Consider the following 57,671-nt stretch of genomic DNA (forward strand, 5'->3'; position numbering starts at 1 on the left):
GAAGTCGCCAATATGCGCGCGGCAGTGAACAAAAATATCGAAACGACATTTTTCTCAGTCGTCGTGATCTTAGCGGTGACCGTTGCTGTAATCATTGTTCTCACTTTGGCGATCAATCTGCACGAGCATCGCCTCGCTGATAAGAACCTGAAAGAATTGGCACATAAAACCGTGATGTTCCAAGAAGATGAGAAAAAGCATTTAGCGCGAGAACTGCACGATGGAATCAATCAGTTGTTAGTCTCCAGTAAATGTCATTTAGACTTAATGAGTCATAGACTTGAAGACGAAAAACTCAAATCCCACTTAGATAAATCACAACGATCGCTCGTCACCGCGATAAATGAGGTGCGGCATATTTCTCATCAGCTCCGTCCAAGCGCCCTCGATGATATCGGTTTAGAAGCAGCACTGACGACCTTGCTACAGGATTTTCATTCCCATTCCGGGATTGATATCGAGAGCAATTTCGATACTCAGCAGCACAAACTGACTTCGGAAGTCGCAACGACGCTATATCGCGTCGCTCAGGAGTCTTTGAATAACATTGAAAAACATGCGCGAGCGAAAAAAGTAACGGTTACTTTGCAAAAAATGGGCAATATGCTGCAATTACTCATACGTGATGATGGCGTTGGATTTGTGGTTAACCAAGCAGTGCACCAACAAGGGATTGGGTTAAGGAACATGCAAGAGCGTGTAGAGTTCATCGGTGGTGAATTTGAGCTAATGAGTGAGCTTGGCTTGGGAACAGAGATTACCGTGCTGCTTAATTTGGATGAAATAGTTTATGGATAAACCGATTAGTGTAGTGATTGTCGATGATCATCAAGTGGTATTGGATGGCTTCATGGCTCGTTTGGAGTTAGAGCCTGACATCGAAGTGGTGGGTACAGCAAGCAATGGCTTGGAAGCGATAGAGGTCGCAAAGCACTTGCAACCGGACGTCATATTGATGGATATCAGCATGCCAATAATGAACGGTATTGAAGCGACTGGTGTAATTAAAGAAGCGCGCCCAGAGAGCAAAATACTTATGTTGACCATGCACGATAATCGCGAGTACATCATGAAGGTCATGCAAGCTGGTGCCGTAGGATATATGCTCAAGGAAATCTCGGCCGAGAAAATGGTGCAAGCAATAAAAACGGTTAACCAAGGCTCGACGTATTTCTGTGAATCCGTCACACAAACACTCTTTACCCAAGAAGTGGTGCCTGCCACGCAAAAAACGAATCCTCTCAGCCGCAGGGAAGAAGCGGTACTTAAATTAGTTGCTCAAGGAAACAGCAGCAAGAAAATCGCCACTTTACTCAATATTAGTTATCGAACGGTAGAGACGCATCGCCATAACATTAAGCACAAGTTGGACTTACATTCGACGGCAGAGTTAGCAAAATATGCGTTTGAAACTGGGTTGACTGAGTAGGAGAGTAGTGCCCGCAAAAAGCGAGCACGTGGGAGCGAAACTAATCGGCTTTGGTAATGCTACCAAGCTCTAGCATTGGAGCAACATCGATGTCCTCTGCATTCATCATCGTCGAGATGCGTTGAACGGAAGATAGTAGAAGGGATTGCTCCCATTCTTCCAATTTTTGGAATCGATTAATGAAGTGCTCTTGCAGCGGCGTTGGTGCTTGTTTTAAGGCTTCTTGGCCCTTGCTCGTAAGTACAGCATGCACTTTACGCTTGTCTTGAACACTGCGCTGACGCTCAACAAACTGGCCTCGTTCTAGTCTATCTAGAATGGTCGTTGCGGTCGCTTGGCTCATGTTAGTGTGGCTAGACAACTGTTTAATCGTCACGTTATCTAAGTCATTGATAGCGCGCATCAAAATCAACTGTGGAGCAGTCAATCCAGACTCTTTGCTCAGCTTTTTAGAATGTAAATCAATAGCGCGGATGATCTGACGAATCGAGACCAATACTTCTTCGTACTTTTCCAATTTATTCATCCAGTCTGTAGGGAACATTTATCGAGGCGACACTAACTTAAATGCGCCCTTATTTAAAGGGGGGAAATCAAAAATTACCCCTACAATTTTACGCCGTGTCCTCAATACCATTTTGTCGCGCCTTTTCGACAAAATAAGAAGAGCTAAAATTATTATAGCAATAAATGTTTGTGGTCTAACTATTGTAGTAGTGATTTGTTCTATCAAAGGCCGTAACCACACAGTGAAAAGTAAGTTATTGGATTTTTTAATAGCAAAAAGATAGACAAAAACGTGTCAAATGATAGGATCTTGCGCCTTCACGGAATGCAAAACGTATCGTGTTCGAAAGATTTTTTTGTTTGGTACGTAAAAACACTACAAAAATAGAGAGGAACGATGACAAAGGGTATAGATAAGTACAGTATCGATAGTACCGACTATACGGTAGGTCAGGACAACGTTCAAAAATGGGGTTTTGATGTTCATAACCCAGTTTTTGGTATTAGTGCAGGTTTAATTGCGCTGTTTCTTGTCGCTGCATTAGTTCTAGATGCACATACCGCAAAGACGGCACTTGATGGGCTGAAGTGGAAAATTATTGGTTCATTCGATTGGTTGTTCATTATTGCAGGTAACATTTTCGTTATTTTCTGTTTGGCGCTTATCGTCTCACCAATGGGTAAGATCCGACTAGGTGGTAAAGACGCTGTTGCCGATTACTCGTTTATGTCATGGCTTGCAATGCTATTTGCAGCTGGTATGGGTATCGGTTTAATGTTCTGGAGTGTTGCAGAACCTGTCGCTTACTTCACCGGTTGGTATGAAACGCCACTTGGTGTTGAGGCAAATACACCAGAAGCCGCGAGATTGGCACTGGGTGCAACGATGTTCCACTGGGGCCTTCACCCATGGGCAATTTACGGTGTTGTAGCACTTTCTTTAGCATTCTTTGCCTACAACAAAGGTTTACCGCTATCTATGCGTTCGATCTTCTACCCACTTCTGGGTGATCGTGCATGGGGTTGGGCTGGCCACATTGTGGACATTCTGGCTGTGCTTGCGACTTTATTTGGTCTTGCTACATCCCTAGGTCTAGGTGCGCAGCAAGCAGCAAGTGGTATTCATCACGTATTTGGTGTTGAGCCAGGCCTAGGTCTGCAAATCGTCGTTATTACCGTGGTGACTTTACTTGCTGTTGTTTCAGTCGTACGCGGCATCGATGGTGGTGTTAAAGTCATTAGTAACATCAACATGGTTGTGGCGTTCTTGCTACTTCTCCTTGTTGGTCTTATCGGTTGGGCGGCGAGCCTAGGTTCGATTCCAACCACACTTATGGCATATGTAGAGAATATCATCCCACTAAGTAACCCGTTTGGTCGTACGGACGAAGCTTGGTTCCAAGGCTGGACAGTGTTCTACTGGGCTTGGTGGATTTCATGGTCGCCATTCGTAGGCATGTTCATCGCGCGTGTTTCTCGTGGTCGTACCGTTCGCGAGTTCATCACAGCAGTTCTACTGGTTCCAACGGCGGTTACCGTTGTTTGGATGTCTGTATTTGGTGGCCTGGCGATCGAGCAAGTTGTTGATAAAGTAGGTGAGCTGGGCACAAATGGCTTGACTGACGTATCACTTGCTATGTTCCAAATGTTTGATGTTCTTCCATTTGGTAGCATGCTTTCTATCATCGCTGTTGTGTTGGTACTTGTGTTCTTTATCACGTCTTCTGACTCTGGTTCACTTGTTATCGACAGCATCACAGCGGGCGGTAAAGTCGACGCTCCTGTACTTCAACGTGTTTTCTGGGCATTCATGGAAGGTGCAATTGCGGTCGCTCTGCTATGGATTGGTGGCTCCGAGGCGGTTCAAGCTCTTCAGGCCGGTGCCATTTCTACAGCACTGCCATTTACCTTCATTCTGCTTGCAATGTGTGTGAGCTTATTGATGGGTATGCGAACTGAGCGTCAGTAATTCGGCATTTTATAAAACCGTTTGACTAACAATCAATCAAAAGGCCAGCAATTTGCTGGCTTTTTTTGTGCGGTTTTTATGACGCTTGAGACAAAAAAATGACACATGAAAGTTCATATTTTACAAAGAGTTAATGTGCTATTTTGTTTTTTAAAAATTAGTGAATAGTCGTAAAAAAGTGTGTAATATTCATGCACCTTAACTGTTCTCCCAACTCAAAAAACTATAAATATGAAATTATCATTAAAACAAAAGCTTATAGGCGCAAGCCTTTCTGCTGTTGTTGTGATGGCAACAGCACTTACTTGGTTGTCGGCTGGTCAATTATTTGATCAGACTCGTTCAGGTGTCTATTCACGTGCGCAAAGTCTTAGTACTACTGCGTCAGAGGGAATTTCTGATTGGGTCAATATCCGTAAAGATATTGCCACTGCGTTCAACGACTACTCGACCGAGCAAGACGTTGTTCCTTTCCTACAACAAGCTCGCAAGGCTGGTGGCTTCGATGACATCTTCCTTGGTACACCAAACGGTGACATGTACCGCTCTCATCCGGAGCGTAACCGTGCTGATTATGACCCACGCACACGTCCTTGGTACAAGGATGCTGATGCAGCGGGTAAGCAAATCATCACAGCCGCATATCAAGACGCAATCACGAATGCACTACTTGTGACCATTGCTGAGCCAGTAATGAAAAATGGTCAGTTTGTTGGTGTTGTTGGTGCGGACGTACTGATCGATCAGCTTATCAGCGATGTGATTAACTTAGATGCAGGTGAAAACGCGCATGCGATGCTAATCGACATGAATGAAGGCACCTTCTTAGCGCATCCAGATAAAAGCTTGACGCTTAAGCCTATCACCAGTGTTCTAAAAGATTTTTCAGAAGAGGCAATTGAGCGCGCCGCCGATGAAGGTCGTATCGAAGATACGGTAATCAAAGGAAAAGAGAAGCTTTACTACTTCAATAAAGTTCCTGGTACGCATTGGATGTTTGCGATTGAAATGGATCGCGCAACAGAAGAAGCAGGTCATGCGGTATTGCTACGAGATCTATTGTTTACTGCTGTGGCGATCACGATTGTGGTTATTCTTGCAGTTTCTTGGCTAGTTGGTTTCTTGTTCCGTGACTTGAACCGCGTATCAAATGCACTGGAAGAAATTGCATCTGGCGAAGGTGACTTAACGCAACGCCTAGAACCACGCAGTGATGATGAAGTAGGTAAACTGGCGGAAAACTTCAACCGTTTTGTTGGCAACATGCACACAATGGTTACTAAGCTTAGCCACGTATCTTCTGCGCTTTCAGAGCAAGCACGCACGACAGCACAGCAAGCTGAGGAGCGTAGTCAGCGTATCTCTTACCAGCAAGATGAAATCAACATGGTGGCGACGGCTGTGAACGAAATGGCAGCAGCGACACAAGAAATTGCAGGTAATGCTGATAGCACGGCAAGTAACTCAGAAGAAGCGGTTCAAGCTTGTTCACATGGTTCTAGCCAAGTAACTCAAACGCAAGGCTCTATTCAGAACTTAGCGCAAGAAGTTCAAGTTGCTACTGATGTGATTCAAGAGTTAGAAGCACACGGAAATAGCATCAATACGATTCTATCAACGATTCAAGGCATTGCAGAGCAAACGAACCTACTTGCACTTAACGCGGCGATCGAAGCGGCACGTGCAGGTGAGCAAGGCCGTGGTTTTGCTGTGGTTGCAGATGAAGTCCGCGTATTGAGCCAACGTACTCATGCTTCAACGCAAGAGATTCAAGAAACTATCGAGATGCTACAAGGCACAACGGCCAAAGCGGTCGGAATTATGGGTGACAGTCGTCGTCTAGCTGATACCAGTGTTGATGATGCCAATGCGGCTGCAGCGAGCTTGACGCAAATCCACACTGCTGTTGAGCGTATCAGTGATATGGCAACGCAGATTGCTTCAGCAGCAGAAGAGCAAGCATCGGTAACCACTGAGATCACTCGTAACACTGAAGGTATTCGTGATGTGTCTAACGAGCTGTCAGTCGAAGCTCATCAAGCAGCAGAACAAGCTGCTCACCTGTCTGAGCTATCACACGAACTTGAACAAGAGATTCAACGCTTTAAGCTGTAATCTTGTCTCAACCTAAGTAAAAAAGGAGCCATCTGGCTCCTTTTTTGATCGCTATTAAGCGTGAAGTATATTACAGCCAGAACTCACTGATGGGTTGCTCTTCACTGTAATGATGGGCGATTTGCGCTTGCAGTAGCTCTGCGGTAGCAATTGCATCGGTTAATGCATGGTGAGGCGTATAGTCTGGCAGCCCATAACGGCGTCGAGATTGCGCTAGCCGAACCGATTCTGGTTTTTTCCCTTTTAAACGCTCCCAGAGAGAGCCGGAACGTTTCTGTTGAATCGTTTCTTCGAGGTGCAGCGTATCTAAAACAGGAAACTCAATACCTTCCCCTAAACGGCTTTTGAGCGCTTTATCCAGAAACTCTCTCTCGATACGACGGTAATGAACAACAATGATTTTCCCGCTTAAGCATGGTAGCAGCTCGCTTAAGATATCGCCTAAGTCAGGTGCATCGATCAATTCGCTGTGAGTAATACCGTGTATAATGACTGAATCTTCATCGAGTGCACGCTGTGGACGTACCTTCCAATGACGCGAGTTACGTAGGAAAATTCGCTTCAGGTTAAACGGCACCAAACCAATAGTAATGATGTCATGTTTTTCAGGATTCAAACCCGTCGTTTCGAAATCTAACGCCACGAACTCCACCTCAGATAACGGTGTTTCTGGAGCAGGCGGCTTGTTGCTATAAAACGCAATTAAATTCTCATCCTTCGCCATCTCCAGCTTTTGTTCAAACTTCGTTGGCCACTGAATGGTTGGCTTCTGAAAGAGCTTTTTAATCATGCTAAACCTCACTTAAAGCTCTTGTTCGCTTGGTAGCGGAACTTGAGGAAATTTTGACCATTGCTTAGGATCTGGAATGCATCCTTTAGGTTGCGACGTTCAAACTCAGAGAGGTTTTCCGGTTCGATATTGTTATCAGGCTCAATGCCTAGTTCCACATCCGTCGCTTGGTGACGAATACGTACCATGGAAATAAATTCTAACGCGTCTTTTAAGTCTTGTGCTCGACCTTTTGGCAAAATGCCAGCATCAATAATGTCGTCAAGACGCTCAAACGAGTTCTGTGCACGTGAACCAACCGCCAGAGAGTGAACGCGAATTAAGTCGACCAGAGGAGCAGTACCGCGACGTTTGAGGTTGATGGAGTTGTTGTGTCTGCCATCTTTTTCCATCACGAAGTCTTTAAAGAAGCCCAGAGGTGGTGTTCTGTTTAGTGCGTTACGAGCCAAACACGCTAAGAAGCGGTTGTTCTTTCGAGCGCGACGAACAATAAAGCTAGTTAACTGTTCTGCCCATTTTAAGCGGCCATAGACGCCATCCAAGTCGAAAAAGATGGAGGCGTTGAGTAGTGCTTTCGGGTTCGGGTTATCAATCCAGTCAGCAAAACACTCTTCCCACTCTGAACGAGTCATGCGCCATAGTGGGTTGGTTGCCATAATATCGCCTGTGCAATATTTGTAGCCGCAGGCATCTAACCCATCGCTGACGTATTTTGCTAGGGCTTCGAAGTATTTACCATGTTTCTCTTCTTGATAGGTCTCATCTAGAATGATGGCGTTATCTTGGTCAGTCACCAACAGTTGCTCATCTCGCCCCATTGAGCCAAGTGCAAGGAAACAATAAGGAATTGGCGGTGGGCCAAGCTCTTCTTCTGCCATTTCTAGCAGACGCTGTTTGAAGCTTCGGCCAATGACCGACATCGCGCTACCCACCATGTGAGAGTTGGCATCTTCATTGACCAGACGCACGAAGCTGCTTTTCACTTCTTCGGCAACAACGGCTAAATCTTCGATAGTCTGTTGTTGGAAAATACTACTCACCAGCAACAACGAATTCTGAGATTCATAACGAACAATGTCGGTTGTTTCGATAATACCGATTGGTAATTGGTTTTTTACCACTGGTAGGTGATGTACGTTGTAACGCAGCATCGTTAACATTGCTTCATAGATGTAAGCGTTGTGGTCAAGAGACATGACCTCCGTGGTCATCACACTAGACACATCGTCCTGTGGGGACAAACCTTCAGCTAACACACGGGTACACAAATCACGGTCAGTAATGATACCAAGTACTGGGGACTGTGGATCGTCTTCGTCACGAACGAAATCTGGGTCGACGATAAGTAAAGCCGATACGTTGTCATTCGCCATTTGCTGCGCGGCTTGCTGGATTGTCTGACCACGATCAATCGTATGAGCATCGCCAGTCAGCAAGGTTTTCACTTTCGACGTCGTCAGGTCATTGGCGTCTTTGTTTTCTGAAATGGCTTGGCGTAAACGAGCGCTATTTTCAACTTCAACAAAATCCGCAAAGGAATCAAAGTTATCGTAAATTTCTTGGAAAATGTCACCAGGAATACAGTAGAGCAGGGTATCCTCAATGGCTTTTACCGGAAAGCGGACTTTGTTATTGGTGAGCATGCCCATCTGGCCAAATAGGTCACCTTCGTCAAGGCGGTTATACAGCTCACCTTTGCGTCGATAAACTTCAACAACACCGCTTCGCACCACGTATAAATCTTGGATATAGTCTCCAAAATGGATGATGGGGGTATCCTCTCGGTAGTACGAGATTTCGACACTCTCTGTCACCTTGTTTAGTGTTTCTTCAGGGAGTTCATTGAACGGGGGATACTTGGCGAGAAAGTTGTAAATCTCGAGAAGTTCTGCATCCATCGAAGGCGCCTTTTAGTTCGCAAATAATAAAGTAATCTTAACTTAGTTTTAAAACAGAGTCTTATCTGAACCGCGATTTTCGTGCTCAGTCATAAGATTCTGACATATCGCACGATAAGGGAGCTTCATTTTTACTACTATATGGTCACCTCAATTGAAAAAGACGTCGTCGATATGTTTTCTTCGTGATGACTGATTAGATCTTTGGCTGTTTCAGATCGTTATCACGTCTTTAGATGAAGCTATTCTTCTTGAGCCAAGTAGCTCAGGCGATGGAATACAGTGTTTAGATAATTCTCATGAAAGGAAGTCGAATGGTGAGAAATTTATTGCTTGTTTCTTTAGCTGCTTTGCCGGCGATATCAAGCGCAGCGGTCATGGACCAAGCAGAAAAATTTGGGTACGAACACATTCATTTGGATGTTGGTGCCGGAACGACAAACGAAGAATGGTTAGATAACTCTAATGCGACCACAGTTGGACTCGGTGGTAACTATTTGTTTACTGAGAACTGGTTGTTTAATGTTGATTACTCAGCGCAGTTTTTCCATCCGGATGATTTTACTCTTCGCATTGACCGCCTTTTGTTTGGTGGTGGTTACCGTTATGGAGTTACAGAGCAATTCGATATCTACGGGATATATGGAATAGGCGCAATCAAAGCGAAAGCGACGGACGACAAAACGGATAATACGTTGTCTTCCGATAGCGAATTGATTCAAGCTGTAACTGTTGGGGTGAATTACTTGCTCAGTGAAAAGCTTATAGCGACAGCTGAAGTGGAGTTGAACCGTAGTGATATCGTTGATGAGAACAATTTTAAGATCGGTCTTAACTACCAATGGCATAAAGTCATCGGCACTGGTCTTTTTTATCAGTTTAGAGATACTGATTACAGCGGTGAAAGCTCAGATTACGTCAATGAAGTAGGGCTGAGTTTGAAGTTTGTCTACTAGATCGGACGGGTTCGTTTTTGGCGTTAAGTTAAAACAAAAAAGGTCAGCTTATGCTGACCTTTCCTTTTAATAAAGTATGCGACAGTCGATTATAAAACCGCTGCAATGCCTTTACACAGAGGGCCCATATTTGACTTCGTCATACCAGCAACACTGATTCGGCCAGAACCGACAATGTAAATACCGAACTCTTCTTTAAGGCGGTTAACTTGCTCTTTAGAAAGACCAGAGAAAGAGAACATACCATTTTGACGTTCGATGAAACTAAAGTCTGCGTCCACACCCTCTGCTTTTAGTGTCGCTACAAATAGTTCACGCATTTCTTGAATACGGTCACGCATTTCTGCTACTTCAGCTTCCCATTCCGCACGCATTTCGGCGTTGCCAAGAATGTGAGTCACGACAGCGCTGCCGTGTGCAGGTGGGTTAGAGTAGATAGAGCGAATAATGGCTTTAACTTGAGAAAATGCGGTTGTTGCGACTTCTTCTGACTCAGCTACTAACGTGAAGGCACCTACGCGTTCATTGTATAGGCCAAAGTTTTTCGAGAAAGAGCTCGCGACTAGGATTTCTTTGTTGTACTTAGCAAAAGTACGAAGACCTGCAGCATCTTCTTCCACACCTTTAGCAAAGCCTTGGTAGGCGAAGTCGAACAGAGGAAGCAATTTCTTCTCTGCGACAAGTTTCGCCAATGTTTCCCATTCTTCAGCTGTAGGATCGATCCCTGTAGGGTTGTGACAGCAGCCGTGTAGAAGCACGATGTCGCCTTCAGATGCAGATTGAAGATCATTTAGCATCGCATCGAAGTCTTTGTCTTTTGTTTCAGCATTGTAGTAGCTGTATTGTGCCGTTTCGATACCAGCAGCAGTAAATACGCCGTTGTGGTTAGCCCATGTTGGGTTGCTGATCCAGATCTTTACATCGCCTAGTTGACGTTTAATGAACTCGCCGGCAACACGTAGTGCACCAGTACCACCCGGAGCTTGAGCTGTTTTAGCGCGTTTTTCGTTTACAATTTCTGCATCAGAGCCGAAAAGCAGTTTTTGCACTGCAATGCCGTACTCTGCTGTGCCTTCGATGGTTAGGTAAGATTTGGTTTTTTCAGTTTCAACAAGTGCTGCTTCAGCTTTCTTTACTGTCGCAAGAACGGGAGTTTCGCCTTGCTCGTTTTTGTAAATACCTACGCCAAGGTTAATTTTGTCTGCGCGAGCATCTTTTTTAAACTCTTCAGTAAGGCCAAGAATAGGGTCAGCCGGAGCGGCAACTACTTTTTCAAACATAATCTTCATCCATGTTAATCGAAGGGGTGTGCTAACATTTATACCTTTCAGCAATATTGGTTACAACCGTTACTGAAAAGAAAACCTAAAAAAGTTGCGATTTGAAACAGAATTCTAACATAACTAAAGTTTTTGCCATGAAAACGTTTGGTAGGCACAGAGTTTGAAGGGCATTTATGCCATGGTTGGAGAAGTTTTGCACACATCCCAATCGTTTCAATTCAGTGCTTTGCGTTAACGCGTTTATAGTTGTCTTGTGAGGATTTGTTGAGACAAAAACGCCCCACCAAAGGTGGAGCGTTTACTGTTAGAAGTATGGATATCGGTTGGGGTTATTTCTTCAGATTGATTTCCGACTCAACCGCATTGGTTTCGATGTCAGGGTTAGAAGAAAGTTTTTCAGTCGCCCAGTCGTTCATATGCTTTAAGATCGCTTTTAACGCGTGCTTTTCGGTTGGTACTTCTGTCTTTTCAACTTCAAGTTTTTGCTTCGGATGCGTACCCGTCGCATCTTCTGCAACGTGTAACCAATCTGGATGCCAGTAATAAGGTTGGCCGGAAGGAGAGCTCCAAGAATGTACGCCGTTGGATTCACCTTTGTATTTAATATCTTCTTCGTTGTATTTCGCCATTATTGTTTTCTCTCATAATCCATGAGTTGAGGTGTGCATCACCATTACTATTTAAATGTAACAGATGTAATGAAAATTAATGTGATAACAATCGACTTATTTTGCCCTTTGAACGCTATAGAAGATGCGTACTTCTCATTCAGAAGAATTTACTATTTGGCAGGTTTTAGCTTTATTTGTGTTTAAAGCATACAACGATGGATTCGCCTACCTAATGCTATTCATGAACGGTGATAGAGCCTAAACTACTCGTCATTCAAGTGTTTGAGAATCGCCGCTCTTGCATGCTCTTCTGTCGCTGTTTCTCCATCAGGGACTTCAAGGTCAGCCTTTTTGTGTTCACCCAAAGCATCTTCAGCGATATGCAGCCAATCAGGATGCCAATAATAAGGGGTGGTACTGCCAGGATGGTCCCAACTATGTACACCTTTATGTTTTCCGCGATACGAGAGATCGTCCATTGTAAAAACTTTCATCGCTTCCTCCTGATTTAAAGACCGTAGCTCGAAGTGAGTTTAACGAACTCAGTCCAACGTAAAACCTTGGCTTTTAGATATTGCAAAGATGTGAGGCAATATGTGTGTAACAGTCAAAGTATGGGATATAAACGCTCACTTCGTGGCTGAAATATCTATTGATAAGCTTGATAAATTACGTTGCTAAATTGAATACTCCCATATCAGAATGCTGGCGCGAAGTATGCTATGGTGCGGCTGTAAGTGAAATGAGGGAAACATGAACCGATACCGTCAACTGGCTGAGCTGTTCAAAACGCAGATTCAGCAAAATACATGGAGAGCAGGGGAAAAGCTGCCATCAGTGCGTGTAACAAGCCGAAACCATTCTGTCAGCGCAGGTACGGTATTACAAGCTTATCAGCTGCTCGAAGCACAAGGTTGGGTCGCAGCGAAACCTCAGTCTGGATACTTTGTGACTGCGGAGTTGGACCGCTTCGAACCGAGTTCTCCAGCCACTTCCGTTTATCGCTCTAGCATCAACGATGAACTTTACGACTACCTCAAAAATCAGGCCTCACCGAATGCGGTGAAGTTTGGCTCCGCGTTTCCAGACCCAGCATTGTTCCCATTAGAAGCGCTAAACCGCAACCTAGCCAGCTCAGGCAGGAAGATGGGGGCAGAGACGTTATTGGATAACTTGCCGCCGGGCTGTGAGTCTCTACGCCGTTTGATTGCTCAACGGTACATCCAACAAGGTATGGTGTTTACCCATGATGATATTGTCGTTACTTCTGGCGCATTAGAAGCGTTGAATTTGAGCCTTCAGGCCGTGACCCAGCCTGGAGATACTGTTGTAGTTGAATCACCGACGTTTTATGGCGCACTTCAAGCGATTGAACGTTTAGGTCTAAAGGCGATAGAAATAACGGTGGATCCGTTAACTGGACATTCAGTGGATCAAATTGAAGCGACTTTTGCCGACAATGATGTTCGCGCATGTTGGTTAATGACTAACTTTCACAATCCAACAGGAACCTTATTAAGTGACGGGCAGAAGCAACGTATCGTCGAGCTGGCTGATAAATACGATGTGTACTTGATCGAAGATGATGTGTATTCAGAGCTTTATTTTTCTGAAAAAAAGCCAAGCTCACTTAAAGCTTTTGATACACAAGAGCGCGTGTTGCATTGTGGATCATTTTCAAAAAGCCTTTGCCCTGGCTATAGGCTGGGCTGGGTGGTAAACAAACGCTTCAATGAGCAACTTCAAAAGCTGCAACTTATCTCGACGTTGTCAGGCAGTGCACCAATCCAGCAGGGTATCGCGCATTACTTGCAAAACGATAGTTATGATAGCCATCTTAGAAAACTGCGAAAGAATCTTGAGCAGCGGCAATTGGCGTTTATTGAACTGGTTGATAAGTACTTTCCCCAATCGATTCGTTACACGCAACCGGAAGGCGGCTATTTTCTTTGGATAGAACTGCCGAAAACAAAGTGCGGAAAAGCGATTTATCAGAAGTTATTGGAAGCGAACATCACTGTAGCATTTGGTCAGTTGTTTTCTGTCGCTCCAAATTATGAGAACTACCTGAGGCTTAATACATCGTTACCTGTAAATGATGAATTAGAACAAGCCGTGAAGACGGTCGGAGAATTACTTCATTAGCCAACTGTTTACCTGTTTTTTGCTCAAACTGTATCAGTGGACGATACCGAAGCTGTGTTTCAATCATGGGCAGACAACCATTTAGGTTAGGAGCCGTAATGAAAAAGCAGTTGGTAAAGCATGAACTTAGGTTGATGGGTGTTGCTATTTTTAGCGCATTTTTGTTGGTGTTTGCACACTTGATATTGGCGAAATCTTTTTCTCATATGGTTTGGACGGAATACACTGCTGCCGTTATCCCATTTGTGATGTTTGGCTTGTGTGTGGTTGGAGTAAAATACGCAGCGCGAGCAGATGAGGATGACGACGAAAATAACAACTAGAGTGCATACACCGGTTGCTAGAAAATCATTCGTACAAATAAAAGACCTCCACATGGGAGGTCTTTTTAATTCGATATCACTAAAAAGTGATTAGAAGTTCGCAGAGCGAGGAGTACGTGGGAATGGGATCACGTCACGAACGTTGCCCATACCAGTGACGTAAGATACTAGGCGCTCAAAGCCTAGACCGAAGCCTGCGTGTGGCACTGTACCGTATTTACGTAGGTCGCGGTACCAGCTCATATGTTCAGGATCGATACCCACTTCACGCATACGTGCATCTAGAATGTCTAGGCGCTCTTCACGCTGAGAACCACCGATGATTTCGCCGATGCCCGGTGCTAGAACGTCCATCGCTGCAACTGTTTTACCGTCATCGTTAGCACGCATGTAGAATGCTTTGATGTCTTTCGGGTAGTTCTTAACGATTACAGGTGCTTTGAAGTGTTCTTCAGCAAGGAAACGCTCGTGCTCAGAAGACATATCGATACCCCATTCAACTGGGAATTCGAACTCACGACCTGAATCAAGAAGGATCTGGATTGCGTCAGTGTAGTCAACCTGCGCGAAGTCAGAAGAAACGAACTGCTCTAGACGAGTGATTGCTTCTTTGTCGATGCGTTGAGCGAAGAACTCAAGGTCATCACGACACTCTGCAAGCACCGCTTTAAACACGTACTTGAGCATGTCTTCAGCCAGTTTCGCTACATCATCCAGTTCTGCGAACGCAACTTCAGGCTCAACCATCCAGAATTCTGCTAGGTGGCGGCTTGTGTTTGAGTTTTCAGCACGGAAAGTAGGGCCGAAAGTGTAAACTTTGCTTAGTGCACAAGCGTAAGCTTCTGCGTTTAGCTGACCAGATACGGTTAGGAACGTCTCTTTACCGAAGAAGTCTTCGTTGTAGTCCACTTTACCAGCATCAGTGCGAGGAAGGTTTTCCATGTCTAGCGTAGATACGCGGAACATTTCACCAGCGCCTTCAGCATCTGAAGCCGTGATCAACGGCGCAGATACCCAGAAGTAACCTTGCTCGTGGTAGAAGCGGTGGATTGCTTGAGATAGGCAGTTACGTACACGTGCTACTGCACCGATTACGTTTGTGCGCGGACGTAGGTGCGCAACTTCACGTAGGTACTCGATAGAGTGACGAGTTTTTGCCATTGGGTAAGTGTCAGCATCTTCAACCCAGCCAACAACTTTAACGTCAGTTGCTGCTAGTTCGAAGTCTTGACCTTTCGCAGGAGAGGCAACAATCTTACCAGTTACTTCAACAGAGCAGCCAGTCGTTAGCTTAAGTACTTCGTTGTCGTAATTATTAAGATTATTAGGGACCACGGCCTGAATCGGGTCGAAACAAGAGCCGTCATAAATGGCAAGGAAAGAGATTCCAGCTTTGGAATCACGACGTGAACGGATCCAGCCACGAACAGTTACTTCACTGTCTACTGCTAGCTGACCTTTCAAAACGTCTGATACAGGCGCGTAAGTCATGTTTTCAATATTCTCCATTGAGGTAAAAATTCAACTCAACACTTAAAAGTGCCTGTCTCACAACAAAATTGTTTAAAAAACAAGCTAAGCGCTGAGTTGGGTAGCATTTTACAGATTCAACGAGACATATTACCTGTCAATTCGCTCGCATCAACCTTTATATTCGTTTTGATGGGGAGAATCTCTCTATTTATTCACTCTTTTGTGCTCTGAAAGTGTGAATTGGTTTAGTAATTGCTCTAAACGTTCGGATAGATGCTCTAAATCAACACTAATATCACGCGTGTGCGATGCTGATTGCGATGTGTCGTTAGCATGCAGTGTGATCACATCTATTTTAGACTGAATATGCTGACTTACATCAGATGTGGTTTGCGTCTGGTTTTGGATATCTTCTGCATGTCTGAGCACTTGGCGCATTTCGTCAACAACGTTATGCATTGTGGCTGATAGTGCCTCGACATCGACAGAGCGTTGATGAGCAAACTGGCAGACGGTATCAACAGAAGTTAATGACTCTTCACTTCCTTGCTGGAATTGAGAAATGATATGTTCAATATTACCAGTGGCTTCAGCCGTCCTAGAAGCCAGGTTACGCACTTCTTCCGCGACGACCGCAAAACCGCGTCCTTGCTCTCCGGCACGGGCGGCTTCGATAGCAGCATTCAACGCGAGCAGATTGGTTTGTTCTGCAATACCCTTAATAACCACAAGAATGGACGACACTTCTTCGGTTCTTTGATTTAGAGAGCTGATTTTTTCCCGTACGGTATCAATGTTACTTACTAGTTGTTTGATGTCTTCACTGACGTTGTGTGCTTGGCTTGCACTATGAGTGGCGACATCAACGGTGTGATTGACCAAAACAGTAGCGTTGTTAGTCGAGTCCTCAACCGCAGTTTGTTGCTGCAACATATCGGTGATATTACTTTGTACTTCGTTGGTCTCTAGCTGTTGGTTATTGGCCGCTTTATCTGTGGACTGCGCGACAGCAGTTAGTTTACTCGCGGAGTCGGCAAGTGAGTGAGAGGTGTCTTGCACACGTTCTAAGCTTTCGGAGACCGTATCCATGAATGAATTGATTGCAGTAGAAAGTTGGCCCACTTCATCCTGTTGGTGATGCATAAGTCGTTGAGATAGATCTTTGCTATGGCTCACATTCGACATGAATTTCGACGTTCTTTGAATTGGTCGTACAATGATTTTCTGAATCAAACTCATCGTTATGATGAAGCCCACAAATGCGATTACGGCCATTATTCCCATCGCAAACATTGCCTGTTTACTGATCATTGAATTGACATGATTCATGTTGTATTCCAAGCGAATCGCGCCCAACACTTCTCCTGCTGGTGCAACGTGGCAAGAAACGCAGTTGGTGCCACGGTAATTTTCGCTCGATTTCATTGGTAGCGCGACTACTAACCCTTTGCCCCAATCGGCTGAGATTGGTTCAATCACCAGTTCACCATTCAACGCTCGTTGATCAATATCATCGACAGGCTGCTGGTTTTGTTGCCCAGGTCCGTAAAGTTTGGTCACAGTATCAGCTCGCAACACGCGAACTGCTTCAATGCCTTCTTGGGCCAGGGCTTTTTGACGTAAGGTTTCTTTTTGCGACATGGTGCCCGTAAGCATCATCATATTTAGGCTATCGAAATAATTGCTAGCCTTATCATGGAGTTGTTCACTAAGAACATCATTGATTAAGGTTTTTTGTTGATGGTATTGGTAAGCCGTAGAGGCAGCTAGAACGCAGCTGAAGACAGCAATTAACGCCAGTAAGAGCTTAAAAGTGATAGTTGAGCGCATAAATTTATAAGTGTAATTGGAACGAACTGCACAATACTAATGTGCACAAATGCGCACTGCGAACAACGAAATGAATGATTGTGACCCCACACATGTTGGGGATATGTAATTGTGATGTGAGTGCTGTGTAATCAAATGTTTGGCGCGTGACAGAAATACGGCGCTTTGGTATGAGTGATAGCAAAGAGGCCAGGAACAAGCGGAAGTTTTTGCTACGCTTGTATGGGGTAACGCTTGTCTCTTGGCAGCGAATTCCTTAGTATTGCCTGTCTTTTTAAAGCCTGAGAATCAAGATGAAAACAGAATTATACAAAGAGTTTATGTTCGAAGCAGCACACCATTTGCCACACGTACCAGAAGGTCACAAGTGTGGTCGTTTGCACGGACACTCTTTCCTTGTTCGTCTTTATGTAGAAGGTGAAGTTGATCCACATACAGGTTGGGTAGTGGATTTTGCAGAGATCAAAGCTGCATTTAAACCGATTTACAATCGCTTAGACCATTACTACCTAAACGACATTGAAGGGTTAGAGAACCCGACTAGCGAAGTGTTAGCAAAATGGATTTGGCAGCAGCTTAAGCCAAGCTTACCACTGCTAAGTAAAGTAGAAATCAAAGAAACGTGCACAGCTGGTTGTATTTACAAAGGCGAATAAGTCACTTTCTATTGAGCATTAAACAAAGGCAAGCGAGAAGCTTGCCTTTGTTGTATCTGAATGGCCCAATTTTGATTATGCTTCACCAGCTAGCTTAATGGGTGTCGTAGAATCCATTCTTTTTCATTATCACCCAATGTTGTTTCCTCTGTATTAATGAATCCGCACGCATCAAAAAAACTGATAGCGTATTGCTGACTTTGTGGGACAGTGGCGCAAAGAGAGGTGCTTTTAGGGTTAATGGTATACGCATAAAGGAACAGTTTACGCAATGCCTCACTCCCAACCCCTTGACGTTGGAAACGTTGATCAATCATCAAGTATTTAAGCTCCAGTTCGTATCGTTTAGCAAACGGCGCATGTTGGGAGAAACCTTTATCGATAACAAGGTAGCCTACTAATAGATCATCAGAATAAATCGTAAAGAACGCCTCTGACTTACTACGTTTTTGATAAGCCATTTCAAACGGTGTAAAAAATCCTTTTTGCTCTTCTTGCACATCCAATTGCATCAAACTTGAAAAATCTTTCAGTTTGGTGGGTTTAATCGCAATCATCGCTCAATCACAAATTGGCGGCATACCTTTATGCCACCACGAGTTTTTATAGAGTATTAAATCTATTTTAAGTAACTAACCGAGTGAAGAAAAGCTAGCAATGAAGAGGGTAATAATAACCTTGGTGAATATAGGCGCCCAATGTTGTGAGTAAGTGAGCACTGTCTGCCGTTTCTACGCCTTCAACAATGACCGTGCAGCGATACGTATTGCCCATAGCAATTAACTGACGCAAGGTTTCTATCTTTTTATCATCAGATTTTAGGCCAATAACAAATTCTCGGTCGATTTTGAGGTAGTCCGGATTCAGCTTGCTGATAAGCGCCACATTATTATTGCCGGTGCCAAAGTCATCAATACTGATTTTACAATCCAGTGCTTTTAGTTTCGCGACATTGCCATAAATCTCAGAGGTATAATACATCGATGCATTTTCTGTGATTTCGATTGTCAGCAAACGGCAATCCCGATTAGATAGCTCTCTATATAGGATTGAAAAGTTACGCCCTCGCAGCAAAGAAGGACAAACGTTAATGCTGATAGGGATGGGCAACGCTTTTTGTTTGGTGTAGATGGAATCAATCACCAGTAAGGTATGAGTTAGCAGCAATCCATTGCGGATCAGTGTTTCAATAAACCGTTGCGTATTTTTTACCTTAAACCGGGAGAGGGCTTCGTAGTGCACAATCTTTTGTGCCGACGTGTTATAAATCGGTTCCAGTTTTATTTTGAATTGTCGAATTGCGCACAAGTAAGCCATAAAGGCTTGTAGGGAGCGGTGACGCAGTATAATGAGAAAAAGTAAGCTCAGTAGAATGATACTTTGAAACGGTCCAGAGATGTAATACACCTCTTTATAGCCACTATTCTTTACGTGATAATTGAAGAAGCGTTCATTGGTGTTACCAATCTCTAACGATGTTCCGGTATTCGTTGATAGCTTCATACCGGAAAGAAAAAAACGTGAAATATGATTTTCAACATTGTCGGATAAGTTAATGTTTTTAACACGAACCAAAACAGTTGCGTTATTTAAGTCAAATGATTGGGTCGTGTAATTGCTATTGTTACTCCACTCTTCAAACGCTTTTTTGCTGACAGGGACAACGGTTTCTGGAGTGACTAAGCATCGAATATTGAAACGATCTAGCATCATGCTCGATTCCACCAACTTCACATTATCAAATAGTGACTTCAGTTCGCTTTCATTAGCAAAGCAACTCCTGCGGGAAAGGTTCTCTGCAATTTCGAAGGCGTTATCCAGATAATTATGTTTAACGATGCTGTTTATCGCGTAGTAACAGATAGCAAAGAAAATGATCGCAGTGATCAACACAACCCACATTGCTTCTGAATAGATCTTTTTATTACGCAGGCAAATACGAAGCGCTTTGCGAAGACTATTGGTTGTGTATTGATTGATCTTCTGTTGATGTTCGATGCCATTCTGATGGTTGTTTTGCATAGTAAAAGGGATGAAGTATCCGGTCCGGTGAATGTTTTCGATAATGTTTTTGTTAGTGGTTAAATGTTCTTCCGTGAGCTTGCGAAATTTCTTTCTTAGAGCGGCCACCGCGTTTTTAAAGCCATTTTCAGGCAGTGTCATTTTGTATTGTTGAGTGATTTTGCTTTCTATTAACCGCTGACTAATCGGCGTATTTAAACTGCCGTATGTGGCGATAGTTGACAGAATGGCGTACTCATTTGGGTTGACAGGAATGGAGTGGTGGAGTGACTGATTGAGCTCTAGAGATATTTCGTTTTCGGACAAGCAAACGCAGATTTGGTTTCCAATTTCAAACCTAATCATGTGTTGATGTGCTCCAAGTTTAATTTTTGGCTACGTTATCAATAAAGCTAGGGAAGAGATGTGATTTTTTACTGAGATATCCATAATATTTGGATATATTCAACGTTTTAGGTTTTTTTTACTTGTCCTGATAACGCATTCTCCTGGGTTTTTGGGGTATAAAAAAACCCGAGCATAAACTCGGGTTTTGATTGGTATTCAGAAAGGCGTGTTAGCAAATCACTTTGATTGCTAGACCACCTTGAGATGTTTCGCGGTATTTCGCGTTCATGTCTTTACCTGTTTCTAGCATGGTTTCGATAACCTTATCTAGAGAAACAGTTGGAGCTGAAGAGCGACGTAGTGCCATACGAGTAGAGTTGATTGCTTTTACTGCCGCAATACCGTTACGCTCGATACATGGAACCTGAACCTGACCTGCAACTGGGTCACACGTTAGACCTAAGTTGTGCTCCATTGCGATTTCTGCTGCCATACATACTTGCTCTGGGCTACCACCCATAAGCTCAGCAAGGCCTGCTGCTGCCATAGAACATGCCACGCCAACTTCACCCTGACAGCCAACCTCTGCGCCAGAGATAGACGCGTTACGCTTGTAAAGACCTCCGATTGCGCCAGAAGCTGCAAAGTAACGGATGTAATCTTTTTCAGTCACAGTTTGGATGAACTTATCGTAGTAAGCCAGTACCGCAGGGATGATGCCACACGCACCGTTAGTTGGTGCCGTTACTACGCGGCCACCAGCTGCGTTCTCTTCGTTTACTGCGAAAGCAAACATGTTTACCCAATCAACAACAGACATTGGGTCGTTTGTTGTCTTTTCTGAAGTAAGTAGCTGCTGGCGAAGTGCTGCTGCACGGCGAGGCACACGCAGTGGACCAGGCAAAATACCTTCTTCATTCATACCGCGATCCATACACTCGCGCATTGTGCGCCAGATGTTCGCGAAATAAGTACGAGTTTCTTCATCTGAATGAAGCGCATGCTCATTCTTCATGGTTAGTGCGCTGATGGACAATCCACTTTCGTGGCATTGGTTAACCAGTTCCTCTGCCGTTGTAAACGGGTAAGGTACTTTTACTGGGTTCTCAGCTTCTTTACCGAAATTTTCTTCATCAACGATGAAACCACCGCCGATAGAGTAGTAAGTTTTTGAGTACGCTTTTTCGTCATCAATCCAAGCGTGGATCTGCATGCCGTTTTCGTGTAGCTCTAGGTTTGTTTTGTGGAAGTTCATTCCACCTTCACGTGGGAACGATACTGTGTGACAGTGCATGCCAACAGGAAGGCGTTCAGTTTCTTCTACACGAGCGATAAAGCCCGGGATAGAATCGATATCAACTTTCTCAGGAGTGTTGCCTGCAAGACCCATGATGATAGCAATATCTGTGTGGTGACCTTTCCCTGTCAGTGATAGTGATCCATAAACGTCAACGGTGATTTTAGTGATGTCGCGCAGTTTTCCCATTGCACGAAGATCATCAATAAACTCTTTACCCGCTTTCATTGGGCCTACAGTGTGTGAGCTTGAAGGTCCAACACCGATTTTATAGATATCAAAAACACTAATCATATCGATTACCTCAGAAGAAAGCCTCCCAAGGGGAGTTGGGAGGCTTAATTTTATCGTTATATTTTTGGATTAATCATACTGCACTGGGCAGAGGTGATTAAAGAGCGCCGTAGATTACAGAACTAATTGCAGCAAGACCACAGATTGCTGTGAAAATTTGCACAGGTGCTGAAGTTTTGTACTTAGCCATCGCAGGAACTTTTTGCATTGCGAAGATTGGCATCAAGAATAGGATTGCCGCAATCATCGGTGCACCCATTGTTTCAATCATACCTAGGATGCTTGGGTTAACGATAGCAACGATCCAAGTTGTGATTACAATGAAGATTAGAGACATCTTCTCGATCTTGCTTACTGGTGATTTTGAACGAGATTTCACTAGACCAACTAGACCTTCGTGCGCACCTAAGAAGTGGCCAAAGTAGCTAGAGGTGATCGCTGCGAAAGCAACCAATGGACCCATGTAAGAGATCAGTGGAGATTCATGCACGTTTGCTAGGTAAGAAAGAACAGAGATGTTTTGCTCTTGCGCTGTTGCTAGTTGCTCTGGAGACAGAGAAAGTACAACAGAGAAAACGAAGAACATAACAAAGCCCATCAGCATCATTGCTGCGCCACCAGTGATAGCGTCAGTTTTCTTAACTGCGTCATCACCATATACACGACGTTGCTCTTTAGAGAACTGAGAAATGATTGGGCTGTGGTTGAAAGAGAACACAATAACAGGGATTGCTAGCCATACGATAGCTGGCATTGCACCCCAGTCAGGCGACACTTCCATCATTGAAGTGTTCCAACCAGGAATTAGGTATACAGACAATGCTAGTAGGATGAACACGAGAGGGTAAACCATTGCTGAAGTTGCTTTCAGCATAAGCTCTTTACCGAATACTACACCTGCTGTCATTGCAGCAATAAGCGCACCAGAAAGTAGCCAGCGAGGAATAGATTCCATGCCCATTTGGTTAACTAGGAAAGAGTCAACTGTGTTTGTGATACCAACACCGTAGATAAGTACGATTGGGTAGATAGCGAAGAAGTAAGCGAACGTAATAAGGTTTGCGCCAGTCTTACCAAAGTGCTCTTCTACTGTGTCGGTGATGTCCGCTTCAGGGTTTTTCGCAGAAAGAACGAAACGAGCTAAAGATTTGTGTGCGAACCAAGTCATTGGTGCTGCGATTAGGGCTAGGATTACTAATGGCCAAAAGCCACCTGCACCTGCTTTAATAGGAAGGAACAGTACACCTGCACCTACTGCCGTACCAAAAAGGGACAGACACCAGGTAAAGTCTTTGTAAGAAAACTTACTAGACGATTGTGCGGTAGAAACCGCAGAAGTAGTTGTATTCATTTTTTAGTTACTCATTTTGGGAACAGGAAATAAGTCGGGAGTAATTTTGCAAGATTTTACACTAGGAAAATTAGATCTAAATCATTTATTGCTTACGCTTATTGAATGATATGTCAAAAACCTGCTTTTTATCACGAAAATGATGTGCTACTCGTGATTTCTGCTAATGAGTAAAATTAGAAAAACTTATCAATAGGGCTGTTTGTATAAATTTATTTCACCGCAAGCGTTTGCGGTGAAAATGGAAAATTAATCTAATGTGAATGAATGTTTATGAAGCAACGTTTTATTAATATTGATGCGCATAATGATCGCGCCTATAAAAGCACCGATATCAACAACTGTTTAATGTGAAATAATATGTTTTTGCATTGATTCGATAATTTGTGCCGTCATGCCCCAGATGAAATGCTGTCTATATGGGATAGCAAATACACGATGACTGCTTCTTTTTAGGTCAAATTTGGTGCTATACAATTTTTTGGGGTTCAGAATATGGTTGGCAGGAACCTCAAAAACTGACTCTACTTCATTTGGGTCAATATGCGTTTTATATTCCGGAGAAACAAAAGCCAAAAAAGGTGTCACATTAAATTGACTAATCGTTGGTAGTGTAGGCAGTTGGCCAAACACATGAATATGCTCATCTTCTATCCCAACTTCTTCTTTGGTTTCTCTTAAAGCGGTATTCACGAGCTGAATATCTTCCTGCTCATATTTGCCACCGGGAAAGCTGATTTGTCCCGGATGATGGCGTAAGTGGGCTGCGCGCTTAGTCAGAATGACTTGTAACCCGTCATCGCGTTCCACAAAACCGATTAAGACTGCCGCATCTCTCAGGGACTTTTCTTTCATCCATTTCAGTCGTGCAAGGGACTCTTTGTGGTAGCCCGTTGGAAGCCGAAATTGAAAGTTCTGTAGTAAATGAGTTTTGTCGATAACCAAACTGAGTCCTTATTTATCGTGCCTAACCATTATCTATTATACTCAAAGACGGCAAAGCGTATGGCGTTATCGTTACTGGTTACCAAATAAAGCATTCGCATTAAAACACTCGCCAGCACTTTCCCTCTTTGTGTTGTGTGTCTCACTCTGCTTGAACATATTAATTTGAAACTTATAAGGTTATACACCATTCTTTATTTTAGGACGTCACTATAGGGCAAGTATTGGCCAATGAAAGGGATTATTTTCACCGAGTTCATGGAGTTAGTGGAAGAGAAATTCGGTCTTGATGTGTTAGACCAAGTTCTCGACCTTTCTAACGATGAAGGTGTTTACACCGCTGTTGGTAGTTACGATCACAAAGACTTGGTTAAGTTGATCGTGAATCTCAGTAAAGTATCTGGTGTTCCCCCCGAGCAACTGCAAGAGGTGTTTGGAGAGTGCGTTTTTTTGAATTTACTTCGCTCTATTCCTAGTCACGCCAGTTTGCAACAGTGTGAAACGACGTTTCAATTTGTTCGCCATGTTGAAGACTTTATTCATGTCGAAGTTAAGAAGCTCTATCCTGATGCTAACCCTCCGCAATTTGATTTCATTAGTGAAAACCAATCCCAATTGGTATTTGACTACCACAGCGCAAGATGTATGTCTCACGTATGCTTAGGATTGATAAAAGGTTGTGCTGCACATTTTGGTGAGGTAGTTCATATCAAACATCAAAACCAGTCAGAAGATGGCAGCAAAGTACGTTTTTGGTTAGAGGCTCAATAAGAACGATATGACGGGAAGTTCCTCATTAGAAAGGAAACTCAAACGAGAAGTTGCATCAAGAAAAGCAGCTGAGCAGCTGTTGGAACAGAAAAGCTTAGAGTTATATGAATCCAACCAGCAACTCAGTGTTGCATTGAAAAAGCTGGAGCTGAAATCTAAAAAGGATCTTCGTAAGTTTGAGTTTGAAGAGCAAATTGATGCCACGTTGATTAAGTTCGGTCGTACTTTTTTATCGAGCACGTTCGATGAAGCAATGATAGCGAGCTTTATTGAGCAGCTCACTTCTAACTCGATCATTTCTGCGGCTTACTTGCTTCTTGACGCTACAAAGCTGAGCTCATTACGTCGTCATCACTTTGGTCACTTACAGCTTCGTCATAACAACGAGATTTTCACCACTCCTAATTGGCAGGGAGAGAATTTGCATTTGCCAGTTATCATTGATGGGGAAACGGTTGGGGAGTTGATTTTCTCTGTGTTGCAAGATCAAATCGATCAGTCTTTTATTTCCAAACAGATGGAGCTCGTGTCTGACTTAGTTCATGGTGTTATTGGTCGACACTTAAGTTTAGAGCGAGAGGTCGAGCTGAGAAAGCGGGCTGAGGAATCAGAAAAAGCGACGAAGGAGTTTGTCGCCATGATTAACCATGAGCTGCGAACTCCTCTCAATGGCGTATTGGGTAGTGCGGAGTTATTGAGTCGAACCCAATTAGAAGAAGAGCAGCGTCAATACTTGAGCAATCTGACTCAATCAGGGGACTTATTGAGAGTTATCATTAATGATCTTCTTGATTTCAGTAAGATGAATGCCGGTATGATGGAAATCATACATAAAGTCTTTGCCTGGGAGGAACTTGAAAAAGCCATCATGGGTGTATTTGCAGCTAAGGCTGCGGAAAAACGTATCCATTTCTCTATCGACAAAAAGCTGGGGATCCCGGAATTTTTAGTCGGTGACTTAGAGCGCATTACACAAATTTTGGTTAACTTGGTGGGAAACGCGATTAAGTTTACTCACTTGGGTGGCGTCGTGTTACGGGTGGAATGGCTTAACGGCACGGCTTATTTTGAGGTTGAAGACACTGGTATTGGCATCCCAATAAAAGCACAGCCGTCACTATTTGATCCATTTGTCCAAGTTGATCGCTCGGCGAAACGCAGCTTTGAAGGCTCAGGTTTAGGTCTCGCGATTTGTAAAAACCTTGTGGATTTGATGCAAGGTCAAATTAGCTTTGAAAGTGAAGAGCGCAAAGGGACAACTTTTAAAGTTGCTATTCCTCTTGAGGAAGGGCAAGCACAAGGCACAGCAGAGGGGGAATTGGTCACCATAGAGCGAAGCGATTTAGCAGGACGCTCAATATTAGTGGTTGATGACATCAGAATGAATCAAGTCATTGTTACTCAAATGCTGAAAAAACTCGACATTACACCTGATTTAAAAGCCAACGGCAAAGAAGCATTAGAAGCGGTGAAAAGTAAAGACTACGAACTGATATTCATGGACTGCCGAATGCCAGAAATGGATGGCTATGAGGCGACGATGTATCTGAGAGAGCGTGGCTTTACTCATCCTATTATTGCATTAACCGCTGGCACTACCATCGAAGAGCGTCAAAAGTGTATTGATTCAGGCATGGACGACATCCTCACTAAGCCGTACACCGCAACCGATATCGAACAGATTATGTGTAAGTGGCTTGAGCAGTAGACGCTGCCTCTTAAAAAGTATGTTTGTTGGCCAACGGCTAAAAGCTAAAGTACATGCAAATAAAACACACAAAAAAACGCACCACACTGGATAATGCCGATCATTTAACGATGTTTTTTGGGTCATTCTAGCGAGCCTTGGCTAGACTAAGAATCTAGTAGCAGCACGCCGAGCGGATAATGAAACAAATTTGACCACAAAGTGCTTGAATAGAAGAACCTGTATCACGCTCCTTCGTCGCTGTGCAGGGTGATGAGATACAGAAATATGCCACTCGCTGTTAAACGAGCGGCATTATCCGTTCTGGAGGCATTTTAGATTGTTTTCGTCAATAGCATTAAAGCGACGTTGTCCGCGGTTGAAATCTACGATTGCAGCGCTGGTAAAATCTTTGAAAGCTTGTCCAACGTTTCTTGATACTCAGAGGCGCAATCGCTATCTGCCACGACGCCGCCGCCAGCCCAAGCGTAAAGTTTGTTTTGTTCCGCTACAAGAGTTCGGATAGTAATGCTGGTGTCCATACGACCATGGCGTGAAATGTAGCCAATACTGCCGCAATACGCGCTGCGTCGATGCGGCTCCAGTTCTTCAATGATCTGCATTGCGCGAACTTTAGGTGCGCCCGTAATTGAACCGCCTGGAAAACACGCTCGCAGCAAATCCGCAGGAGCGTATTGTTCATCCAAATTTGCACGAATGGTGCTCACCAAATGATGCACGGCAGGGAAGCTTTCAATATCGAACAGCTTTGGAACGTGAACGCTACCCGGTGATGCAACTCGACCAATATCATTACGCAGCAAATCGACAATCATCAGGTTTTCTGCCTGATCTTTTTCCGCTGTCTGCAAGTCATGGGCATTAGCGTTATCTTTCGTTGGATCTTCGCTGCGTGGGCGAGTACCTTTGATTGGTTTTGTTTCAATGACGCGATCTTTGAGCTCTAAAAAGCGCTCTGGAGAGATACTCAAAATCGAAGACTCAGGCATACGGATAAACGCTGAGAATGGCGCTTGGTTGGCGGACTCCAATTTCAGATACGCTTGCCACTCACTGCCTTGATACGGTGCGTTAAAGCGCTGCGCCAAATTGATCTGATAACAGTCACCGCTCAACAAGTATTCTTGCACCTGGTCAAAGCGAGTGGCGTAGCTCTCTTTCGTCATGTTTGACTGCCAAGCTCCAGACAAAGCGAAGTCAACGGTTTGTTCTGCTTTTTGCTCGTTTAACCATTGCCAAGCTTGCTCGATGTTCTGACCGACTAAGCATGCTTTTTTTAGCTGGTGGTCAACAACAACGGCCCATTCATACAGACCTACCGCCATATCCGGCGTGTTGAGGTCCTTTTCTGCCACTTCTGGCATCGTTTCTACGCGGCGACCTAAATCGTAACTGAAGTAACCGAGCGCACCGCCGACAAAAGGCAAATCCAATTCTTTATTTAACTCTACGTGAGGAAGCCACTGTTCTTGCAACTGATGAAGCAGCGCAAATGGGTCATCTTGAGTTGAATAGGCATTCGATGGTGTTTCAACTTGTGTGTTGTCGGCAGTGGTTTCTAACGTTGCAATTGGGTTGGAGACCAACACATCGAAGCGGCTATCGATATGCGTTTCTGATGCAGAACGCAGCAACATCGCCCAAGGCTGGTGTTGAATGCGAGAAAAAAGGTGAAGAGCAAACTCTGGTGCGTATTCCAACGCTTTAAAATCAATGAATTGATTGTCCATGTTGTTCATTTGTGTAATTTGTGACAAAGAGATCGTTCACTGCATGGCATGTCATGGGCAGCAAGAGTATCATATTCCTCTGTATAGCCAAACTCCCTCTATTCATAGGGTTTTGAGATGGTTTACAAGTAGGCAACTTCAGCATTTCGTGTGTCGATATCAGCCGTTCGACAATTGTTTATAAAAAACGAAGCTCAAAAGAGCAATAAGCTCAACAAACACGATTGAAGCTAAGCCAATAATGGAAGCATAACTATAACGAGGCATGTAATGACGGTAATACGCAAGCAGGATGTGATCAGCAGTGTCGCTGATGCGCTACAGTATATTTCTTACTACCACCCGCTAGACTTTGTTCAAGCTCTTGAAAAAGCCTATCACCGCGAAGAGAGCCAAGCCGCTAAAGACGCGATTGCTCAGATCTTAATTAACTCCCGAATGTCCGCAGAAGGTCACCGTCCAATTTGTCAGGATACTGGTATTGTGACGTGTTTCGTCAACATCGGTATGGGCGTGCAATGGGATTCGACCGACATGACGGTTCAGCAGATGGTAGATGAAGGTGTTCGACAAGCGTACACGAACCCTGATAACCCGTTGCGTGCGTCAGTACTTATGGACCCTGCTGGTAAACGTATTAATACCAAAGACAACACGCCTGCCGTCGTACATATCAACATGGTTCCGGGCGATAAAGTTGAAATTCAGATCGCTGCGAAGGGCGGCGGTAGCGAAAACAAAACTAAGATGGTGATGCTAAACCCATCTGACGATATTGCTGAGTGGGTAGAAAAAACGCTACCAACTATGGGGGCGGGCTGGTGTCCTCCTGGCATGCTTGGCATTGGTATCGGCGGTACGGCTGAAAAAGCAGCGGTATTGGCAAAAGAATCTCTAATGGAACACATCGATATTCAAGAGCTTATCGACCGTGGTCCACAAAACGCAGAAGAAGAGCTTCGTTTGGATATCTTCAATCGCGTGAACAAACTTGGTATCGGTGCGCAAGGTCTTGGCGGTTTGACGACTGTTGTCGACGTTAAAATCAAAACTGCGCCAACGCACGCGGCTTCTAAGCCTGTTTGTTTGATCCCGAACTGTGCGGCGACTCGTCACGTACACTTCACGCTTGATGGTAGCGGCCCAGCAGAGCTAACACCACCTAAACTAGAAGATTGGCCAGATATCACTTGGGAAGCGGGCGAAAATACGCGTCGCGTAAACTTAGACACAATTACCAAAGAAGAAGTACAAGAGTGGAAGACAGGCGAAACGGTTCTTCTATCAGGTAAAATTCTGACTGGTCGTGATGCTGCGCATAAACGTATTCAAGGCATGCTAGATAACGGTGAAGGTCTACCTGAAGGCGTAGATCTAAACGGTAAGTTCATTTACTACGTAGGCCCTGTCGATGCAGTTGGTGATGAAGTCGTTGGTCCTGCTGGCCCAACAACATCTACGCGTATGGATAAATTCACCGACATGATGCTAGAAAAGACCGGCATCATGGGCATGATCGGTAAAGCTGAGCGTGGCCCTGCAACGGTTGAATCTATCAAGAATCACAAAGCGGTTTACCTAATGGCTGTAGGTGGCGCTGCATACTTGGTGGCGAAAGCGATCAAGAAAGCTCGCGTTGTCGCATTTGAAGATTTAGGTATGGAAGCGATTTACGAATTTGAAGTTGAAGATATGCCAGTAACAGTGGCTGTCGACTCAAATGGTGTTAACGCGCACCAAATTGGTCCAGACACTTGGAAAGTGAAAATTCAAGAGATGGAAGCATAAGGCAAAGGGCAATCTTGCTGCGTCTCAGTAGAGAGAATGTGACAAGGTGCTGATTTACCTAGCAAACAATTGACAAAAGTGCAGCGAAACCTGCACTTTTTGTCTATATAATTAAGGATATAAACCTTTAGGCATAGCAATCAAACGTTATGCGAACAATAATTAGGAGACGGCATGCCTCGTTTTATTCAGATTCTACAAATTATTCTTGCTGTAGTGATAGGTGGCTTTGTTGGCTATGACTTGATTCTTCACGGTATCAGCATCTTTGATGAAAAGTACGTGACCATCACATGTGTGTTGTGGTTGATTTTAGAAATCGCTCTATTTGTTATCTATAAGTTAATCGAAGACGACTAGGCTTAAAGAAAGCGGGTTCCTGTTTAACATAGTAATCAGCGCATATAGAGTTACTAATGCTGTAGATTAAGTAAGCCTCTGAACCACTCAGGGGCTTTTCTTTTTTAACACAGCATTAAGCCGGATGTTTTGTTCATCTTTTATTAAGGTATATAAAGTTAAACTCATAGGATTCGGGATAGAACAGTATTCATAGCTCGAAATTCGAAGTCGCTGACAACGTTGTTTTAAAGTGGAGTAAGATAAAGAAGCGTAATGAAGAGAATAAAGAAAGAAGTTAATGACTTTATCAACAGAGGTATGGACTCTAATGTTCGAATTGCTGTCACCGGACTTTCTCGTGCCGGTAAGACGGCATTCATCACGTCATTAGTGAATCAGCTTCTTCATACTGCAACCCATGACAATTTGCCTCTTTTGACTGCGGCTAGAGATAAGCGCCTTATTGGGGCGAAGCGTGAGCCTCAATCGAATATGATGGTGCCACGCTTTGCTTACGATGAGGCGATGAGCCAAATTCATGCCACTCCACCTCAGTGGCCAGTACCGACACGTGATGTGAGTGAGATTCGCTTAGCGCTCAAGTACAAACCAAATAAAACTACGAAAAAGCTGTTGAGTAAAACCGCAATTTTAAATGTTGATATTATCGACTATCCAGGAGAGTGGTTGCTCGACCTGCCTTTATTGGACATGGACTTTGCAACGTGGTCGCAAACTCAGTTTGATGCACTTAAAGGCCAGCGTGGCGATTTAGCCAAAGCTTGGCTTTCTGAACTGGAGAAAGTGGATCTCTTTGCAGAAGTGAATGAGAAACTACTTGAGAAAGTTGCACACACATACACAGAGTACCTTCATTCTTGTAAAGACGCTGGCCTTCATTGGGTTCAGCCTGGCCGCTTTGTATTACCTGGTGAGCTAGCAGGCGCGCCGGTGCTACAGTTTTTTCCGTGTCGTGCTGATTCGGAAAGCAAAGCGCCCAAGGGCAGTAACTTAGCGATGCTAGAAGCCCGTTTTCAGGAATACCAACAGAAAGTAGTGAAAGCGTTTTATAAGCATCATTTTGCGACCTTCGATCGCCAGATTGTACTGGTGGATTGTTTGCAGCCTCTCAATGCCGGTGATGAAGCGTTTTACGACATGCGCCAAGCGCTAGAACAGATCATGCATAGCTTCCGCTATGGTCGTAGTAGCTTTTTGCGTCGTTTGTTCTCACCAAAAATCGACAAAGTGTTGTTTGCTGCTACAAAAGCGGATCATATCACGCCCGATCAGCACCCAAATTTGGTGTCTCTGCTCCAACAACTGGTGCATCCAGCATGGCAAACGGCAGCCTACGAGAATATTGAGATGAGCTGCATGAGTATCGCTTCCATCCAAGCAACCACGACGGGGTTTATTTCCTCTGGAGATAAGACCATCCCGGCGTTACAAGGAACAACATTGGGTGGTGAGCCGATGACTATGTTTCCCGGAGAGGTGCCGAAAAAGCTACCAAATGCAGCTTATTGGCAAAACAACGGGTTTGATTTTACGTCGTTTCGTCCGATGCCCTCACCGAATGATGAGCCAGTGAAGCACATACGCTTAGACAAAGCACTGGATTACCTGATTGGAGATAAATTGAAATGAGTGAGTTGAAGCAAAAACAAGTTTTCTCTGAAAAAGTAATGGAAAAAGATCAGCAATCGAATCAACCGGAGTTGACGGCGCAGCAAACATTCGGCGAAAAAGAAACATTTGTACCTGTTGAAGTTAAAGAAGCGCACCAAGAGACCGAACAGGAATTGCAACTCGAGCATGTCATTCGTCCAAAATCGGGCAGAAAATGGCTCGCGACTGGCGCATTTGCAACTTTTGCTGGTTTGGTTGGCTGGCAAGCGGTGGACTCGGTTATAACCGCAATTCAGGCTTCTGATTGGCTGGCCTTAAGCTGGACGGGGTTTATTGCTGCGATCGCTTCGCTTGGTTTAGGAGCTATGGGTAAAGAGCTTTGGAAACTGCGAAAACTACGAAATCATTTTAGTGTTCAAGAAGAAGCAGAAGCACTTGTTAATAGTGAGAGCGTTGGGAAAGGGAAAGACTTTTGCGAAACCGTAGCAGAACAAAGTGGTGTGATGGCAGAGAATCCGGGCTTTGATCGTTGGCAGAACAGTATTAACCCTGCTCATAGTGACGCTGAAATTCTTGATATGTATGACTCGATGGTGGTGAGCCAACAAGACAAGTTGGCAACGAAAATCGTATCACAGCACGCAACCGAGTGTGCGGCCCTAGTCGCCGTGAGCCCTCTGGCTGCCGCTGATATGTTGCTGGTGGCTTGGCGAAATTTCAAAATGATCGACAACCTCTCCAAGGTATATGGGGTAGAGCTAGGTTATGCCTCTCGCATCAAGTTACTAAGAGCGGTATTTGTCAATATGGCGGCGGCTGGTGCCAGTGAGCTCGCTATTGATGCCAGTATGGATTTGATGTCGATGGATCTTGCTGGCAAAGTTTCTGCTCGTGCGGGGCAGGGACTAGGTGTTGGTATTCTAACGGCACGTTTGGGCTTGAAAGCGATGACCTTATTGCGTCCACTACCCTGGTATCCTGACCGTCAGGTTAAGTTGGGCACCATACGCAAGGCAGTGGCGGCGAAAGTTGCATCAATTACGATGAAACCGTAACGAATATCAACTTTGATGTATAGGATTGCTTGACGCCATTCCAAGCATGATAGAAACTACTGTCAACTTTTCCTGACAGTTGTGAATTGGGATATTTTAAGTGCGTCTTGAAGTCTTATGTGAAGATCGACTCGGCTTGACCCGAGAACTGCTCGATATTTTAGCGTCTAAAAGCATCGACTTGCGTGGTATCGAAATCGATATTAGCGGTATTATCTATTTGAATTGCCCGGATATTGATTTTGATACGTTTAGTGAGCTGATGGCTGAAATCCGCCGTATTCCGGGGGTGAAAGACGTACGTAAAATCCAGTTTATGCCGATGGAGCGCCACAATACGGAGCTGCTCTCGTTAGTTGATAACTTGCCCGATCCGGTTTTTGCCATTGATCTTAAAGGTGCCGTAGACATGGCAAACATGTCTGCACTTTCATTGCTTGGCCTTCACAAGCAAGAAGTGATTGGTACTCAAATCGGTGCTTTGTTACCAAGTGTTCGTTTCTCTCGTTGGTCTGAAGGTGTTAATGGTCGAACGCGGGAAAACCTTGTGATTGATGGCTTGGACTATGTTCTAGAGTTGATGCCCGTTTATATCCGAGACGAAGCGCAAAACTCGACTCTAGCGAGTACTCTAATGACGATTCGCTCTAGTCAGCAAGTTGCCAGAATTGAAGAAGCGCTACCGCTGCATAATCCTCTGGGTTTTGAGCACTTTGTTGGTATATCGAACCGTCATAAAGCACTAATGAACCAAGCTAAGAAGCTGTCTGTGCTTGACCAACCATTGTTGATTGAGGGCGAAACGGGGACTGGTAAAGAAATGCTTGCTAAAGCTTGCCACAGCCGTTCTAGCCGCGCGAGCAAGCCATTCCTAGTTTTGAGTTGTGCTTCGATGCCTGACGATGTAGCAGAAACCGAGCTGTTTGGTCATGCGCCGGGTTCATTTAATCATGAACAAGGCCACAAAGGCATCTTTGAGCAAGCAAATGGCGGGACGGTATTTCTTGATGAAATCGGTGAAATGAGTTCGCACCTTCAAATCAAGCTGTTACGTTTTCTACAGGATGGTAATTTCCGTCGTGTCGGTGCAGAAGATGAGATGCATGTCGATGTTCGTATCATCGCTTCAACAAAACATAACCTTGCCGAGCTTTCTGAAGCAGGAATGTTCCGTGAAGATTTGTATTATCGTCTCAACGTACTTACGCTCAGCATTCCTCCGTTACGTAAGCGCTCAAACGACGTTGCACCATTGCTTGAGTTGTTTGTGGCGAAACATGCTCAACAGCTTGGGATTGATAAGCCAGAGTTTGATGATGGTCTAGTTGATGCCCTTGCAAATTATCAGTGGCCAGGAAACATGCGCCAGCTGGATAACATGGTTCTTCGAGCGCTCACGGAAATGGATGGTGGTATACTAAACGCGGATCACTTCAATTTACCTCAGCCTCAGTCAGTCGGCGCTGGTAGTGCAACGCTTAACATCGACGGTTCATTGGATGAGATCATGCGTGATTATGAATCTCAAGTTCTGGAACGTTTGTATCAGTCATTCCCATCAAGCCGCAAGCTTGCTAAGCGCTTAAATGTATCGCATACCTCAATCGCTAATAAACTGCGTGATTACGGTATCCGTAAGAATTAATCGAATTGAACGAAAAGACGGAATTAATCATTTGTAATGGAAGATAACAGCTCATCTATCGCCGTTCATAAGTTGGACGGTGACTTGCTTCTTCGTACCGCTGAAATCGGTGACGCAGATATGATTGCCGAATATTTTCAAACGAACCGAGAATACCTGAAACCGTTTGAACCGAAACGTGAAGAGGCTTTTTTCTCAGTGAACGGTTGGTTGCAAAAGCTTATCAAGCTCAATGAGCTGCATCGAATGGGATTGGGGTATTATTGCCTTTTAGTCAGAGCCTCTTCGGGTGAAATGCTAGGTACGATATCCTTTAGTAGTTTGAGTCGTTTTCCTTTTTATTCTTGTAACGTCGGATATTCTCTCGCTGAAAAAGCGCAAGGGCATGGTTATATGCGTCGTGGATTAACCATGGCTTGCGACTACATGTTTAACGTTCAGAAACTGCATCGTATTCAAGCTGGCTACATGCCTCACAATAAACGCAGTGAAGCTGTGCTAGAGCATGTAGGTTTCAACCGAGAAGGGTATGCAAAAGATTACCTTTTGATTAATGGTGAGTGGCAAGACCACGTTCTAACGTCGCTTATTAATCCGAATTGGCAGCCAGAAGGGCGATAGTATGGAACGATTGGAAAAGCAGTTAGCACTTGTAATCGAGCTCGATAAACTCAAAAGCATTTTGCGCCGAACTCGAGTTAAAAGTGCTGAAGGGCGCCTCGAAAATAGTGGTGAGCATAGTTGGCATGTCGCACTGATGGCAATATTGATGGAAGAGCATGCGAATGCACCTGTTGATATTTGCCGAGTGATGAAAATGTTATTGATACATGACGTAGTAGAGATCGACGCGGGCGATACCTTTGTTTATGATACTGCTGCGTCTCAAGAGCAAGCAGAAAAAGAAATTAGAGCTGCAGAGCGCTTGTTTGGTATGTTACCCAGCGATCAGGAGCAAGAGCTATTGGCGCTTTGGCATGAGTTTGAAGCCGCGCAGACCGATGATGCTAAGTATGCAAAAGCACTCGATCGGTTAATTCCAATGCTCTTGAACTACCATAATAATGGTCAGAGTTGGAAGGAACATGGTGTCTCACGCGAACAAGCACTTACCATTAATAAACGAATTGAATTTGGCTCTGTTACCTTATGGGACAAAGCGAAAGAGTTGATTGAAGAAGCCACAGAGAAAGGTTGGCTGAAATCGTAATAAAGGAGACTGAATGTCTTATTTGCCTTTGGATGAATACCAAAGAAAATGGATTTTTACGCATCAGTCGATGCCTGTGCCAGAAGAAGATTTGGCTTTTATTAAGCCGATGAGCCAAGCCCGTTCAGCACAATTTTGGAAAGAAAATATCAGTGCTCAAAGCCCTGATATGGATAGACTTAGTTCCCAAGACTGGCCAATGAATGAGGCGAATTGGTCTGAAACTGTGGATTGGATGGCTGCCTGGGAGTCGGATGATCCTGACATGCTAGCGGAAGTTGAGGCACATATCGATTGGCAAGACGATGTGACCGTTTACTTTTGCTACGAGAAGTACAATGTCATCGAAACGAAATGGTCTATTTTTAAAAAGCACTGGAAGAACTTTCTCTTTTATGACGATGGTCCGATACTAATAGGACGTCGCCGTTCGCAAGCACTTTGGTTTGATTCAAAAGGCAATGTGAAACTCGGTGTTCGTCAATAACGAGTTATAAAGCAAAGCCACCTTTCGAGGTGGCTTTGTTTTTCTAAAGGCTGGATAATGGACTCAACACGCCGCCAGCCCCGCGCTCGATAACGTGAGTATAGATTTGCGTGGTTTTTACATCAGTATGCCCTAATTGTTCCTGAACAGTTCTAATGTCTGCGCCAGATTCCAATAAGTGCGTGGCAAAACTGTGTCTTAGTGTGTGGCAAGTTACAGTTTTCTCAATGCTTGCGTCGCTTGCCGCGCGCTTTACCGCTCTTTGTATTGCGCTTTCATTGATATGATGCCTTCTGAGTTCACCAGTGTCTCGATCTGCGCTTAACTTTGTTGATGGAAACAAAAAGTGCCAGTTAAAATCTAGCTCCGCTTTTGGGTATTTACGTCGTAAACCTTCAGAGATGTATACGCCCGCATAACCAGGCATGTGCCTATCTTTAAAGTAATAGTTTCTTGCTAAATTAACTTGAGCTTTGAGTGGTTCATGCAGTTCTTTGGCTAATGTGACTGTACGATTTTTACCTCCTTTTCCTTGCCAAACGCGAACTGCACCATAATCATAATCGATATCTTGAACTCTTAAGCGTAAACATTCCATAACTCGAAGCCCGGAGCCGTAAAGCAGCTGAATATGGAGTCTATACCTCGGGTCGATATGCTGAACGAATCTTCGGATCTCCTCCCTGGTTAACACAACGGGAAGTTTCTTTTCGGTCAAGGATTTCTGAAATCTCATATCAAGTGATAGTGGGGTTTTGAAATAATCACGATATAAAAATGATATTGAGTTCAGCGCCAAAGCTTGCGTTTTTACCGCAACTTTTTCTTCTACCGCTAAGTAACTCAGAAATTGAATGACATCATCTTCTGCTAGTGTTGATGGGTGAGCAAGCTGGTGAAAAGTGATAAAGCGTTTTATCCAAAATAGATAACTTTCGATAGTTTTATTCGCATAATGACGAGTAAGCATGTGCTCTTTTACATTAAGTAAAAACTGACTTTTCATGATAAATTAACCTGTTTATTTATACAGCTCCGTTAATGTATCACCACTTTTTAAATTAGCGTGCTGTGCGCCGCCTAATTGCGCGCGCTACCACACATATTCATACTGTTTTTCTATTTTTTTCATAAATATAAGTGCTACGATTGATAGCGCTTTTGATAAGAAAGAAGGCGGTAGCCTGCCAGAAAAACGGCAAATCGCCGTATAGAAAGCGTTATGGTCACTTTTGGAAATCTTGATGTGTTTCCAAGTTAAAGGAGCACTATTTGTGTATCCTTTACCTCAAAATAGGAGGTTGGGAATGAGCTATGAGAACAAGCTTGGGCGTGCCTTTAAAGAGTTGGAAGCCGCAAATATATGGAAATGCAACTACAATCCACCGTTACATAAGTGGCTCAGAAGGGCAGGATTGAGATTACGGCCTCCATTTTACGTCTCTTTTGCACGTAATCTGCTGATACGATTCTTTGAGTTTTTCATATTTTACTTTCCAATTATCTCATTACTCAGAGTCGAGTCGACAATTTCAAACTTGTTATATGAGTCCATAATCACCAGTGTATTTTACTCACTGGTAATGTGTTCTTACTATCGATGGACTTTTAGGCGGTGTGAGTTTACTTGTTGGGAAAAGCTTTAGAGAAACCGTGAACATAACAATAAATTTAAGAGTGATTCACAACGCTCGGCACTCTCACTTCAAGTCAGTTTAATGTTTATGGCACAATGCGTTAGGTAAGGTGTTAGCGTTGTTCACACCTTAATTTGGCGTTAGTAGGTCAGGATGAACAAACAAAAACTAAAGCATCTAATTCAGCAAGTTCCAGAATTGATCGAAACAGCTGAGATGTGCCAAGAAGTAGGGCTGCCAAACTTCTATATTGCAGGCGGTGCTATTACCCAAATCATCTGGAATAGTATCGACAGGAAACCGCTTCTTGCTCAAGTTAAAGACTTTGATGTTGTCTACTTCGATAGATCTAACCTTGTAACTGAAGACGAGTTCAAAAATCGCATTGGCTCGCGGTTGAGTCATAGTGTTGACGTTGACGTTAAAAACCAAGCATTAATACATGAGCGCTATTCTAAGAAGTTTGGTTGTTCCATTCAGGCATATGAGCGAGTTGAACAAGGTATTGAGTCTTGGCTTTCTGCCTTTGCTATTGGTTTCACTATAGATAGTGCAGGAAACATTAAATTGTTCACCCCCTATGGCTTAGATGATGCATTTAATATGGTGATCAAACCTAACAAACAGGCAATGACAGAAACTAACTACAACAAAATGACCGATGGCTATAAGGCTAGGTGGCAGAAAGTACAGGTGCTCCCTTGGAGTTGACCTACTAACAAACAATTCAAGCTGATTCGCAACGCTCGGCGCTTTCGGTTTCAATTAGTTTGGTGATTACGGTGAAGTGCTTAGGCAATGTGGCAGCGTTGCTCACAACTTAATTGGGCGTTAGCAGTACAAAGGTACGGGAAATAAAAATGAGTAACAAAGAACCTTACGAAAATGTTTATATTGGTAATTTTATTTACTCCTTGGGCTTTTTGTCAGCAATGTTTAACGAGGGGGCAGATGAAGCTGGAGTTCACCTAATACAGCAAACTCCGGAGGACAAAAAATGGGCCGATTTGCTAACAAGGTGGAAAGGAAGGTATTTCATCCTTGAGTTCAAAAGGGAAGAAATAGGTTGCAAGCAAGAGCTACGCAAGAAGTATTGTAAAAAAGGCTTGTGTAAAAAGGAATGTACTGAACATCAGAGCTCATATTTTAAGGATATACGTAACCCTGATAATTCTAAACTAAAAGAAATAGCCGATAGCGCACACTTTATAGGTTTCGGAGAACAAGGTGAAAAAGGAAGAACTATTAGCTTCTTTCCATATTCTCAGCTCAAATTTGTAGATAAACTAGACCGAAACTTAGTCATATCTATGAATGATTTATGTACAAGTTTTATCAAAGGTGATAAAGGTGCATCTCATAATGAGTTTTCCCAATATTTAGATTTTTTAGCTGGGTGTATCAAGGAAGATGCTGATGGTGTCAGTGGTTTTATCGTGAATATTGACGGCAATGGTAATGTACATTTAGTTGACATTGAAGATAGAGCGGGGCTAGCAAATGATTTCTCAAAACGTGACCCTATCTATCCGAACCCATCCCAATCAAAGACCCTGGGTTTTAATAAATAGCTAAATGCACTGCTAACAATAAATTTAAGAGTGATTCACAACGCTCGGCGCTTTCACTTCAAGCCAGTTTAGTGTTTATGGCACAATGCTTTAGGTGAGGTGTTAGCGTTGTTCACACCTTAATTTGGCGTTATGTTGGTATTCAACTATAGGAATCAGTAATGACAAAAAAGATTTACCCAAAAGGCTTCAACCAAAAACTAAAATTAGTAAACGAAGCCATAAATAGGTTTGTAGATAGTAAGGACTTTTATGGGCTTGTAAGCCCTGGAGAGTTATATGAGTTTTGTAAAAAGCAGGAAAATGCGAGGTTTTCTGAAATTGATGCATATTTTTTTAATCGTTGGGACGACTTAAAACTTAAAGAGTTATGTGACGAAAAAAATATATCTTACCGAAAGTCTAAGCCTAAAAAAACAGCCTCTCAGTCAGCATCAAAAACTGCTCGTAAAATATTAGAACTTTCGATGAAAGCTCCTAAAGGTTCAGATTTTAAAAAAATTGTAGCAAATGATAGTGGGCAAACAAGAGATGTGGTATCCGCGTCTATAAATAGGTCGATAGGAATGAAAAACCTAAATTATCTAGTAGATGTTGGATTCAGCTTAAATGATATTCCAAATATGAATAGAACCGATCTAAGACAATTCTTTAATACTATATCTGAAAACCAATTAACATCCCTTGACCAATATCTTGTTTTACTTAGACAGAGAGTAATTAAATCACAGCCATTTGATGACTTTCCAGAGCATCAAGGGAGTCCAAAAAGTGGTTGGATTTACCTGTTTCCATCAAGAAATGATACAAACATAGTTAAATGTGGTAAATCAGAAAGAAAAAGCGTTAGTAGTAGATTAGACGAACATGTTCTTAGCGAGTTAGCGGGAGAAGGTGTCTGGTCATATATTTATAGAAGTGATGATATTGATCTTCATGAATCTATTCTCATAAGCGTACTTCATGTCCAAGGGAAGTTGCTAAACAATACGAAAGAAACATTCAATATAGGTAATAGATCATTAGATTGTATTTGGAAAAAATTTTTAGAGCGTGTACCAACATAACAAACAATTTAAGAGTGATTCCCAACGCTTGGCATTTTTCATTCCATCGTTGGGTTTTGTGTTTACGGTGGTATGGTCCGTTTTGTGGTAGCGTTGCTCACACCTTAATTGGGCGTTAGTACCTAGTTGAAATCAAACGCAAAAATTTCTAGTGGTAATGGGTTTTAAGGCTCTGCTTTACACCTGAAAGTCAGCGCAAATTAACCATTTTCATTGTACTAAACGTTCAACTTGCGTGGTCACACGTGCTGCAACCATTGCCAACGCAATTCTAGCTTTGGTTCGTGTTGCTTCATTGCTGTTGCGGCTTTGTCGCAGTGAACTCTGGTTTCTTTGGTGTGGTTGTTTAGTCCTCAGAACGTATTCTTTGTAAACACCAAGATGCGCAATATTGGTAAGTTCAGTGGTTTACTCTCAGTTGCCAACTCACCGTTTAAGCGTGTTTCATGTCTGCAACTGTCTGTTCTCATTTTGGTGCATTGAGCCTTTAGTTCTGTGTATTACTTCAGTATCTTGGTGCTCTAAATGAGCATCGGCGCATTGTACTAACAAACAATTTAAGAGGGATTCCCCACGCTTGGCATTTTTGGTTCGGGTTAAGTTCAGTGTTTACGGCGTCCAAATTTAGTATCGTGGTAGCGTGGCTCACCCCTTAATTGGGCGTTATGTAGCTAGGTAAGGAATGGAGTATAAATGCTCGGTTTAGTACGATTTGTAGTGGTTGCAAATGTAATAGCAGCCGCAATAGTTGTTGCTCTTGAGATGTCTACAGGCTTCTTTGGACTTAGGTTTGTTTCGGACTACGCATTTTTCATCGTTCTATTTATATGGGGAACGACAGCCTTATTTTTCTTGTATCCACCTCTGGGTGGTATGGGGCAGTCTGACGACAAGGTTGATAGAGTTACAGACTCAATGGTTGACCGTAGTGTTGCGGACGAAATCGATGATGAGCGGTTCTCAGAAAATACAGTCTTTTGTATCAAACTGCTCATAGCTGGGGTGCCTGCATTCTTGGTTTGTGTCCTTGCGAGCATCGCTACATAACAAACTGTTCAAGAGGGATTCGCAACGCGTGGCATTTTCACTATGCGTTGGTTTTTGTGGTTAAGGTGGTATGCGGAGGCTTTGGTATTGCGTTGCTCACCCCTTAACAGGGCGTTAGCTGTTTGAGAAACAAATGAAAATAATCGATAAGCCGTTATTTTGGCTATATGTTAAAACGCGAGACTCAGTCTTTTCATCATTTAAAGGTTTTTCCTCTCTACTCTTAGTCATCATTATTGCGGCTATAGTTTCAGGTAACAAATCTCCCGAAAACACCCTCATGTCTTACATGTTGTATCTGTTGGCGCTTAGTGTACCTACCTCAATGGGTCTTATGCTTTTGAAGCTTAAGTTTCGAAAAGTTGCAGGCTCCATTCCTAGGGCAGAGTTAGCGTACTTTTTACAGAACAATAAAGGTATCGAGCTGGAGAATGCTGTAAAAGGGATATTTTCGCTCTACCTATCATTGATGATTTATCTCTGGTTTTTGATGATGGTTGTTGCAGTTTTGGGACCTTTGATATTAATGCTAGTGTTGTAATACACAGCTAACAATCTGTTTAAGAGGGATTCGCAACGCGTGGCATTTTCACTATGCGTTGGTTTTAGTGTTTAAGGTGGTATGCGGCGGCTTCGGTATTGCGTTGCTCACCCCTTAACAGGGCGTTATGTATTTTTAAAAAGTATAGAGTATGTTAAATAACAAAGAAAACGTAAATGCAATGAAGCGCTTCATTGGGAAAGCGGATGATCATGGTTACGGTGATGAGGAAAAGCAGTTTTTATTTGAATCCTCAATATCAATAGCTTCTCGTATAGTTATTAGCCCAGATGTTTGGGGGAAATTATGCTCTTTTAACAGTGAAGCTGTAGGTTCACAATTGTTACAGCGCTTAGAACAATTTGACTTTGGTGATGACCAAATCGAACATATATTCGTCATCTTATATCGTTTTGCTTGTGAGTTTGATTTTTCCGGCGGGCGCGATTTTGAACTTGAGCATTTAATAAGAGATATCGATACACGTTCTATAAATCTACCTGGCCAATTAAGTGGGCAAATTACATATGCTAGGTATACCATGCCAGTAGCGATTACTAAAAGGGTACTAAATGATCCTGCGATTAACTTGTTCAAAAGCTTTCCTGAATTATCGGAAAAAGCTCAAACGCAAAAGAATGAATTAGAAACAGCGTTAAAGGAAAAAATTGAAGAAGTTAATACTCTTAAAGATACCCTGAATAGCTATAAAGATGCTTTTAATTTCGTAGGGTTACATCAGGGGTTTGGTAAGATCTTAGACAAAAAGCAATCTGAACTTTTTAAGCTCAGATGGTTCTTAATAATATTTTCCATTCTGCTTCTCGCACCTATCGTTGGAACTATAGCGATAAAATCATCCATGGAATCAATTGGGCTCTGGGATGGAGTATCATTCTTGCTGCCGATAATGTCGCTAGAAATCATACTGATTTACTATTTTCGTATCATGCTCTCTAGCTACAATTCGCTTAAAGCTCAAATAGTGCAGCTAGAGTTACGTCAAACACTTTGCCAATTTATCCAAGGTTACTCCGAGTACGCTATCGAAATAAAAAAGGCAGATAAAGAAGTATTGGCAAAGTTTGAGAATATTATTTTTAGTAATGTGCTAACGGATGACCAAAAAATTCCTTCTACATTTGATGGCTTAGAATCAATTGGTAAACTTCTAAAGTCGATGAAAAATACATAACAATCTGTTTAAGAGTGATTCGCAACGCTTGGCATTTTTACTATGCGTTGCGTTAAGTGTTTAAGGTGGTATGCGGAAGCATCGGTAATGCGTTGCTCACACCTTAACAGGGCGTTAGGCATTAGGAGAAAGAATTGGTGAATCATTCAAATGCGGAAGAGTGTATTGAGCTTTTGGAAAGCAATTTGACAGCGGCAATTACTTACCTGTCAAATTTGCCTTATTCGACTCAAAGTAGCGCAATGCTTGGATTGTTTAGAGAAGCTCATAGGGAAACACATCGTCTGCTAGCGTCGCTCAACGACCTTACTTTCTCTAGCCTCGCTGTACGAAATATATTTGAAATCTACCTTATTTCAAAACACATATCCTCCGATCAAAAGGCTTTATACAGTTGGTATGGACAATCCCATAAAGATTCAAAAGAAGTCCGCGATGGTTTTATAAAGTTAATGGAGAAAAAGGGGTTAGATACTAGAGAGCTTAAAGACATTCAGTTGTTCGAGGATCAAGCACTAAAACAAAGCCCGTTTGAATCAAAAGGGTCTTTTCAAGTAAGAAACTTAGCCGAAAAGTATGGTTACCTTGACGACTACTTGTTCATATACAAATTAAGTTCAAAATTAATCCATCCTTCTTCTATGAAAATCATGTCCTACGATATTCTCATAGAAAACTCAAATTATCAGAGTGTGGTTTTACAGGTTGGTGCTTATTTCAGTAATAAATTTAGTAGTTTATTGAAGTCGGTGGTTGCAAATGCCTAACAAACTGTTTAAGAGTGATTCGCAACGCGTGGCATTTTTACTATGCGTTGGTTTTGGTGTTTAAGGTGGTATGCGGAAGCTTCGGCATTACGTTGCTCACACCTTAACAGGGCGTTAGCGCGCTGGACCAGTCAAATCCTGGATGACATTGGAAAAGGTGTCGGTCTATTCTTATTCTGATGTTTTTGTGAGGGTTAAAATTATGGCACCAAGAAACTATTACACGTTACCTGAGATTGTCTTTTGTACTTATATTGCAAGATTTGGTCGCAGCCAGTTTGATGAAAGCGATATCAATGATTTTAGTGGTCGTTCATTGTCCTCAATTAAGATGAAGGTCCAGAATATTGCATCAATGATAGATGAGGCTGGTTATAAAGCATCGAACCAAGTTAGTTTGCTTACTGGAAAAACAACTGGTGAAAAAGGGCGCAAAACTAACTGGGATGATGTGCATCCTCTGTTAAATCTAGGCCAAAGTGAGTTGCTCAATAAATGCAGTGAACTCGGCATAAAAGCGCGCTAACAAACTGTTTAAGAGTGATTCGCAACGCGTGGCATTTTCACTATGCGTTGCGCTTAGTGTTTAAGGTGGTATGCGGAGGCATCGGTATTGCGTTGCTCACACCTTAACAGGGCGTTATGTTGTCAAAGATTAAGTATGAAGATTTTAATATTATTTATAGCGGTATTATTGTCTGGCTGCGCTGGTTTAATTGAAAGTGCTAGTTCCCCAAATTATCGAGAACACAAAGCTCGGGACAGTGTATCGCCGAGGAATCATAAAGGTTCAAGGAAAAACAAATTAGTCGGTACTGTTGTACTCACGTTTAATATTAATAGTCAGGGTGATGTGATTGACATAATGGTTACTGATTCTGTACCTAAAGGAGTGTTCGATGCTGAAGCTGTGCGAATATTATCAAAACGGAAGTATGCGCCTTCCGAAAAAGGGGAAACTGGCCCTAAAAAAGCTAAGTTCGAGTTTAAAATTTGACACATAACAAACTGCTTAAGAGGGATTCGCAACGCGTGGCATTTTTGCTATGCGTTGATTTTAGTGCTTAAGGTGGTATGCGGCGGCTTTTGTATTGCGTTGCTCACCCCTTAGCAGGGCGTTATACGAATAGAGGGAAATTATGTACAAAAATACTGATTTTAACTTGGATTCAAAAGAGTTCAGGTTTAAGAAAGACTCATATCCTTTGTCTAAGATAAACAATGTTAGGGTTAAAAAGTTAAGTTTTCTTGATAATTTAGGTCAAGTTTTATTCTGGGTGTGTGTGTTTTCAGGGGCAGTTTGGTTAGTTATTCCAAGGTTGGAAGAGGTGCCACAATGGCTACTAGTTTTAGTTCTTAGTCTGACGGTTGTAGGTTTGGTTTTTGCTCTTTTTCGTTGTTCTAAATATGCACTTCAAGTCGAGTTTCGCCACATAGATGAAACGGGCGTTCAATGGGTTAATGTAGCTAAGTCATACTCAAAGTCAGATTGTGAGCTATTTGAACAGCAAGTGTCGGCACTGAAAAAATTCGTATAACAAATTGTTCAAGAGTGATTCGGCACGCGTGGCATTTTTACCATGCGTTGGTTTTAGTGGTTAAGGTGTTATGCGGAACCTTCGGTATTGCGTGCCTCACACCTTAACAAGGCGTTAGCATGCGGGAGTAATATGAAGAAAATTCTCATCATCGGTAATTCTGGCTCAGGCAAGAGTTGGTTGTCGAACCAGTTATCCCGAAAACTTCAGTTGCAAGAAGTTAACTTGGACTCGATTGTATGGGAGCCAGGTGGCTATAATCTAAAACGCTCCACCGGAGCAATCGAAAATGAAATTGCTAGTATAAAGTCTCAATGCAACTGGGTAGTTGAGGGAGTATTTGGTGCTTTAGCTGAACAGCTTATTTTTTCTTCTGACATGCTGTTGTTTTTGGATTTGGAGTGGTCTGAATGTGAAAGTTCTCTTTATGCTCGTGGTTCGGAGAGCTCGAAGCAACTTAATGAGGAACAGGCGGAGAAGAATTTTCGTGAATTATTAAAATGGGCTTCTGAATACTCGGTTCGCGAATCCAAAAGTTCACGACAGTTCCATCAGCAATTGTTCAGAGATTTTCACGGTTCTAAAGTACGTTTCACAACACGCTCTCAAGTGAATGAGTTTGTAGCGGAAACAACATGCTAACAAACTGTTTAAGAGTGATTCGCAACGCGTGGCATTTTTACCATGCGTTGATTTTAGTGATTTAGGTGGTGTGCGGAGGCTTCCGTATTGCGTTGCTCACCACTTAAGCGGGCGTTATGTATTTTAATCTGTGGGTTAGTGATAACTGGCTAATTAACGCTGGAGCTACTGTCACTGTCAATGCAACTAGAAACGAGTAAAAGCATGATTCGTACTGTTAAGAGAATGTGTGGGTCATATTATGCGCCTGGAATTCTCATGGCCATTTTTATTATGTCGATATGTGTTGTAGAAAATAGAGTTATTGAGGGACCATACACTGATAATGATGTGTTATATCATAAAGCTGAGGTAACTGGTAAGCATGGTACAGCTGGTCGTGGATTATCTTATCAAATTATTTTTGATAAAGAATACAAGCACGATATTAAAGTTCAATGGTATGACTTTAATTCAATAAATCACTACTATTCCCTAGGATATGGTTCGCGTAAAGATACAGAAAATCTAAGTGTTGGGCTAGTTAGAACGCATGTAGATAATATCTATTATACTGTTTATGTTAAGGCTGGAGATGAAGTTCTTCTTTCGAGTTCTGATGGTGTTCATAGGATAAATAAATTTAACGCCGAACAAGTTAGATGGAGCGCTTACTTAAGTCTTATTGCATTTATTTTACTTTCTCTAATCTTTAGGTTTCTAAGAAAGTGGTATTAAACTCTCTATAATAAAGTTTGCTATTAAATTTGTGCACCCAAAATACATAACAAACTGTTCAAGAGGGGTTCGCAACGCGTGGCATTTTCACTATGCGTTGTTTTTAGTGATTAAGGTGGTATGCGGCGGCTTCGGTATTGCGTTGCTCACCCCTTAACAAGGCGTTAGTCGCCAGAAAAAGCTAGCAGTCAAAATCATGTTTCTAAGCTCAAAATGTGGCAGCTGTTTGTTTGGTATACAGATTCATCGTCGATGGTCAAAACTCAGTTTCAGCAGTTTTAAGTCCATAGTTTTGCAAGTGTCCAAGCGGTTGTTTGTTCTTTGGTGCTGACAGAGCAGGGCAATCGAGATTCTGTTTTCGGTTGCAACTCTGCTCGGTGAGTTTGTTGGGTACAAAAGCCGATTTACTCGCTGAAATGACGTTTTCTCTGGTGTTGTCAGTTCTACGTGGTTTCAGTGACTTTGTTGAAAGTCCGCACTGTGAGATTGGCTTTCCAAAGGCTCTTTTTGGTGTTGTCAGTCCGTTTTCTGCGGCGCTGTTTTTTCTAAGTGGTTTCATTGAGTAGCCGTTTTGAGGCTACGCCTGACTTAAATGCATCAAAGCACATAAAGTTTGTTGTTCGCAAAGTTTAGTTTGGCTTAAAATTGCCGCTTGGTGCCTCGCGACTAACAAACTGCTCAAGAGGGATTCGCAACGCGTGGCATTTTCACTATGCGTTGAATTAAGTGATTAAGGTGGTCTGCGGCGGCTTCGGTATTGCGTTGCTCACCCCTTAGCAGGGCGTTAGGGCTTTATTGGAGGTAAGATTTGCGTGAGTTTAAAGTTTCATCAGTGTCCGAGTATGTCTCCCACATAGAGAAGTTGGCAGGCTACGGTAACTTTTGGTTTCGTGGTGTAGCTCGAACAAAACAAACCCCACAACCAGGAATTGTATGGCGAGACATTTATGATGACGAAGGGAGTCTAGAGCACAATTTTTTAGTCGGGTATAAAGCCTATTCGGATAATAGTAACCTCAACTCGTGGGAGATATTTGCTCTGATGCAGCATCATGGTTTACCAACGAGGTTGTTGGATTGGTCAGAGTCTGCATTGGTTGCACTCTTTTTCGCGCTAACTTCCGAACCAAGTTTTAATGGTTATCGTAGTGTTTGGGTCTTAGACCCATTTGCTCTAAACCACAAGACTTTAGGACACCGTAAAATTTACTGCCCTTCAGTTATGGAAAACAGAAATATCAGTGAAATAAACTTAGATAGCTATTTGCCTCCAAATCTTAGCTCCGCGAACTCTGGTGCGACTCCAAAGCAGGCAATCGCTATTCAGTCGAGCCAGCATATTAAACGAGTATCCTCTCAGAAAGGTTGTTTTACGGTTCATGGAACAAGCCCTGAGCATATTGGCACCTACTTTTCAGAACCTGAAGACTTTCACATGATTAAAATTGATGCTCGAACTAAAGAAAAGCGGAAAGAAATGTTAAGCGTTTTGGAAACTATGGGTATAGATGAAGAGTTTATATTTCAAGACTTGGGTTCTTTATGTGACAAAATCAAAAGAGTTTGGGCGTAAGCAAGAGCCCTAACAAAGCGTTTAAGGAAGATTCGCAACACTCGGCGTTTTTGGTTTGAATCAGCTTTAGTGGTTACGGCACAATGAATTAGGTTCGGTGGTAGCGTTGCTCACTACTTAACGCGCGTTATGTAGCAAGAGGAATTTATGAAAATTGATAGCACCAATATCAAGTACACAGATTTGTCAGATTGCCTCCATATGAAGATCAAGATTATTGGCAAATCAAATAGAAAAGGCAGTGATAAAAGTGTTGGCGAGCAAGAAAACTGCTCTGGATTTAACATTAATAAACATGTTTTTGACGGTATGTCAGTCAATGAGTACCAAATGATGATAGCTAATAGATTTCTCAAAGAAGACCCGCAGTTCTCACTGACAAAGCACTTAAAGTACGATATCGAAAAAGGGTTTTACGAACTACGCGATTAGCTACATAACAAATTGTTCAAGAGTGATTCGGCACGCGTGGCATTTTTACTGTGCGTTAGTTTTAGTGGTTAAGGTGGTATGCAGAGGCTTTGGTATTGCGTCCCTCACACCTTAACAAGGCGTTATGTTAATTGAAGCGTGTTGCAATTAATTGAATATTGTCTTGAGAAAGAAATTACATTACGTATCATGCATTTACGTTGGTTATATAAACTAGGTAAATAATATGAAAGATAATGTTCCCGCGAAAATGAGTGATTTGTACGAATATTCAGGTTTTTGGCCTCGAGTTGGTGCTAGTCTAATTGATACTGTGATAATTTGTGTCCTTACATACCCGATTCTAGTAGCGGTTTATGGCTGGGCATATTTTGACAACGATGCGTTAGTACAAGGCTTCGCTGACCTGATTTTAAGCTGGATTTTTCCATTGGTAGCGATCATTGGTTTCTGGCTTTATCGTCAAGCGACACCAGGTAAAATGGCTATATCAGCGAAAATTGTAGACGCTAAAACTGGCGATAAACCTACCCTTCAACAGTATATTGTAAGATACCTTGGGTATATCCTAGCGACAATCCCTCTTGGACTAGGTATATTTTGGGTGGCTTGGGACAAGCGTAAACAGGGGTGGCACGACAAACTCGCCAATACCGTCGTTATCTGCGAAAAAGATCGAAACACACCTCAAGAAGTTGAATTCTCATCAAAAAATTAACATAACAAAGCATTTAAGAGTGATTCCCAACGCTTGGCATTTTTCATTCCATCGTTGGGTTTCGTGTTTACGGTGGTAAGGTTTAGGTCTGTGGTCGCGTTGCTCACACATTAATGCGGCGTTATGTGCTTGGAGGGAAATAATGAGTTCAAAGGAAGTCGTCTTAGCTTTTTTGGACGCAATGAAAACTAATGATTTCGCGAAAGCAAGTGAGTGGCTTAGCCCAGATTTTGAAGGGTTTTGGCCTCAATCTGGTGAGCTTATTGTTGGACGAGACAACTTCACAGCAATCAACACTTATTATCCAGCCAAGGGTACTTGGGAGTTCGTCGTTCATTCAATCGTCTGTGATGGCGAAACAGTAGTCACTGATGTTTCTATAACTGATAGTGTTCAAAAGGCGCGTGCTATTACTTTCCATATGGTAGAAAATGGGCTTATCCGTAAACAGAAAGAGTTTTGGCCAGACCCAATGGAAGCGCAGGAGTGGCGTTCCAAGTGGGTGAGGTTGGTGCAAGAGCAGGCACGCACATAACAAAGCGTTCAAGAGGGATTCTCAACGCTTGGCAATTTTGGTTCTAAGTTTAGCTTTTGTGTTTATGGCACAATAATTTAGGTTTGGTGGCTTGCGTTGTTCACCCCTTAACGTGGCGTTATGTACTTTAAGGAAAATTGTAACCAACTCTAAAGGAGTGAGAGTGATAGATCATTTTGAAATTAAGGTAGTTGCATTCGAAGAATGTCGTGTGTTTTACAAGAATGTGCTAGAGCCATTGGGTATTGAACTCAAGTGGTCAGATGAAAATGCTGCTGGCTTTGGGCTTTCGAGCGAGCCAAATGTAAGGTTTCTAATTGAAAAAGGCGTCAGTAATTCTAAGTGCCATATTGCTTTTTCTGCATCAAACAAATTACAAGTTTCTGCGTTTCATCAAGCGGGGTTATCTTTAGGTGGTAAATGCAACGGTAAGCCTGGTTTACGAAAACACTATGCTCCAAACTACTACGCTGCGTTTTTGATTGACCCTGAGGGCAACAATGTGGAGTCAGTAGTGTACCTTTAGCACGTACATAACAAATTGTTCAAGAGTGATTCGGCACGCGTGGCATTTTTACTATGCGTTGGTTTTAGTGGTTAAGGTGGTATGCGGAAGCTTCGGTATTGCGCGCCTCACACCTTAACAAGGCGTTATGTGCTTTGGTGGAAATGGATATGGAAATCACAATCAGGCGTATCAAAACAGAAAGCATTGAAGACAAAGGTATATTCGAGACTTTGTTTAGAGAGTACCTATCTGGATTCTCAGTTGAGCTAGATCTCTCAGTAATTGCTCAGTTATTTGCATTGCCTTATTTCCACGGATTTATCAGTTTTGTCGACGATAAGCCCGCCGGTTTTGCGGTTTGCTTTGAATCGTTTTCAACTTATCGTGCGCAAAGAGTGATGAATATCCATGACTTTATGGTGTCGGACAACTTTCGTGGTAAAGGTGTGGGCAAAGCGCAACTGAATGGTATCGAACAGCATTGTCGTGATAATGATTACCTCAAAATCACACTAGAGGTCGGTGATGATAATGTTGCAGCTAAAAAGCTCTACAGTTCATTGGACTACGAAGATTACAGAGTAGTTTTGACAGGGCAGCAACATTGGCAAAAGTACCTCAATTAGCACGCACATAACAAACTGTTCAAGAGGGATTCGCAACGCGTGGCATTTTCACTATGCGTTGGTTTTAGTGTTTAAGGTGGTATGCGGTGGCTTTGGTATTGCGTTGCTCACCCCTTAACAGGGCGTTATGTTCTCTGGGCTAGGAAGGGATATGGAAACAGTTAAAATGCTAGATTTGGGGTTTTCTACTGCAGATGCAGAATATCCTGAAATCCATCAAGAAGAAGGCGATTTAAGAGCTGAGTTTAAAGATTGGCAGGAAAAAACGGTAAAACTATATTTTGCCGATTACGTCGCATGCAAGTGGGAGATGGTATTTGATTTACTTGAGGGAGAGCGAGACGACAGCTGTTATGAAATATGCTCATCTCTTTGGCTCAAGCAACATGTCCAATCAGAAATAATCAATTGCGACGAAGGCTACAAGCACTTTCGGCTTAACTTTAATGAGTTAGGGCAACTTGATGTAATTGCGCTAAACATTGTAGTACGAACTTAGTATCAAGTTTGAAGTGCGACACTTTCTACAGATGCGCATGAATATACTCTGTTGGTGTCCTATACCCAAGTCTTTTGCGTGGGCGCATATTTAATTTGTGTGCAATTTCATTGCAGAACTTCTGTGTCACGTGTGACATAGAAGTTCGTTTTGGTAAGTATTGTCGTATCAAGCCATTGGTGTTTTCATTAGTCCCTCGCTCCCATGAATGGTATGGATTTGCAAAGTAAAACAGACAGTTATGATGTTTCTCTAGTTGTGCGTAACCATGGAATTCAGTGCCGTTATCCGCAGTTATCGTCTTAAAAGGTAAGTCAGAGCGGGTCATGATTTTGCTCATTCTTACGTTGAGCGACTCGCTTGTTCTATCGTCCATTTGCCCAATAAAAGTGTAGCCTGTCATTCTGTCGACTAAAGTCACGATACAGTGCTTGGTTCCGCGGCCAACGACGGTATCAATTTCCCAGTGACCAGGCTCTTTTCGATGCTCAGCTTTTGCAGGTCTTTCGGTAATATGGCGCTTTGCTGCCAGCCGACCTCGGCTGTCTTTTGAGTTATACCTTTTACGCCTTTTCTTAGTGGACTGGCGTAGGTGTTTCCATAGTGTTCCACCGAGAGTTTTGTCGTTCCAAATATACTGATAAATGAGCTCGTGGCTCATTGTAGGATAGCCTCTTACCCTTAGGTATGCTACGATTTGGACAGGACTCCAATCCAGCCGTAGCAAGGCCTCAGGCAACCTAAAGTCGATTTCGCTGTAGCGCTTATTTCTGCGCGACCGGCTCAGCAGGTTGCGAGCCATTTGTTGGGCTCTCCATGCCTGATAGGAGTACCTTTTAAAGTGTCTGTTGTATCGGGAGTTACGTTCAATTTCTCGATAGATAGTGGCTTTGTGACGCCCCAGTTTTTTAGCTATTTTAGCGGTACTAATTCCTTGCTTTCTGAGTGCAGAAATCATATACCTTTCGTTCTCAGTGAGGTGCGTGTATCTCATGTTTTTTACTTCTTAGCGGGAGCAAACTTCATGATTATCGCATCTCACTGTTTTTATGTTCAGAGGTGTCGCACTTTGTACTTGAATCAAAGGAACATAACAAGGCGTTTAAGGCGGATTCACAACGCTTGGTATTTTCGGTTTGAGTCAGCTTTAGCGTTTACGGCACAATGGTTTAGGTCAGGTGGTAGCGTTGCTCACCACTTAATGCGGCGTTAGTCGCCAGAAAAAGCTAGCAATCAAAATTACGTTTCTAAGCTTAAAATTTGGCTGATGATCGTTTGATACGCCGGTGCGTCGTCGATGGTCAAAACTCAGTTTCAACAGCTTCAAGTCCAAAGTTTTGTAACTGTTCTAGCGGCTGTTTTGTACTTCGGTGCTGACAGAGCAGGGCAATCGAGAGTCTGTTTTTGGTTGCAACGCCACTCGGTGAGTTTGTTGGTACAAAAGCCGATTTACTCTCTGAAATGACGTTTTCTCTGGTGTTGTAAATTCCACTTGGTTTCAGTGACTTTGTTGAAAGTCCGCACTGTTAGATTGGTTTTCAAAAAGCGCTTTTTGGGTGTTATCAGTCCGTTTTCTGCGGTGTTTGCTGTTCCAATTGGTTTCATTGAATAGCCGCTTTGAGACTACGCCAGACTTAAGTTCTTCAAAGCACATAAAATTTGTTGTTCGCAAAGTTTAGTTTGGCTTAAAATTATCGCTCGGTGCCTCGTGACTAACAAACTACTAAAGAGTGATTCGCAACGCGGGGCATTTTTACTATGCGTTGATTTTCGTGATTACGGTGGTATGCGGTAGCATAGGTATTGCGTTGCTCACTACTTAACGCGGCGTTAGGCGTCTATGAAATGGACTATGGAATATTAGCTAATGAAACTCGAAGAACAAATTGAGAAGTTATCAGACATAGGGTTGTCGTTGAATAAAGGTGTGACTATTAACGATTTACTCCTTTCATATTCTAGAGAAGAATACGAATCGAACCCTTTTGATTTAATTCTTTTTGTATACGGAATAGAGATTGAAGAGGAACCATGGGACGGTTTGTTTGTGATCAGGCGTGGAATTTCGATGCAGAGGCGATTGAAGAGGATGGTTCCTATATTGAAATAGTAAAGCAGTTCCATCGAATTACAGGCAGAACTAAGGACTTAGAGGGGCTGCGAGATACTGTAAACCTAGAAGAACATTATGCAGAGCTCCAATATTCAGTTGATGGTGTTAAAAGGTTGCTAAAGCCTGAAATAGACGATGATTGGGCTGATGCTAAAACTATCGAAATTATACTAAGCGATTTACGCCAACCGGGGTTCGATTTCTATCCAAAGGATAATGGACAAGCCAGTATCTGGTTCTATTTGTCTGAAAGTCAGGCTATAAAGCTAAACCAACTCGCCAATAATGTGTTTAATTTAGAACGTAAACCATGGTGGAGAGTATGGTAGTTATCAGTGAGTTCAAGACGTCTAACAACCGCTTTAAGACGGATTCGTAATGCTTGGCGGTTTTGGTTTGAATTGGTTTTAGTGTTTACGGTGTAATGGTTGAGTGTTGTGGTCGCGGTGCTCTCCACTTACGTGGGCGTTCTACGAATGAGGAAGATTCGTGAAAAAGTGGAAGTTTGTATTCTGGGTAATGTGTTTCTTAACGGTTTTAAGCATTCTTCAACTCCCATTTTTTAAAGAGTTAAATATTGGAGCATTTATAGGCTCATTTGTATCCGCAATATCTCTTGTCAGCTTTTACGGCTTTAGTTATCGAGTTGCCGTCGGTAGCAAAGTGCTAGCGATCATCATCTTTGGGATAAATGCACTTGCTATGCTGGGCATTGCAATATTTAGTGTGTTCTTCTTACTGACTTATCTAAGTCCAGGAACCTTGTTCTTTTTTGTTACAGGGATGGGACTGATGCTTGTTTACCTGTACCCGCTGTATATGTATGCATTTAAATCTACAGAGATTTGGCAACTGGAGTAATTAGCATAACAAACTGTTCAATAGCGATTCGCAACGCGTGGCATTTTTACTATGCGTTGGTTTTAGTGTTTAAGGCGGTATGCGGCGGCTTTTGTATTGCGTTGCTCAACTCCAAAAGGTCATTAATACTCAAAGGTCAAATATGGATATTTACCCAGAAATCGAGTTATCTAAAGCGCAGCATAATGCAATTGAAGCTCTTAGAAACAAGTCGTTTCCTGAACACCAAGTTACTCGCTCTTACTATAAGCAACTCCCGCATATGAGAGTTCTGAATTACGAAGGTGATCAGTTAGTTGGTTACATGGGATTAGACTACAGAGTTGTTCGCGTTGGTGATGAAATTTATAAAGTATTAGGTGTGAGTGACTTTTGCGTCGAGAGCACAGTTCAAAGACAAGGTATTGGCACAACAATGTTGTCTCAACTCAGCGAGTATGCGTCCACTAAAGATGTCGACTTCATCATTTTAGTCTCCGATTTGGAGCGTTTTTATCTGGCTAATGGTTATCAGCGCCTTAACTCTCTAAGTTCTTGGTTGCGAGTTCACGAACATAAAAATTACGGTGTTGCTGTAGAGCAACTAGATGATTTATATGTTAAACCTATCAGCGGCAAAACTTGGGCTTTTGGTCATATAGATTGGTTAGGGTATATGTATTAGTCTGTAGTGGGCTAATAATTGGTTCACAACAAGAGTGGTTACACATGGCATTTTCACTATGAGTTGATTTAAGTGATGTGGGGCAGTTTTGTATTGTGATACTCACTCCTTAATAATGTGCTGCAACTCTTAGGAAGCAAAAGGTTTAATTTATGAAATGTAGAGTACTAGTAACCAGCATAAGTATTGCTCTTTGTAGTGTAGGAGAGGCCGCGAATCCACTAAGTATTCAAAGCGATGAGCAACTGTTTAAAAACTTCGCTCTCTCATCTTGCATTGCGACTAATTACAAAGGATCAGCTGTTGCGAAAGATGCGATAACGGCGATGCAAGGCTACAGAGAGTTTTCCGAGCTTCCTTTGGAGTCATTCTTTGGGGTTAGCGAGCTATTGGAAAAATATGATATGGCTATTTACAAATCAAAAAATGGTAACGTGATCAAATTGGCCTACTGTATAGACTTTTCTAATTCAGACGATGTTCATAAGCTATACATTAATGCGAAATCAGAGTTATAACAAACTGCTCAAAGTTGATTCGCAACGTGTGGTATTTTTACGGCGCAATACGTTGAGTGATTAAGATGATTTTTAGTGGCTTCTGTATTGAATTACTCATCTCTTAGCGGGGCATTATGCGGTGATGTAAATATGAAGATATTTTTAATAGTAGCAACACTCGTTCAGTTTACTCTCCTGAGTTTCTCGAAATACTATTGCTCAATTGCAAATGAGGTGCTTAGAAAGGCGGTGGAAACTAAAGAGAGTAATTTTCTATCTTTCCTTGATAAGTATGATTATTACAATGACTTAGATAATTATCTAGGCTTAGCGTCCGCTACAGTGTGGGTTATGGTCGTGCTCGTGATAAAGTTGAAAAATGTATCAAGCACCGACATGGCTCATGTGGCTGTTTGTTTGCCGTTATTTTTTCATATGGTTTTGATGTCGATGTAGTTTCAATAGTTGTGGTTGGGTGATTAGGTACAACAAACGGTTCAGGCTAGCGTACCATACATGGCATTTCCAATTAGCGTTTCTTATACGTTACGAGCGCGTTTTCCCACAAGGAGTAATATGTGATTGTAGTAGCAAGGTTTTCTTTTCCTCATGAAGCTCATATTGCGAGAGCAAGCCTAGATAGTGTCGGAATAGAAAGTTACATCGCTGACGAGCACACGGTAAATACTCAGTGGCTTTATTCAAATGCAATAGGCGGCGTCCGTCTGATGGTGGCCGAAAGTGATGCAGAAGATGCGAAACAAATACTTAGTAGCGATTTCTCAGAATCATTGGGAAATGAAGTTGACGTTGATGAAGAAAAAGACGTTTGCCCTAAATGTAGTAGTAAAGATCTATTTGCATTTACAAAAGGTAAACGCCCAGCTTTCTTAGTTTTTATTTTACTGGGTTTTCCACTGTTTTTTTACAAGCATGGTTATAAGTGTAAGCAGTGTGGGGAGTTTAGTGAAAAACTTTAAATCTTTAGGTAACAAGGCATTAAAGAGATAACTTGTACTCGTAGTATTTTTACGATGAGTTAGGTCTAGTGCCTATACAAGAAGTCAGAGTTACTGCTTGCTTACAAGCAAAGCATTATACGATAGTGAAGGAACAACATTGAATGAGTGAAATTAAAACAATAGAGCAGTTAAAAGAAATTTACGCAGAGCCAAGTGCGAGAGCTAAAAATAAAGCGCTGCCTGTGCTGGATGTTCATGCGATTACATTAATTAATAATTGCCATTTTGCAGTTTTAAGTACCGCTGATTCACAAGGGTATATCGATCTTTCTCCTAAAGGAGGGGAGCCTGGCTTCGTAAAAGTTTTAG

Annotated in this window: 61 protein-coding genes (2 of these 61 running past the window's edge); 45 read left to right on the forward strand and 16 right to left on the reverse strand. The window is 42.7% G+C overall.

The features are described 5' to 3' along the window. Positions 1–798: the 3' portion of a cache domain-containing protein gene (locus R7D93_RS05920; protein WP_005386831.1), read on the forward strand. It extends 558 nt beyond the left edge of the window; only the last 798 of its 1,356 coding nucleotides appear in the window; the start codon falls outside the window, past its left edge; its stop codon occupies positions 796–798. Then, positions 791–1,429: a response regulator gene (locus R7D93_RS05925; RefSeq protein ID WP_005376875.1), complete on the forward strand. Its 639-nt coding sequence runs from the start codon at positions 791–793 to the stop codon at positions 1,427–1,429. Before R7D93_RS05920 ends, R7D93_RS05925 begins: the two co-directional genes overlap by 8 nt. Before the next feature lie 40 nt (positions 1,430–1,469). Here R7D93_RS05925 and R7D93_RS05930 read toward each other — a convergent pair whose 3' ends face one another. Continuing rightward, complete coding sequence (locus tag R7D93_RS05930; RefSeq protein ID WP_005376877.1) at positions 1,470–1,946, reverse strand: MarR family winged helix-turn-helix transcriptional regulator; 477 nt, start codon at positions 1,944–1,946, stop codon at positions 1,470–1,472. A 387-nt stretch (positions 1,947–2,333) separates the two neighbouring features. Between R7D93_RS05930 and R7D93_RS05935 the strand changes: the two genes are divergently transcribed. Next, on the forward strand, positions 2,334–3,905 hold the full coding sequence (locus R7D93_RS05935; RefSeq protein ID WP_005376879.1) for a BCCT family transporter: 1,572 nt from the start codon (positions 2,334–2,336) through the stop codon (positions 3,903–3,905). 231 nt (positions 3,906–4,136) lie between these two features. Next, complete coding sequence (locus R7D93_RS05940) at positions 4,137–6,020, forward strand: methyl-accepting chemotaxis protein (RefSeq protein WP_005376880.1); 1,884 nt, start codon at positions 4,137–4,139, stop codon at positions 6,018–6,020. Between the two features lie 70 nt (positions 6,021–6,090). Here the strand turns inward: R7D93_RS05940 and R7D93_RS05945 are convergent, their stop codons facing one another. Then, positions 6,091–6,810 carry a 3'-5' exonuclease gene (locus tag R7D93_RS05945; protein WP_005376881.1) on the reverse strand — a complete coding sequence of 240 codons (720 nt, stop codon included), beginning with the start codon at positions 6,808–6,810 and terminating at the stop codon, positions 6,091–6,093. Positions 6,811–6,818: 8 nt separating this feature from the next. Beyond that, entirely contained in the window at positions 6,819–8,708 is a 1,890-nt protein-coding gene (locus R7D93_RS05950; protein WP_033905640.1) for a DUF294 nucleotidyltransferase-like domain-containing protein, read from the reverse strand. A 314-nt stretch (positions 8,709–9,022) separates the two neighbouring features. On the opposite strand from R7D93_RS05950, the gene R7D93_RS05955 reads away from it, so the two are divergent. Continuing rightward, positions 9,023–9,664 carry an outer membrane beta-barrel protein gene (locus R7D93_RS05955; RefSeq protein ID WP_053350678.1) on the forward strand — a complete coding sequence of 214 codons (642 nt, stop codon included), beginning with the start codon at positions 9,023–9,025 and terminating at the stop codon, positions 9,662–9,664. Between the two features lie 89 nt (positions 9,665–9,753). Here the strand turns inward: R7D93_RS05955 and R7D93_RS05960 are convergent, their stop codons facing one another. The 3 genes from R7D93_RS05960 to R7D93_RS05970 all read right to left on the reverse strand — a co-directional run bounded on the left by R7D93_RS05960 (position 9,754) and on the right by R7D93_RS05970 (position 12,052). Continuing rightward, on the reverse strand, positions 9,754–10,944 hold the full coding sequence (locus R7D93_RS05960) for an amino acid aminotransferase (RefSeq protein ID WP_017636105.1): 1,191 nt from the start codon (positions 10,942–10,944) through the stop codon (positions 9,754–9,756). A gap of 332 nt (positions 10,945–11,276) precedes the next feature. After that, positions 11,277–11,576 carry a hypothetical protein gene (locus tag R7D93_RS05965; RefSeq protein ID WP_005376885.1) on the reverse strand — a complete coding sequence of 100 codons (300 nt, stop codon included), beginning with the start codon at positions 11,574–11,576 and terminating at the stop codon, positions 11,277–11,279. 245 nt (positions 11,577–11,821) lie between these two features. Continuing rightward, positions 11,822–12,052, reverse strand: a complete 231-nt coding sequence (locus R7D93_RS05970) for a hypothetical protein (protein WP_213868132.1) — start codon at positions 12,050–12,052, stop codon at positions 11,822–11,824. Positions 12,053–12,311: 259 nt separating this feature from the next. Here R7D93_RS05970 and R7D93_RS05975 point away from each other — a divergent pair, with 259 nt between their 5' ends. Together R7D93_RS05975 and R7D93_RS05980 are read left to right on the forward strand one after the other, a co-directional pair. Continuing rightward, positions 12,312–13,703 (forward strand): PLP-dependent aminotransferase family protein, encoded by a 1,392-nt coding sequence (locus tag R7D93_RS05975; RefSeq protein WP_154204464.1) that lies wholly within the window; start codon positions 12,312–12,314, stop codon positions 13,701–13,703. Positions 13,704–13,801: 98 nt separating this feature from the next. Continuing rightward, entirely contained in the window at positions 13,802–14,026 is a 225-nt protein-coding gene (locus R7D93_RS05980; protein ID WP_017636102.1) for a hypothetical protein, read from the forward strand. A gap of 90 nt (positions 14,027–14,116) precedes the next feature. Here R7D93_RS05980 and asnS read toward each other — a convergent pair whose 3' ends face one another. Continuing rightward, a complete protein-coding gene (gene asnS, locus R7D93_RS05985; protein ID WP_213868133.1) occupies positions 14,117–15,517 on the reverse strand; it encodes an asparagine--tRNA ligase in 1,401 nt (466 codons plus the stop codon). 186 nt (positions 15,518–15,703) lie between these two features. Next, positions 15,704–17,329 (reverse strand): methyl-accepting chemotaxis protein, encoded by a 1,626-nt coding sequence (locus R7D93_RS05990; RefSeq protein WP_025767294.1) that lies wholly within the window; start codon positions 17,327–17,329, stop codon positions 15,704–15,706. Positions 17,330–17,622: 293 nt separating this feature from the next. On the opposite strand from R7D93_RS05990, the gene queD reads away from it, so the two are divergent. Further along, complete coding sequence (gene queD / locus R7D93_RS05995; RefSeq protein WP_005376896.1) at positions 17,623–17,985, forward strand: 6-carboxytetrahydropterin synthase QueD; 363 nt, start codon at positions 17,623–17,625, stop codon at positions 17,983–17,985. An 89-nt stretch (positions 17,986–18,074) separates the two neighbouring features. Here queD and R7D93_RS06000 read toward each other — a convergent pair whose 3' ends face one another. The 5 genes from R7D93_RS06000 to R7D93_RS06020 form a co-directional block, all read right to left on the reverse strand. Continuing rightward, a complete protein-coding gene (locus R7D93_RS06000; protein ID WP_017636099.1) occupies positions 18,075–18,542 on the reverse strand; it encodes a GNAT family N-acetyltransferase in 468 nt (155 codons plus the stop codon). A gap of 94 nt (positions 18,543–18,636) precedes the next feature. Further along, entirely contained in the window at positions 18,637–20,352 is a 1,716-nt protein-coding gene (locus R7D93_RS06005) for an EAL domain-containing protein (protein WP_138940463.1), read from the reverse strand. A 211-nt stretch (positions 20,353–20,563) separates the two neighbouring features. Further along, positions 20,564–21,925 carry an L-serine ammonia-lyase gene (locus R7D93_RS06010; RefSeq protein WP_005376899.1) on the reverse strand — a complete coding sequence of 454 codons (1,362 nt, stop codon included), beginning with the start codon at positions 21,923–21,925 and terminating at the stop codon, positions 20,564–20,566. Between the two features lie 97 nt (positions 21,926–22,022). Beyond that, positions 22,023–23,276 (reverse strand): aromatic amino acid transport family protein, encoded by a 1,254-nt coding sequence (locus tag R7D93_RS06015; protein ID WP_005388284.1) that lies wholly within the window; start codon positions 23,274–23,276, stop codon positions 22,023–22,025. A gap of 345 nt (positions 23,277–23,621) precedes the next feature. Continuing rightward, positions 23,622–24,221: a CoA pyrophosphatase gene (locus tag R7D93_RS06020; RefSeq protein WP_005376901.1), complete on the reverse strand. Its 600-nt coding sequence runs from the start codon at positions 24,219–24,221 to the stop codon at positions 23,622–23,624. A gap of 231 nt (positions 24,222–24,452) precedes the next feature. Between R7D93_RS06020 and R7D93_RS06025 the strand changes: the two genes are divergently transcribed. Next, positions 24,453–24,992 (forward strand): heme NO-binding domain-containing protein, encoded by a 540-nt coding sequence (locus tag R7D93_RS06025; RefSeq protein WP_005388282.1) that lies wholly within the window; start codon positions 24,453–24,455, stop codon positions 24,990–24,992. Positions 24,993–24,999: 7 nt separating this feature from the next. Continuing rightward, positions 25,000–26,700: an ATP-binding protein gene (locus R7D93_RS06030; protein ID WP_225495377.1), complete on the forward strand. Its 1,701-nt coding sequence runs from the start codon at positions 25,000–25,002 to the stop codon at positions 26,698–26,700. A 365-nt stretch (positions 26,701–27,065) separates the two neighbouring features. On the opposite strand, the gene pabB is transcribed toward R7D93_RS06030, so the two are convergent. Next, entirely contained in the window at positions 27,066–28,430 is a 1,365-nt protein-coding gene (gene pabB / locus R7D93_RS06035; RefSeq protein ID WP_213868134.1) for an aminodeoxychorismate synthase component I, read from the reverse strand. Positions 28,431–28,700: 270 nt separating this feature from the next. On the opposite strand from pabB, the gene R7D93_RS06040 reads away from it, so the two are divergent. The 8 genes from R7D93_RS06040 (at position 28,701) to R7D93_RS06075 (ending at position 36,589) form a co-directional block, all read left to right on the forward strand. Further along, entirely contained in the window at positions 28,701–30,218 is a 1,518-nt protein-coding gene (locus tag R7D93_RS06040; RefSeq protein ID WP_005376905.1) for a fumarate hydratase, read from the forward strand. Positions 30,219–30,392: 174 nt separating this feature from the next. Continuing rightward, positions 30,393–30,578: a hypothetical protein gene (locus R7D93_RS06045; RefSeq protein ID WP_005376906.1), complete on the forward strand. Its 186-nt coding sequence runs from the start codon at positions 30,393–30,395 to the stop codon at positions 30,576–30,578. 255 nt (positions 30,579–30,833) lie between these two features. Next, positions 30,834–32,210: a YcjX family protein gene (locus R7D93_RS06050; RefSeq protein ID WP_138940466.1), complete on the forward strand. Its 1,377-nt coding sequence runs from the start codon at positions 30,834–30,836 to the stop codon at positions 32,208–32,210. Continuing rightward, positions 32,207–33,247 (forward strand): YcjF family protein, encoded by a 1,041-nt coding sequence (locus tag R7D93_RS06055; RefSeq protein WP_064354116.1) that lies wholly within the window; start codon positions 32,207–32,209, stop codon positions 33,245–33,247. The genes R7D93_RS06050 and R7D93_RS06055 overlap by 4 nt, the downstream gene beginning before the upstream one ends. Positions 33,248–33,347: 100 nt before the next feature. Next, positions 33,348–34,892: a transcriptional regulator TyrR gene (tyrR, locus tag R7D93_RS06060; protein WP_005376914.1), complete on the forward strand. Its 1,545-nt coding sequence runs from the start codon at positions 33,348–33,350 to the stop codon at positions 34,890–34,892. Positions 34,893–34,928: 36 nt separating this feature from the next. Beyond that, positions 34,929–35,513 (forward strand): ribosomal protein S5-alanine N-acetyltransferase, encoded by a 585-nt coding sequence (gene rimJ, locus R7D93_RS06065; RefSeq protein ID WP_213868137.1) that lies wholly within the window; start codon positions 34,929–34,931, stop codon positions 35,511–35,513. A gap of 1 nt (position 35,514) precedes the next feature. Continuing rightward, positions 35,515–36,102, forward strand: a complete 588-nt coding sequence (locus R7D93_RS06070; protein WP_005376917.1) for an HD domain-containing protein — start codon at positions 35,515–35,517, stop codon at positions 36,100–36,102. Between the two features lie 13 nt (positions 36,103–36,115). Further along, entirely contained in the window at positions 36,116–36,589 is a 474-nt protein-coding gene (locus R7D93_RS06075; protein WP_064354115.1) for a DUF2947 domain-containing protein, read from the forward strand. Between the two features lie 43 nt (positions 36,590–36,632). Here R7D93_RS06075 and R7D93_RS06080 read toward each other — a convergent pair whose 3' ends face one another. Next, positions 36,633–37,595, reverse strand: a complete 963-nt coding sequence (locus R7D93_RS06080; protein WP_213868138.1) for an integron integrase — start codon at positions 37,593–37,595, stop codon at positions 36,633–36,635. Between the two features lie 301 nt (positions 37,596–37,896). Between R7D93_RS06080 and R7D93_RS06085 the strand changes: the two genes are divergently transcribed. The 21 genes from R7D93_RS06085 to R7D93_RS06190 all read left to right on the forward strand — a co-directional run bounded on the left by R7D93_RS06085 (position 37,897) and on the right by R7D93_RS06190 (position 52,202). Further along, positions 37,897–38,235, forward strand: coding sequence for a DUF6404 family protein (locus tag R7D93_RS06085; protein ID WP_225495376.1), 339 nt, complete (start codon positions 37,897–37,899; stop codon positions 38,233–38,235). Between the two features lie 144 nt (positions 38,236–38,379). Beyond that, on the forward strand, positions 38,380–38,937 hold the full coding sequence (locus R7D93_RS06090; protein WP_225495375.1) for a nucleotidyltransferase family protein: 558 nt from the start codon (positions 38,380–38,382) through the stop codon (positions 38,935–38,937). A gap of 149 nt (positions 38,938–39,086) precedes the next feature. Further along, positions 39,087–39,797 carry a hypothetical protein gene (locus tag R7D93_RS06095; protein ID WP_225495373.1) on the forward strand — a complete coding sequence of 237 codons (711 nt, stop codon included), beginning with the start codon at positions 39,087–39,089 and terminating at the stop codon, positions 39,795–39,797. Between the two features lie 161 nt (positions 39,798–39,958). Then, positions 39,959–40,864 (forward strand): hypothetical protein, encoded by a 906-nt coding sequence (locus R7D93_RS06100; RefSeq protein ID WP_225495371.1) that lies wholly within the window; start codon positions 39,959–39,961, stop codon positions 40,862–40,864. 693 nt (positions 40,865–41,557) lie between these two features. Next, positions 41,558–41,911 (forward strand): hypothetical protein, encoded by a 354-nt coding sequence (locus tag R7D93_RS06105; protein ID WP_225495370.1) that lies wholly within the window; start codon positions 41,558–41,560, stop codon positions 41,909–41,911. A 133-nt stretch (positions 41,912–42,044) separates the two neighbouring features. Then, a complete protein-coding gene (locus R7D93_RS06110) occupies positions 42,045–42,452 on the forward strand; it encodes a hypothetical protein (protein WP_122067390.1) in 408 nt (135 codons plus the stop codon). Positions 42,453–42,603: 151 nt separating this feature from the next. Beyond that, entirely contained in the window at positions 42,604–43,647 is a 1,044-nt protein-coding gene (locus R7D93_RS06115) for a hypothetical protein (protein WP_193263372.1), read from the forward strand. A 137-nt stretch (positions 43,648–43,784) separates the two neighbouring features. Beyond that, on the forward strand, positions 43,785–44,414 hold the full coding sequence (locus tag R7D93_RS06120) for a DUF5677 domain-containing protein (protein WP_225495369.1): 630 nt from the start codon (positions 43,785–43,787) through the stop codon (positions 44,412–44,414). 202 nt (positions 44,415–44,616) lie between these two features. Next, positions 44,617–44,940: a hypothetical protein gene (locus R7D93_RS06125; RefSeq protein WP_053808975.1), complete on the forward strand. Its 324-nt coding sequence runs from the start codon at positions 44,617–44,619 to the stop codon at positions 44,938–44,940. Between the two features lie 135 nt (positions 44,941–45,075). Then, positions 45,076–45,411, forward strand: a complete 336-nt coding sequence (locus R7D93_RS06130; RefSeq protein ID WP_086587214.1) for an energy transducer TonB — start codon at positions 45,076–45,078, stop codon at positions 45,409–45,411. A 142-nt stretch (positions 45,412–45,553) separates the two neighbouring features. Next, entirely contained in the window at positions 45,554–45,952 is a 399-nt protein-coding gene (locus R7D93_RS06135; RefSeq protein WP_017821406.1) for a DUF6232 family protein, read from the forward strand. Positions 45,953–46,084: 132 nt separating this feature from the next. Beyond that, positions 46,085–46,594: an AAA family ATPase gene (locus R7D93_RS06140; protein ID WP_213868213.1), complete on the forward strand. Its 510-nt coding sequence runs from the start codon at positions 46,085–46,087 to the stop codon at positions 46,592–46,594. Positions 46,595–46,798: 204 nt separating this feature from the next. Then, positions 46,799–47,311, forward strand: a complete 513-nt coding sequence (locus R7D93_RS06145; protein ID WP_262628959.1) for a hypothetical protein — start codon at positions 46,799–46,801, stop codon at positions 47,309–47,311. 377 nt (positions 47,312–47,688) lie between these two features. Beyond that, entirely contained in the window at positions 47,689–47,877 is a 189-nt protein-coding gene (locus R7D93_RS06150; protein ID WP_225495367.1) for a hypothetical protein, read from the forward strand. Between the two features lie 242 nt (positions 47,878–48,119). Further along, complete coding sequence (locus tag R7D93_RS06155) at positions 48,120–48,884, forward strand: FRG domain-containing protein (RefSeq protein WP_213868214.1); 765 nt, start codon at positions 48,120–48,122, stop codon at positions 48,882–48,884. Between the two features lie 147 nt (positions 48,885–49,031). After that, on the forward strand, positions 49,032–49,316 hold the full coding sequence (locus R7D93_RS06160) for a hypothetical protein (protein ID WP_213868215.1): 285 nt from the start codon (positions 49,032–49,034) through the stop codon (positions 49,314–49,316). 226 nt (positions 49,317–49,542) lie between these two features. After that, complete coding sequence (locus R7D93_RS06165; protein WP_005377021.1) at positions 49,543–50,034, forward strand: RDD family protein; 492 nt, start codon at positions 49,543–49,545, stop codon at positions 50,032–50,034. Between the two features lie 142 nt (positions 50,035–50,176). Next, entirely contained in the window at positions 50,177–50,569 is a 393-nt protein-coding gene (locus R7D93_RS06170; protein WP_225495366.1) for a nuclear transport factor 2 family protein, read from the forward strand. 163 nt (positions 50,570–50,732) lie between these two features. Continuing rightward, positions 50,733–51,095 (forward strand): VOC family protein, encoded by a 363-nt coding sequence (locus R7D93_RS06175; RefSeq protein ID WP_005386966.1) that lies wholly within the window; start codon positions 50,733–50,735, stop codon positions 51,093–51,095. Between the two features lie 149 nt (positions 51,096–51,244). After that, positions 51,245–51,703 (forward strand): GNAT family N-acetyltransferase, encoded by a 459-nt coding sequence (locus tag R7D93_RS06180; protein WP_031781187.1) that lies wholly within the window; start codon positions 51,245–51,247, stop codon positions 51,701–51,703. A 151-nt stretch (positions 51,704–51,854) separates the two neighbouring features. Continuing rightward, a complete protein-coding gene (locus R7D93_RS06190) occupies positions 51,855–52,202 on the forward strand; it encodes a hypothetical protein (protein WP_213908323.1) in 348 nt (115 codons plus the stop codon). A gap of 25 nt (positions 52,203–52,227) precedes the next feature. On the opposite strand, the gene R7D93_RS06195 is transcribed toward R7D93_RS06190, so the two are convergent. After that, positions 52,228–53,196: an IS30 family transposase gene (locus R7D93_RS06195; RefSeq protein ID WP_213868220.1), complete on the reverse strand. Its 969-nt coding sequence runs from the start codon at positions 53,194–53,196 to the stop codon at positions 52,228–52,230. A gap of 1,037 nt (positions 53,197–54,233) precedes the next feature. On the opposite strand from R7D93_RS06195, the gene R7D93_RS06200 reads away from it, so the two are divergent. The 6 genes from R7D93_RS06200 to R7D93_RS06225 form a co-directional block, all read left to right on the forward strand. Further along, positions 54,234–54,644: a hypothetical protein gene (locus tag R7D93_RS06200; RefSeq protein WP_225495365.1), complete on the forward strand. Its 411-nt coding sequence runs from the start codon at positions 54,234–54,236 to the stop codon at positions 54,642–54,644. A 160-nt stretch (positions 54,645–54,804) separates the two neighbouring features. Next, positions 54,805–55,176, forward strand: a complete 372-nt coding sequence (locus R7D93_RS06205; RefSeq protein ID WP_132937087.1) for a hypothetical protein — start codon at positions 54,805–54,807, stop codon at positions 55,174–55,176. A gap of 142 nt (positions 55,177–55,318) precedes the next feature. Next, positions 55,319–55,840 (forward strand): GNAT family N-acetyltransferase, encoded by a 522-nt coding sequence (locus R7D93_RS06210; RefSeq protein WP_137282083.1) that lies wholly within the window; start codon positions 55,319–55,321, stop codon positions 55,838–55,840. Between the two features lie 152 nt (positions 55,841–55,992). After that, positions 55,993–56,358, forward strand: a complete 366-nt coding sequence (locus R7D93_RS06215; RefSeq protein WP_053306977.1) for a T6SS amidase immunity protein Tai4 family protein — start codon at positions 55,993–55,995, stop codon at positions 56,356–56,358. 560 nt (positions 56,359–56,918) lie between these two features. Beyond that, complete coding sequence (locus R7D93_RS06220; protein WP_225495364.1) at positions 56,919–57,320, forward strand: DUF2007 domain-containing protein; 402 nt, start codon at positions 56,919–56,921, stop codon at positions 57,318–57,320. A gap of 143 nt (positions 57,321–57,463) precedes the next feature. After that, positions 57,464–57,671, forward strand: the 5' end (the start) of a protein-coding gene (locus tag R7D93_RS06225) for a pyridoxamine 5'-phosphate oxidase family protein (protein ID WP_005389306.1). Its footprint extends 401 nt past the window's final position; only the first 208 of its 609 coding nucleotides appear in the window; it begins with the start codon at positions 57,464–57,466; the stop codon falls past the right edge of the window.

The sequence above is a fragment of the Vibrio sp. YT-15 genome (assembly GCF_033337445.1).
GTDB lineage: Bacteria > Pseudomonadota > Gammaproteobacteria > Enterobacterales > Vibrionaceae > Vibrio > Vibrio alginolyticus.

Excerpts from the sequence above, each read along its gene's own strand:
- R7D93_RS05925 (WP_005376875.1), top strand. The coding sequence starts at position 791 with ATGGATAAACCGATTAGTGTAGTGATTGTCGATGATCATCAAGTGGTA.
- R7D93_RS05935 (WP_005376879.1), top strand. The coding sequence starts at position 2,334 with ATGACAAAGGGTATAGATAAGTACAGTATCGATAGTACCGACTATACG.
- R7D93_RS05940 (WP_005376880.1), top strand. The coding sequence starts at position 4,137 with ATGAAATTATCATTAAAACAAAAGCTTATAGGCGCAAGCCTTTCTGCT.
- R7D93_RS05945 (WP_005376881.1), bottom strand. The coding sequence starts at position 6,810 with ATGATTAAAAAGCTCTTTCAGAAGCCAACCATTCAGTGGCCAACGAAG.
- R7D93_RS05950 (WP_033905640.1), bottom strand. The coding sequence starts at position 8,708 with ATGGATGCAGAACTTCTCGAGATTTACAACTTTCTCGCCAAGTATCCC.
- R7D93_RS05955 (WP_053350678.1), top strand. The coding sequence starts at position 9,023 with ATGGTGAGAAATTTATTGCTTGTTTCTTTAGCTGCTTTGCCGGCGATA.
- R7D93_RS05960 (WP_017636105.1), bottom strand. The coding sequence starts at position 10,944 with ATGTTTGAAAAAGTAGTTGCCGCTCCGGCTGACCCTATTCTTGGCCTT.
- R7D93_RS05965 (WP_005376885.1), bottom strand. The coding sequence starts at position 11,576 with ATGGCGAAATACAACGAAGAAGATATTAAATACAAAGGTGAATCCAAC.
- R7D93_RS05970 (WP_213868132.1), bottom strand. The coding sequence starts at position 12,052 with ATGAAAGTTTTTACAATGGACGATCTCTCGTATCGCGGAAAACATAAA.
- R7D93_RS05975 (WP_154204464.1), top strand. The coding sequence starts at position 12,312 with ATGAACCGATACCGTCAACTGGCTGAGCTGTTCAAAACGCAGATTCAG.
- R7D93_RS05980 (WP_017636102.1), top strand. The coding sequence starts at position 13,802 with ATGAAAAAGCAGTTGGTAAAGCATGAACTTAGGTTGATGGGTGTTGCT.
- asnS (WP_213868133.1), bottom strand. The coding sequence starts at position 15,517 with ATGACTTACGCGCCTGTATCAGACGTTTTGAAAGGTCAGCTAGCAGTA.
- R7D93_RS05990 (WP_025767294.1), bottom strand. The coding sequence starts at position 17,329 with ATGCGCTCAACTATCACTTTTAAGCTCTTACTGGCGTTAATTGCTGTC.
- queD (WP_005376896.1), top strand. The coding sequence starts at position 17,623 with ATGAAAACAGAATTATACAAAGAGTTTATGTTCGAAGCAGCACACCAT.
- R7D93_RS06000 (WP_017636099.1), bottom strand. The coding sequence starts at position 18,542 with ATGATTGCGATTAAACCCACCAAACTGAAAGATTTTTCAAGTTTGATG.
- R7D93_RS06005 (WP_138940463.1), bottom strand. The coding sequence starts at position 20,352 with ATGATTAGGTTTGAAATTGGAAACCAAATCTGCGTTTGCTTGTCCGAA.
- R7D93_RS06010 (WP_005376899.1), bottom strand. The coding sequence starts at position 21,925 with ATGATTAGTGTTTTTGATATCTATAAAATCGGTGTTGGACCTTCAAGC.
- R7D93_RS06015 (WP_005388284.1), bottom strand. The coding sequence starts at position 23,276 with ATGAATACAACTACTTCTGCGGTTTCTACCGCACAATCGTCTAGTAAG.
- R7D93_RS06025 (WP_005388282.1), top strand. The coding sequence starts at position 24,453 with ATGAAAGGGATTATTTTCACCGAGTTCATGGAGTTAGTGGAAGAGAAA.
- R7D93_RS06030 (WP_225495377.1), top strand. The coding sequence starts at position 25,000 with ATGACGGGAAGTTCCTCATTAGAAAGGAAACTCAAACGAGAAGTTGCA.
- pabB (WP_213868134.1), bottom strand. The coding sequence starts at position 28,430 with ATGGACAATCAATTCATTGATTTTAAAGCGTTGGAATACGCACCAGAG.
- R7D93_RS06040 (WP_005376905.1), top strand. The coding sequence starts at position 28,701 with ATGACGGTAATACGCAAGCAGGATGTGATCAGCAGTGTCGCTGATGCG.
- R7D93_RS06045 (WP_005376906.1), top strand. The coding sequence starts at position 30,393 with ATGCCTCGTTTTATTCAGATTCTACAAATTATTCTTGCTGTAGTGATA.
- R7D93_RS06050 (WP_138940466.1), top strand. The coding sequence starts at position 30,834 with ATGAAGAGAATAAAGAAAGAAGTTAATGACTTTATCAACAGAGGTATG.
- R7D93_RS06055 (WP_064354116.1), top strand. The coding sequence starts at position 32,207 with ATGAGTGAGTTGAAGCAAAAACAAGTTTTCTCTGAAAAAGTAATGGAA.
- rimJ (WP_213868137.1), top strand. The coding sequence starts at position 34,929 with ATGGAAGATAACAGCTCATCTATCGCCGTTCATAAGTTGGACGGTGAC.
- R7D93_RS06070 (WP_005376917.1), top strand. The coding sequence starts at position 35,515 with ATGGAACGATTGGAAAAGCAGTTAGCACTTGTAATCGAGCTCGATAAA.
- R7D93_RS06075 (WP_064354115.1), top strand. The coding sequence starts at position 36,116 with ATGTCTTATTTGCCTTTGGATGAATACCAAAGAAAATGGATTTTTACG.
- R7D93_RS06080 (WP_213868138.1), bottom strand. The coding sequence starts at position 37,595 with ATGAAAAGTCAGTTTTTACTTAATGTAAAAGAGCACATGCTTACTCGT.
- R7D93_RS06085 (WP_225495376.1), top strand. The coding sequence starts at position 37,897 with ATGAGCTATGAGAACAAGCTTGGGCGTGCCTTTAAAGAGTTGGAAGCC.
- R7D93_RS06090 (WP_225495375.1), top strand. The coding sequence starts at position 38,380 with ATGAACAAACAAAAACTAAAGCATCTAATTCAGCAAGTTCCAGAATTG.
- R7D93_RS06095 (WP_225495373.1), top strand. The coding sequence starts at position 39,087 with ATGAGTAACAAAGAACCTTACGAAAATGTTTATATTGGTAATTTTATT.
- R7D93_RS06100 (WP_225495371.1), top strand. The coding sequence starts at position 39,959 with ATGACAAAAAAGATTTACCCAAAAGGCTTCAACCAAAAACTAAAATTA.
- R7D93_RS06105 (WP_225495370.1), top strand. The coding sequence starts at position 41,558 with ATGCTCGGTTTAGTACGATTTGTAGTGGTTGCAAATGTAATAGCAGCC.
- R7D93_RS06110 (WP_122067390.1), top strand. The coding sequence starts at position 42,045 with ATGAAAATAATCGATAAGCCGTTATTTTGGCTATATGTTAAAACGCGA.
- R7D93_RS06115 (WP_193263372.1), top strand. The coding sequence starts at position 42,604 with ATGTTAAATAACAAAGAAAACGTAAATGCAATGAAGCGCTTCATTGGG.
- R7D93_RS06125 (WP_053808975.1), top strand. The coding sequence starts at position 44,617 with ATGGCACCAAGAAACTATTACACGTTACCTGAGATTGTCTTTTGTACT.
- R7D93_RS06130 (WP_086587214.1), top strand. The coding sequence starts at position 45,076 with ATGAAGATTTTAATATTATTTATAGCGGTATTATTGTCTGGCTGCGCT.
- R7D93_RS06135 (WP_017821406.1), top strand. The coding sequence starts at position 45,554 with ATGTACAAAAATACTGATTTTAACTTGGATTCAAAAGAGTTCAGGTTT.
- R7D93_RS06140 (WP_213868213.1), top strand. The coding sequence starts at position 46,085 with ATGAAGAAAATTCTCATCATCGGTAATTCTGGCTCAGGCAAGAGTTGG.
- R7D93_RS06145 (WP_262628959.1), top strand. The coding sequence starts at position 46,799 with ATGATTCGTACTGTTAAGAGAATGTGTGGGTCATATTATGCGCCTGGA.
- R7D93_RS06160 (WP_213868215.1), top strand. The coding sequence starts at position 49,032 with ATGAAAATTGATAGCACCAATATCAAGTACACAGATTTGTCAGATTGC.
- R7D93_RS06165 (WP_005377021.1), top strand. The coding sequence starts at position 49,543 with ATGAAAGATAATGTTCCCGCGAAAATGAGTGATTTGTACGAATATTCA.
- R7D93_RS06170 (WP_225495366.1), top strand. The coding sequence starts at position 50,177 with ATGAGTTCAAAGGAAGTCGTCTTAGCTTTTTTGGACGCAATGAAAACT.
- R7D93_RS06180 (WP_031781187.1), top strand. The coding sequence starts at position 51,245 with ATGGAAATCACAATCAGGCGTATCAAAACAGAAAGCATTGAAGACAAA.
- R7D93_RS06190 (WP_213908323.1), top strand. The coding sequence starts at position 51,855 with ATGGAAACAGTTAAAATGCTAGATTTGGGGTTTTCTACTGCAGATGCA.
- R7D93_RS06195 (WP_213868220.1), bottom strand. The coding sequence starts at position 53,196 with ATGAGATACACGCACCTCACTGAGAACGAAAGGTATATGATTTCTGCA.
- R7D93_RS06200 (WP_225495365.1), top strand. The coding sequence starts at position 54,234 with ATGGGACGGTTTGTTTGTGATCAGGCGTGGAATTTCGATGCAGAGGCG.
- R7D93_RS06210 (WP_137282083.1), top strand. The coding sequence starts at position 55,319 with ATGGATATTTACCCAGAAATCGAGTTATCTAAAGCGCAGCATAATGCA.
- R7D93_RS06215 (WP_053306977.1), top strand. The coding sequence starts at position 55,993 with ATGAAATGTAGAGTACTAGTAACCAGCATAAGTATTGCTCTTTGTAGT.